The 55,489-nt window shown below is 66.9% G+C and carries 56 protein-coding genes and 1 tRNA gene; 36 read left to right on the top strand and 21 right to left on the bottom strand.

Annotation, left to right across the window (positions count from 1 at the left end; all coding sequences use genetic code 11):
* Nucleotides 1–52 precede the first annotated feature (52 nt).
* On the bottom strand, nt 53–763 hold the full coding sequence (locus VG561_RS07615; protein WP_053495831.1) for a glutathione S-transferase: 711 nt from the start codon (nt 761–763) through the stop codon (nt 53–55).
* 169 nt (nt 764–932) lie between these two features.
* Between VG561_RS07615 and VG561_RS07610 the strand changes: the two genes are divergently transcribed.
* The 3 genes from VG561_RS07610 to VG561_RS07600 all read left to right on the top strand — a co-directional run bounded on the left by VG561_RS07610 (nt 933) and on the right by VG561_RS07600 (nt 5,160).
* Nucleotides 933–1,754: a DUF3014 domain-containing protein gene (locus tag VG561_RS07610; RefSeq protein WP_126411286.1), complete on the top strand. Its 822-nt coding sequence runs from the start codon at nt 933–935 to the stop codon at nt 1,752–1,754.
* Nucleotides 1,755–1,935: 181 nt separating this feature from the next.
* Nucleotides 1,936–4,521: an ATP-dependent chaperone ClpB gene (gene clpB, locus VG561_RS07605; RefSeq protein WP_111205396.1), complete on the top strand. Its 2,586-nt coding sequence runs from the start codon at nt 1,936–1,938 to the stop codon at nt 4,519–4,521.
* 93 nt (nt 4,522–4,614) lie between these two features.
* Nucleotides 4,615–5,160, top strand: coding sequence for a hypothetical protein (locus tag VG561_RS07600; RefSeq protein WP_423179509.1), 546 nt, complete (start codon nt 4,615–4,617; stop codon nt 5,158–5,160).
* 39 nt (nt 5,161–5,199) lie between these two features.
* On the opposite strand, the gene VG561_RS07595 is transcribed toward VG561_RS07600, so the two are convergent.
* The 3 genes from VG561_RS07595 to VG561_RS07585 form a co-directional block, all read right to left on the bottom strand.
* Nucleotides 5,200–6,000 (bottom strand): MipA/OmpV family protein, encoded by an 801-nt coding sequence (locus VG561_RS07595; protein ID WP_046432175.1) that lies wholly within the window; start codon nt 5,998–6,000, stop codon nt 5,200–5,202.
* A gap of 140 nt (nt 6,001–6,140) precedes the next feature.
* Nucleotides 6,141–7,430, bottom strand: a complete 1,290-nt coding sequence (locus VG561_RS07590) for an ATP-binding protein (RefSeq protein WP_423179508.1) — start codon at nt 7,428–7,430, stop codon at nt 6,141–6,143.
* Nucleotides 7,427–8,164: a winged helix-turn-helix domain-containing protein gene (locus tag VG561_RS07585; RefSeq protein WP_423179507.1), complete on the bottom strand. Its 738-nt coding sequence runs from the start codon at nt 8,162–8,164 to the stop codon at nt 7,427–7,429. Before VG561_RS07585 ends, VG561_RS07590 begins: the two co-directional genes overlap by 4 nt.
* A 179-nt stretch (nt 8,165–8,343) precedes the next feature.
* Here VG561_RS07585 and VG561_RS07580 point away from each other — a divergent pair, with 179 nt between their 5' ends.
* Nucleotides 8,344–9,630, top strand: a complete 1,287-nt coding sequence (locus tag VG561_RS07580; RefSeq protein ID WP_053496499.1) for an O-acetylhomoserine aminocarboxypropyltransferase/cysteine synthase family protein — start codon at nt 8,344–8,346, stop codon at nt 9,628–9,630.
* Nucleotides 9,631–10,053: 423 nt separating this feature from the next.
* Here the strand turns inward: VG561_RS07580 and ybaL are convergent, their stop codons facing one another.
* The 4 genes from ybaL to VG561_RS07560 form a co-directional block, all read right to left on the bottom strand.
* Complete coding sequence (ybaL, locus tag VG561_RS07575) at nt 10,054–11,751, bottom strand: YbaL family putative K(+) efflux transporter (protein ID WP_041863753.1); 1,698 nt, start codon at nt 11,749–11,751, stop codon at nt 10,054–10,056.
* A gap of 194 nt (nt 11,752–11,945) precedes the next feature.
* Nucleotides 11,946–12,755, bottom strand: a complete 810-nt coding sequence (locus tag VG561_RS07570) for an XVIPCD domain-containing protein (RefSeq protein ID WP_423179506.1) — start codon at nt 12,753–12,755, stop codon at nt 11,946–11,948.
* 82 nt (nt 12,756–12,837) lie between these two features.
* A complete protein-coding gene (locus VG561_RS07565; RefSeq protein ID WP_005418535.1) occupies nt 12,838–13,146 on the bottom strand; it encodes a hypothetical protein in 309 nt (102 codons plus the stop codon).
* 279 nt (nt 13,147–13,425) lie between these two features.
* On the bottom strand, nt 13,426–15,813 hold the full coding sequence (locus tag VG561_RS07560; RefSeq protein ID WP_014648176.1) for a TonB-dependent receptor plug domain-containing protein: 2,388 nt from the start codon (nt 15,811–15,813) through the stop codon (nt 13,426–13,428).
* A 334-nt stretch (nt 15,814–16,147) separates the two neighbouring features.
* On the opposite strand from VG561_RS07560, the gene VG561_RS07555 reads away from it, so the two are divergent.
* Complete coding sequence (locus VG561_RS07555) at nt 16,148–18,013, top strand: ABC-F family ATP-binding cassette domain-containing protein (RefSeq protein WP_014648175.1); 1,866 nt, start codon at nt 16,148–16,150, stop codon at nt 18,011–18,013.
* Nucleotides 18,014–18,089: 76 nt separating this feature from the next.
* On the opposite strand, the gene ampR is transcribed toward VG561_RS07555, so the two are convergent.
* Nucleotides 18,090–18,956: a LysR family transcriptional regulator AmpR gene (gene ampR / locus VG561_RS07550; RefSeq protein WP_014648174.1), complete on the bottom strand. Its 867-nt coding sequence runs from the start codon at nt 18,954–18,956 to the stop codon at nt 18,090–18,092.
* A 175-nt stretch (nt 18,957–19,131) separates the two neighbouring features.
* Between ampR and blaL2 the strand changes: the two genes are divergently transcribed.
* The 3 genes from blaL2 to VG561_RS07535 all read left to right on the top strand — a co-directional run bounded on the left by blaL2 (nt 19,132) and on the right by VG561_RS07535 (nt 22,041).
* Nucleotides 19,132–20,046 carry a L2 family extended-spectrum class A beta-lactamase gene (blaL2, locus tag VG561_RS07545; protein WP_134967265.1) on the top strand — a complete coding sequence of 305 codons (915 nt, stop codon included), beginning with the start codon at nt 19,132–19,134 and terminating at the stop codon, nt 20,044–20,046.
* An 85-nt stretch (nt 20,047–20,131) separates the two neighbouring features.
* Nucleotides 20,132–21,346, top strand: a complete 1,215-nt coding sequence (locus VG561_RS07540; protein ID WP_423179505.1) for a cation:proton antiporter — start codon at nt 20,132–20,134, stop codon at nt 21,344–21,346.
* A 53-nt stretch (nt 21,347–21,399) separates the two neighbouring features.
* On the top strand, nt 21,400–22,041 hold the full coding sequence (locus VG561_RS07535) for a hypothetical protein (RefSeq protein WP_014648171.1): 642 nt from the start codon (nt 21,400–21,402) through the stop codon (nt 22,039–22,041).
* A 99-nt stretch (nt 22,042–22,140) separates the two neighbouring features.
* Here VG561_RS07535 and VG561_RS07530 read toward each other — a convergent pair whose 3' ends face one another.
* Nucleotides 22,141–22,875, bottom strand: a complete 735-nt coding sequence (locus tag VG561_RS07530; protein WP_032958942.1) for a DUF3011 domain-containing protein — start codon at nt 22,873–22,875, stop codon at nt 22,141–22,143.
* Nucleotides 22,876–23,033: 158 nt separating this feature from the next.
* Here VG561_RS07530 and aspS point away from each other — a divergent pair, with 158 nt between their 5' ends.
* The 18 genes from aspS to queC all read left to right on the top strand — a co-directional run bounded on the left by aspS (nt 23,034) and on the right by queC (nt 39,037).
* Nucleotides 23,034–24,785: an aspartate--tRNA ligase gene (aspS, locus tag VG561_RS07525; protein WP_423179504.1), complete on the top strand. Its 1,752-nt coding sequence runs from the start codon at nt 23,034–23,036 to the stop codon at nt 24,783–24,785.
* A gap of 16 nt (nt 24,786–24,801) precedes the next feature.
* A complete protein-coding gene (locus tag VG561_RS07520) occupies nt 24,802–25,125 on the top strand; it encodes a hypothetical protein (protein ID WP_014648168.1) in 324 nt (107 codons plus the stop codon).
* 31 nt (nt 25,126–25,156) lie between these two features.
* Entirely contained in the window at nt 25,157–25,678 is a 522-nt protein-coding gene (locus VG561_RS07515) for a GNAT family N-acetyltransferase (RefSeq protein WP_014648167.1), read from the top strand.
* 75 nt (nt 25,679–25,753) lie between these two features.
* A complete protein-coding gene (locus tag VG561_RS07510) occupies nt 25,754–26,386 on the top strand; it encodes an esterase/lipase family protein (protein WP_032958946.1) in 633 nt (210 codons plus the stop codon).
* Between the two features lie 176 nt (nt 26,387–26,562).
* Entirely contained in the window at nt 26,563–27,294 is a 732-nt protein-coding gene (locus VG561_RS07505; RefSeq protein WP_014648165.1) for a YebC/PmpR family DNA-binding transcriptional regulator, read from the top strand.
* 105 nt (nt 27,295–27,399) lie between these two features.
* Nucleotides 27,400–27,921, top strand: coding sequence for a crossover junction endodeoxyribonuclease RuvC (gene ruvC / locus VG561_RS07500; protein WP_014648164.1), 522 nt, complete (start codon nt 27,400–27,402; stop codon nt 27,919–27,921).
* Nucleotides 27,922–27,934: 13 nt separating this feature from the next.
* Nucleotides 27,935–28,528, top strand: coding sequence for a Holliday junction branch migration protein RuvA (gene ruvA, locus VG561_RS07495; RefSeq protein WP_014648163.1), 594 nt, complete (start codon nt 27,935–27,937; stop codon nt 28,526–28,528).
* A 49-nt stretch (nt 28,529–28,577) separates the two neighbouring features.
* Nucleotides 28,578–30,497 carry a potassium transporter Kup gene (locus tag VG561_RS07490; RefSeq protein WP_142235261.1) on the top strand — a complete coding sequence of 640 codons (1,920 nt, stop codon included), beginning with the start codon at nt 28,578–28,580 and terminating at the stop codon, nt 30,495–30,497.
* A gap of 136 nt (nt 30,498–30,633) precedes the next feature.
* Nucleotides 30,634–31,674, top strand: a complete 1,041-nt coding sequence (gene ruvB / locus VG561_RS07485; protein WP_014648161.1) for a Holliday junction branch migration DNA helicase RuvB — start codon at nt 30,634–30,636, stop codon at nt 31,672–31,674.
* Entirely contained in the window at nt 31,664–32,095 is a 432-nt protein-coding gene (ybgC, locus tag VG561_RS07480) for a tol-pal system-associated acyl-CoA thioesterase (RefSeq protein WP_423179503.1), read from the top strand. Before ruvB ends, ybgC begins: the two co-directional genes overlap by 11 nt.
* A 10-nt stretch (nt 32,096–32,105) precedes the next feature.
* Complete coding sequence (gene tolQ, locus VG561_RS07475) at nt 32,106–32,885, top strand: protein TolQ (protein WP_005410752.1); 780 nt, start codon at nt 32,106–32,108, stop codon at nt 32,883–32,885.
* Nucleotides 32,886–32,909: 24 nt separating this feature from the next.
* The gene (gene tolR / locus VG561_RS07470; RefSeq protein WP_423179502.1) at nt 32,910–33,338 is read left to right on the top strand and encodes a protein TolR; all 429 of its coding nucleotides are present in this window, start codon (nt 32,910–32,912) and stop codon (nt 33,336–33,338) included.
* Complete coding sequence (gene tolA / locus VG561_RS07465) at nt 33,328–34,383, top strand: cell envelope integrity protein TolA (RefSeq protein ID WP_014648159.1); 1,056 nt, start codon at nt 33,328–33,330, stop codon at nt 34,381–34,383. The genes tolR and tolA overlap by 11 nt, the downstream gene beginning before the upstream one ends.
* Nucleotides 34,384–34,668: 285 nt before the next feature.
* Complete coding sequence (tolB, locus tag VG561_RS07460) at nt 34,669–35,988, top strand: Tol-Pal system beta propeller repeat protein TolB (RefSeq protein WP_014038220.1); 1,320 nt, start codon at nt 34,669–34,671, stop codon at nt 35,986–35,988.
* A 64-nt stretch (nt 35,989–36,052) separates the two neighbouring features.
* The gene (gene pal / locus VG561_RS07455; protein ID WP_014648158.1) at nt 36,053–36,571 is read left to right on the top strand and encodes a peptidoglycan-associated lipoprotein Pal; all 519 of its coding nucleotides are present in this window, start codon (nt 36,053–36,055) and stop codon (nt 36,569–36,571) included.
* 3 nt (nt 36,572–36,574) lie between these two features.
* A complete protein-coding gene (gene ybgF / locus VG561_RS07450; RefSeq protein ID WP_049406165.1) occupies nt 36,575–37,393 on the top strand; it encodes a tol-pal system protein YbgF in 819 nt (272 codons plus the stop codon).
* A 198-nt stretch (nt 37,394–37,591) separates the two neighbouring features.
* Nucleotides 37,592–38,293, top strand: a complete 702-nt coding sequence (queE, locus tag VG561_RS07445) for a 7-carboxy-7-deazaguanine synthase QueE (protein WP_032958953.1) — start codon at nt 37,592–37,594, stop codon at nt 38,291–38,293.
* Nucleotides 38,294–38,371: 78 nt separating this feature from the next.
* A complete protein-coding gene (queC, locus tag VG561_RS07440; RefSeq protein ID WP_032958954.1) occupies nt 38,372–39,037 on the top strand; it encodes a 7-cyano-7-deazaguanine synthase QueC in 666 nt (221 codons plus the stop codon).
* Between the two features lie 142 nt (nt 39,038–39,179).
* On the opposite strand, the gene VG561_RS07435 is transcribed toward queC, so the two are convergent.
* Complete coding sequence (locus VG561_RS07435) at nt 39,180–40,136, bottom strand: DUF2268 domain-containing protein (protein WP_262224795.1); 957 nt, start codon at nt 40,134–40,136, stop codon at nt 39,180–39,182.
* A gap of 177 nt (nt 40,137–40,313) precedes the next feature.
* Here VG561_RS07435 and VG561_RS07430 point away from each other — a divergent pair.
* Nucleotides 40,314–40,389 (top strand) — tRNA-Lys (locus VG561_RS07430).
* A gap of 296 nt (nt 40,390–40,685) precedes the next feature.
* Here VG561_RS07430 and VG561_RS07425 read toward each other — a convergent pair.
* Complete coding sequence (locus tag VG561_RS07425; protein ID WP_233614865.1) at nt 40,686–41,042, bottom strand: winged helix-turn-helix transcriptional regulator; 357 nt, start codon at nt 41,040–41,042, stop codon at nt 40,686–40,688.
* A 142-nt stretch (nt 41,043–41,184) separates the two neighbouring features.
* Here VG561_RS07425 and VG561_RS07420 point away from each other — a divergent pair, with 142 nt between their 5' ends.
* Entirely contained in the window at nt 41,185–42,129 is a 945-nt protein-coding gene (locus VG561_RS07420) for an aromatic alcohol reductase (RefSeq protein WP_142235263.1), read from the top strand.
* A 605-nt stretch (nt 42,130–42,734) separates the two neighbouring features.
* Here the strand turns inward: VG561_RS07420 and VG561_RS07415 are convergent.
* Together VG561_RS07415 and VG561_RS07410 are read right to left on the bottom strand one after the other, a co-directional pair.
* Entirely contained in the window at nt 42,735–42,968 is a 234-nt protein-coding gene (locus tag VG561_RS07415; protein WP_032958956.1) for a hypothetical protein, read from the bottom strand.
* Between the two features lie 88 nt (nt 42,969–43,056).
* Complete coding sequence (locus VG561_RS07410) at nt 43,057–43,563, bottom strand: hypothetical protein (protein WP_041863715.1); 507 nt, start codon at nt 43,561–43,563, stop codon at nt 43,057–43,059.
* Nucleotides 43,564–43,648: 85 nt separating this feature from the next.
* Between VG561_RS07410 and VG561_RS07405 the strand changes: the two genes are divergently transcribed.
* From VG561_RS07405 to VG561_RS07375, 7 genes are all read left to right on the top strand, one after another.
* On the top strand, nt 43,649–43,909 hold the full coding sequence (locus tag VG561_RS07405; RefSeq protein WP_423179501.1) for a transcriptional regulator: 261 nt from the start codon (nt 43,649–43,651) through the stop codon (nt 43,907–43,909).
* Nucleotides 43,899–44,327: a hypothetical protein gene (locus VG561_RS07400; protein WP_014038211.1), complete on the top strand. Its 429-nt coding sequence runs from the start codon at nt 43,899–43,901 to the stop codon at nt 44,325–44,327. The genes VG561_RS07405 and VG561_RS07400 overlap by 11 nt, the downstream gene beginning before the upstream one ends.
* Nucleotides 44,328–44,452: 125 nt before the next feature.
* Nucleotides 44,453–44,650: a hypothetical protein gene (locus VG561_RS07395; protein WP_014038210.1), complete on the top strand. Its 198-nt coding sequence runs from the start codon at nt 44,453–44,455 to the stop codon at nt 44,648–44,650.
* Nucleotides 44,647–45,183 carry a glycoside hydrolase family protein gene (locus VG561_RS07390; protein ID WP_134809198.1) on the top strand — a complete coding sequence of 179 codons (537 nt, stop codon included), beginning with the start codon at nt 44,647–44,649 and terminating at the stop codon, nt 45,181–45,183. Before VG561_RS07395 ends, VG561_RS07390 begins: the two co-directional genes overlap by 4 nt.
* Before the next feature lie 3 nt (nt 45,184–45,186).
* A complete protein-coding gene (locus VG561_RS07385; RefSeq protein ID WP_262092991.1) occupies nt 45,187–45,651 on the top strand; it encodes a lysis protein in 465 nt (154 codons plus the stop codon).
* 49 nt (nt 45,652–45,700) lie between these two features.
* Nucleotides 45,701–46,564 (top strand): alpha/beta hydrolase, encoded by an 864-nt coding sequence (locus VG561_RS07380; RefSeq protein ID WP_100450488.1) that lies wholly within the window; start codon nt 45,701–45,703, stop codon nt 46,562–46,564.
* 84 nt (nt 46,565–46,648) lie between these two features.
* Nucleotides 46,649–47,587, top strand: a complete 939-nt coding sequence (locus VG561_RS07375) for an alpha/beta hydrolase (protein ID WP_046432083.1) — start codon at nt 46,649–46,651, stop codon at nt 47,585–47,587.
* 8 nt (nt 47,588–47,595) lie between these two features.
* Here VG561_RS07375 and VG561_RS07370 read toward each other — a convergent pair whose 3' ends face one another.
* The gene (locus tag VG561_RS07370) at nt 47,596–48,018 is read right to left on the bottom strand and encodes a response regulator (RefSeq protein ID WP_111206110.1); all 423 of its coding nucleotides are present in this window, start codon (nt 48,016–48,018) and stop codon (nt 47,596–47,598) included.
* A 92-nt stretch (nt 48,019–48,110) separates the two neighbouring features.
* Entirely contained in the window at nt 48,111–48,878 is a 768-nt protein-coding gene (locus VG561_RS07365) for a type II CAAX prenyl endopeptidase Rce1 family protein (RefSeq protein ID WP_111206109.1), read from the bottom strand.
* A gap of 149 nt (nt 48,879–49,027) precedes the next feature.
* Here VG561_RS07365 and VG561_RS07360 point away from each other — a divergent pair, with 149 nt between their 5' ends.
* Nucleotides 49,028–49,333: a zf-TFIIB domain-containing protein gene (locus VG561_RS07360; RefSeq protein WP_111206108.1), complete on the top strand. Its 306-nt coding sequence runs from the start codon at nt 49,028–49,030 to the stop codon at nt 49,331–49,333.
* Between the two features lie 78 nt (nt 49,334–49,411).
* Here the strand turns inward: VG561_RS07360 and VG561_RS07355 are convergent, their stop codons facing one another.
* From VG561_RS07355 to recQ, 5 genes are all read right to left on the bottom strand, one after another.
* Nucleotides 49,412–49,924, bottom strand: a complete 513-nt coding sequence (locus VG561_RS07355) for a GNAT family N-acetyltransferase (protein ID WP_111206107.1) — start codon at nt 49,922–49,924, stop codon at nt 49,412–49,414.
* A gap of 81 nt (nt 49,925–50,005) precedes the next feature.
* On the bottom strand, nt 50,006–51,016 hold the full coding sequence (locus VG561_RS07350) for a copper resistance protein B (protein WP_423179500.1): 1,011 nt from the start codon (nt 51,014–51,016) through the stop codon (nt 50,006–50,008).
* Entirely contained in the window at nt 51,013–52,824 is a 1,812-nt protein-coding gene (locus VG561_RS07345) for a copper resistance system multicopper oxidase (protein ID WP_262092994.1), read from the bottom strand. Before VG561_RS07345 ends, VG561_RS07350 begins: the two co-directional genes overlap by 4 nt.
* A gap of 75 nt (nt 52,825–52,899) precedes the next feature.
* Complete coding sequence (locus VG561_RS07340) at nt 52,900–53,283, bottom strand: CopL family metal-binding regulatory protein (RefSeq protein ID WP_049406146.1); 384 nt, start codon at nt 53,281–53,283, stop codon at nt 52,900–52,902.
* A gap of 204 nt (nt 53,284–53,487) precedes the next feature.
* Complete coding sequence (gene recQ, locus VG561_RS07335) at nt 53,488–55,293, bottom strand: DNA helicase RecQ (protein ID WP_032958973.1); 1,806 nt, start codon at nt 55,291–55,293, stop codon at nt 53,488–53,490.
* Nucleotides 55,294–55,489: the final 196 nt, after the last annotated feature.

Raw genomic sequence — 55,489 nt, 5'->3', positions numbered from 1 at the left:
GTGTTGCAGGTGGCGAATGATCACAGCGCGCTCTGCCGGTCAGCGGCCGGCACTACCGTTCGGCGTCCAGTTCCGGGTAATGGCGGAAGATGCCGTTGGTGTTGAACGGCAACCGCCGCTCAGACGCCAGATAGGCGGCGATGTTGGGTCGTTTCGCCACTCGTTCCTGCAGCGCGCGCAGCCGGGGCAGGGTGGGGCCGAGCGCCTGCATGCGGCGCGGAAACATGTAGTCCAACCCGCTCAGCAGCTGGAACAGTGACAGATCCACATAGGAGTGCTCGCGCAGTGCATGGCGGCCACCGTTGGCGGCCATCACCTGCTCGAAATAGCCGAGGAACTTGGGCAGGCGCTCGCTGCGCAGTGACGCGGCTCGTGCCCTGGCCTCGGTCTTCTGCTGTTCGTAGTACTTCGATGCGGCGATCGGATGGTGGGTGTCGTGCACCTCGGCTACCAGGTCGGCGATGGTCAACTGCAGTTGCAGCGCCTGCATCCGCCGCGATGCGGCCTGCGGCACCAGGTCCAGCGTCGGGCCGAGGAAATCCAGGATCGCCGCGACCTGCGCGATGACCTGGCGGCCGGCCTTCAGGAACGGCGGCGCAAAGGGCTGTGCCCCTTCGTTGCGACCCTCCAGAAACGGCTGCATCACCGCATCGCCGTGCACCCGCGCCATGTCGATGTAGTCGGCGCCGGCATCTTCCAGCGCCAGGCGCACGAACTCGCCACGGCCCTGGATGCCGGTCCAGTAGTACAGCGCGTACTGCATGGCAGAGTCTCCACGGGACAGGACTCCTAGCCTCGCGCGGGTGGCGCAAAGCAGACGTGAGCGTGGACGACGCGTGCCTGAACCCGAACGGCAGCGGAACAGGCGGGGAACCGGCTGCAATCGATGGGGTCACACCTTCTCCATTGCGTGTGAAACGAGGTGCTGCATCATGCAGAGTGGAAAGGCGGTCTGGCCCTGGGTGTTGGGTGTGGTGGTGATCGGTGGCGCGGGCGGCTGGTTGTTCCGCGATCAGCTGAAGAGCCTGGCCGACGGTGTCCCGGTGCCGGTGCAATCAAACCCTGCCAGTACCAGTGCACCGGCACAATCGCAGGCGGCCGCAGAGCCCGCGCCAGCACCACCATCGATCAGGCATCCGCTGGATACCGAGGCCGCCGCCGACCCGGCGCTGCCGAAACTGGCTGACAGCGACGCCGCGGCCTGGGGCGCACTGAGCCAGCTGTTCCAAGGCGAGGGGCCGCTGACCCTGCTGCTGCGTGATCACCTGATCCAGCGCCTGGTCACCCAGGTCGACAACCTGGACAAGCCCAGCGTGCCGCCGACCGCGCTGGCCGCGCGGCCGCTGCCGGGCAACCTGCAGGTCGATACGGGCGAAGGCGGCGAACGCATCGCCGCCAGCAATGCGGCACGCTATGCGCCTTACGTACAGGCGTTCACTGCGCTGGACCCGACGGCAACGGCTACCGCTTACAAGCGCTTCTATCCGCTGATCCAGCAGGCCTATGCCGACCTTGGCCGGCCCGAGGGTTATTTCAACGACCGCCTGGTCATGGTGATCGACCACCTGCTGGACACCCCGGAACTGGCCCAGTCGCCGCTGGTGCAGCGCGATGAACGCGGCCGCTATCGCTTCGTCGATCCCACCCTGCAGTCACGCTCGATCGGGCAGAAGGCCCTGCTACGCATGGATCCTGCACAGGCGCGGGCGATCAAGCAGCAGCTGCGGGCGATCCGCAGCGCGATCACCCGCTGAGCCCGTCCACCGTACGGAACTGATCGGGATCAACGCGCCGACCACACGCGCTCCGGCATGCTGGCCGCAGGCTGACTGGCCCCGGGGTGCAGTCGCAGCCACCCTTGAAACCGGGTGGGGCAACCGCATCTTTCCAGCATTGCCGGCCCAGGCCGGCCCTGATGACCGATGAGGATTCGCAATGCGGATGGACAAGCTCACCTCGCGTTTCCAGCAGGCGCTGGCAGACGCACAGTCGTTGGCCGTGGGCCGCGACAACAGCATCATCGAACCGGTTCACCTGTTCAGCGCGCTGCTGGACCAGCAGGGTGGCAGCACGCGCCCGCTGCTGGCCCAGGCCGGGGTGAACGTGCCGGTGCTGCGCGAGCGCCTGACCGAGGCGCTGGACGCACTGCCCAAGGTATCCGGCCAAGCCGGCAACGTCTCGATGGGCAACGATCTGGGGCGCCTGCTGAACCAGACCGACAAGCTGGCGCAGCAGCACGGGGACGCCTTCATTGCCAGCGAGTGGTTCGTGCTGGCGGCGCTGGACGATGGCGGCACGCTGGGCATGGCGCTGCGCGCCGCCGGTGTCGACAAGACGCGCCTGCAGGCGGCGATCGACAAGCTGCGTGGCGGCGAGAACGTGCAGTCGGAGAATGCCGAGGAGCAGCGGCAGGCGCTGGAGAAGTACACCATCGACCTGACCGCGCGGGCCGAGAGCGGCAAGCTCGACCCGGTGATCGGCCGTGACGAGGAAATCCGCCGCACCATCCAGGTGCTGCAGCGCCGGACCAAGAACAACCCGGTGCTGATCGGCGAACCCGGCGTGGGCAAGACTGCGATCGTGGAAGGGCTGGCCCAGCGCATCATCAACGACGAAGTACCCGAGGGCCTGCGCGGCAAGCGCGTGCTGTCGCTGGACATGGGCGCGCTGATCGCCGGGGCCAAGTTCCGCGGCGAATTCGAGGAGCGCCTGAAGGGTGTACTCAACGATCTGGCCAAGAACGAAGGCCAGATCATCCTGTTCATCGATGAACTGCACACCATGGTCGGCGCGGGCAAGGCCGACGGCGCGATGGATGCCGGCAACATGCTGAAGCCGGCGCTGGCACGCGGCGAGCTGCATTGCATCGGTGCGACCACGCTGGACGAATACCGCAAGTACATCGAGAAGGACGCTGCGCTGGAGCGCCGCTTCCAGAAAGTCTTCGTCGGTGAGCCGTCGGTGGAGGACACCATCGCGATCCTGCGCGGGCTGAAGGAAAAGTACGCCGTGCACCACGGGGTGGAGATCACCGACCCGGCCATCGTGGCCGCCGCCACGCTGTCCAACCGCTACATCACCGATCGCCAGCTGCCGGACAAGGCCATCGACCTGATGGACGAGGCTGCCTCGCGCCTGCGCATGGAGATCGACTCCAAGCCGGAGGAGCTGGATCGCCTGGAACGCCGGGTGATCCAGCTGAAGATCCAGCGCGAGATGCTGAAGAAGGAAAAGGACGAAGCCTCGCGGCAGCGGCTGGCCGACCTGGAGAACGACATCGACGGGCTGGAGCGCGAGTTCTCCGACCTCAATGAAATCTGGAAGTCGGAGAAGGCTGCGCTGCAGGGCGCCACCAAGATCAAGGAGCAGGTCGAGCAGGCCAAGCTGGAACTGGAAGCCGCGCAGCGCCGCCAGGATTTCGCCAAGATGAGCGAGATCCAGTACGGCCTGTTGCCGCAGCTGGAAAAGCAGCTGGCCGCGGCCCAGGAAGCCGAGCACAAGGACTTCAAGCTGGTGCAGGACCGGGTCACCGACGAGGAGATCGCCGAGGTCGTGTCGCGCTGGACCGGCATTCCGGTCAACAAGATGCTCGAAGGCGAGCGCGACAAGCTGCTGCGCATGGAAGAAGTGCTGCACAACCGTGTGGTCGGCCAGGAGGAAGCGATCAAGGTCGTCTCCGATGCCGTGCGCCGTTCGCGTGCAGGCCTGTCCGATCCGAACCGTCCGGCCGGCTCGTTCCTGTTCCTCGGCCCGACCGGCGTCGGCAAGACCGAGCTGTGCAAGTCGCTGGCCGAATTCCTGTTCGACAGCGCCGACGCGATGATCCGCATCGACATGAGCGAATTCATGGAGAAGCACAGCGTCGCCCGCCTGATCGGCGCCCCCCCGGGTTACGTGGGCTACGAGGAAGGCGGCTACCTGACCGAGGCGGTGCGCCGTCGCCCGTACTCGCTGATCCTGCTGGACGAAGTGGAGAAGGCGCATCCGGATGTGTTCAACATCCTGCTGCAGGTGCTGGACGATGGCCGCCTGACCGATGGCCAGGGCCGCACCGTGGACTTCCGCAATACCGTCATCGTGATGACCTCGAACCTGGGCTCGCACCAGATCCAGGACATGAGCGCCGACGACAGCCCGGAGGCCTACACGCAGATGAAGGCAGCGGTGATGGGCGTGGTGCAGGCGCACTTCCGTCCGGAGTTCATCAACCGCCTGGACGACATCGTGGTGTTCCACCCGCTGGACAAGCAGCAGATCAAGCAGATCGCGCGCATCCAGATGCGCGGGCTTGAGAAGCGGCTGGCCGAGCGCGGGTTGAAGCTGGCGGTCTCCGATGCGGCGTTCGACCTGCTCGGCAACGTCGGCTTCGATCCGGTGTACGGCGCGCGCCCGTTGAAGCGTGCGATCCAGTCGCAGCTGGAAAACCCGCTGGCGCAGCAGATCCTGTCCGGCGCCTTCGTCAACGGCGATACCATCGAAGTCGGCAACGACGGTGGTCGCCTGGTGTTCGCCAAGGCTTGAACCGGTGGCGCCCCGGCCATGGCTGGGGCGCCATCCGAGCCTTGGCAGCGCACGATGGTCCTGTTTCACTTTCGCAAGGATGAGGAGAACCGCATGGACGTTGCCCGCAGGGCTTCACTCTGCATGACGCTGGCGTTGGCTGCTGTTTGTGGACACGCCGCGGCCGCCGAACAGGTCCGGCTGCCGCCGATGAGGGGCTACCAGCAGGCCCACCAGAGCACCGACGCGCAAGGCAACCGCATCACCGAGTACGTGCCACAGGGCCAGACCGTGCACGACTGGACCGACATGGTCACCGTCAACGATGCGCCGAATAGTGGCCATGTGAGTCCGCGTGAGTTCCTCGGCATCATCGAGGCGGGGTGGCGCATCGCCTGTCCGGCGGCGCAGAGCCACTGGATCCGCGAAGGTGAAGAAGGGGGACGGCCCTTCGCCCTGCTGATGCTCAGCTGCCCGCGGAATCCGGGGACAGGCAAGCCGGAGTTCACCTGCATCAAGGGCGTGCAGGGCAGGCAGGGCTTCCACACCGTGCAGAAGTCGTTCCGCTCCGAGCCGGAGAAGGAGGACGTCGTGCAGTGGATCGGCTGGCTGCGCGAGGTCGGGTTGTGCGGCAACGGCGACGCACCGGCCTGCCGCTGACCGCAGAGGGAAAGGGCGCCCAGCGGCGCCCTTCATGCATCAGAAGCGGTGAGTGTAACCGCTCATCAGCCCGAACTGGTTTGCCTTCTGCACGATCGGGCTGTTGGCCGCATCGCCGAGCAGGCGCGTGCCTTCGGCCGAGATGTACCAGTTGCCGTTGCGGCCCACGCGGTGGCTCCACTTCAGGCCGACACCGGCACTGACCAGGCCGGCCTTAGGCCTGTGCTCGGCGAAGCCCGTGCGTTTGGCCTGTTCCGGGCTGACGCCGTACCAGGTCTGCATGTAGCCGCGGTTGCCGTAGTCGGTGGAAACACTGCCGCTGACCACGCCACCGGCCAGGTCGAACAGCGGCATGCTCAGGTTCAGATGGATCTGCTGGGTGGCCAGGCCGTTCTCGGCCTTGTCCTCGTCCTTGCGGGTGAACTGCCAGGAGCCGCTCAGCACGGCTTCGCCCAGCGTATAACCAGCCGAGACGCCGACCAGGGGACGGGTATCGATATCACCCATGCCGCGCAGGAAGTCCGAACCGCCCAGCAGCGAGTCCTTGTCCTTGCGGATGCCGCTGGCGCCGACATAGGCACGCACGCGCGTGTGCTCGCCGAGGGAGGTGCCCCAGCCGATGCCACTGGTGCCCAGAAACCATCCCCCCGGCGAGGTGACATCAAAGGACAGCGACGGCGTCGCACGATACTCCTCGCTGCCGCTGTAGCGCGGTGCCACGCCGCCGCCGGCGGCGAGCTCGAAGGTCCAGTGGTCATCCTTGGCGTGGGCGATCGGGGCGGCGAACAGCGGCAACACGGCCAGGCAGAGCAGGGCGGGGGAACGGCGAAGCTGGGACATGGAAACTCTCGGCAATGGGAGGAAAGCAGCGCGCGCATCCGGCGAGTGCTGCAGGGTTGCCAGCGTGGCGATATGCCGGCGACCGATCCGTCCGCAGTTGTGCGGGAGTTGTAATCAACTGTAATCGCGCCCTTGTGCGTTCAGCTGGCAGCCAGCGGCCAGTGCATTTCCAGGCGCGCGCCGCCCAGCGTGGCGCGACTGATGCGCAGCTCGCCGCCGTGGCGGGCTGCAATGCGGCCGACAATGGCCAGGCCCAGGCCGAAGCCGCCGGTATCGCGGCTGCGGCTGTCGTCCAGGCGGGTGAACGGGCGCATCACCTTCTCCCGATCGGCTTCGGCGATGCCCGGGCCGTCATCGTCCACGCGCAGGCAGGCGCGGCCGCTGATACCGACCAGCGAGACCTCCACCTGCGAACGCGCGTGGCGCAGCGCATTGCCGACCAGGTTGCTCAGCGCCAGCTGCAACAGGCGTGGCTCGGCATCCACTCGCGGCAACGCGCTGGGCTGCACGCGCAGGACAATGCCGGCACGTTCGGCATCGCGGCGGGCATCGGCCAGGCAGGCCTGCAGCCAGTCGTTGGCTTCGATGCGCTGCATCGGCTCGCCCTCGCTGGGATGCTCCAGCCGTTCGTAGGCCAGCAGTTCGCTGACCAGCCGGTTGAGCTCGGCCAGGTCGCCGTGCAGGCCCTGCGCCAGCCGTTCGCGGCGTTCGCGGTCATCGCTGTCCTGCATCAGGTCCAGGCCGAAGGCCACCCGCGCGATGGGCGTGCGCAGTTCGTGCGAAATGGCATGGGTCAGGTCGCGCTGGCGCTGCACCAGTTCGGCCACGCGTGCCGCCATGCGGTTGGAGTGTTCGACGATGACCCGGATCTGCGAGCGAGGCGAAACCTGCGCACGTGCCTGCAGGTCGCCGGAACCGATGCGGTCGGCGTGCCGGCGCAGTGCTTCCAGGTCGCGCCAGAGCAGGCGCACCCAGGCATACAGGCTGGCGCCCACCAGCAGCAGGATGCTGAGGTAGGCGGCGATGGTCATGTACGTCGTCATCTGCACCGCGCCGGGCAGGCGCAGGTGCAGCCAGCGGCCGCCGATGCCGTCGATGGGCAGCAGCACCTGCTGGTACTGATCGCGCACGACGAAGCCATCGGCCTTCACGGCCGCCTGTTCCTGCGCGTCGAGCGCGGGAGGTTTGTCGAGCAGGGTCAGGGCGATGCCGTAGTGTGGCTGCCACTGTTGCAGGCGCTCACGCTGCTGGACGGCGTCCAGGCCGGCCAGGCCACTGCGCAGGGCGTACACCTGCCCGCGCACCTGCTGCACGAACACGCGATCCTGCACGGGCGTGTAGATGCCATCCAGGATGTGGTTGAGAAAGAACACCGACACCAGGAAGCAGGCGCCGGTGATGAACCACAGCCACAGGAACAGCCGCTTCATTCCGACCAGGCCGCAGGATTGAACTGGTAGCCGCGCCCCCACACGGTCTTGATCCGCCGCGGTTCGCGCGCATCGTCGCCGAGCTTGCGGCGCAGCTTGCCGATGCAGACGTCGACGCTGCGGTCCAGACCGTCGAAGCCGATGCCGCGCACCGCCTGCAGGATCTGGTCGCGCGACAGGATCTGCCCCGGCTGGCTGGCCAGCAGCCACAGGATCTCGAATTCCGTGGTGCCCAGCTCGACCGGCTGGCCGTGCAGGTGCACCTCGCGCTGCATGCGATCGATCAGCAGCTCACCATGCATCAGCCGGCTGGGCGTGCCGGTATTGCTGCTGCCGTGGCGGCGGCGCAGCAGGGCGCGCAGGCGGGCCAGCAGCAGGCGTGGCTCGATCGGCTTGTGCACATAGTCATCGGCACCCGATTCCAGGCCCAGCACCTGCTCGATGTCGTCCTCAAAGGCGGTCAACATCAGGATCGGCACATCGGAGAAGCTGCGGATCTGCCGGCACACATCGATGCCCCCCAGGCCGGGCAGCATCAGGTCCAGCACCACCAGTTCCGGTGCATGCTGGCGGCAGGCGGCGCTGGCGAGGTCGCCGCGTGCCACGTGCTGCACGGCGAAGCCATGTTCGTGGAGATAGTCGCTGACCAGTTCGGCCAGGCGACGGTCGTCCTCCACCAGCAGGACCGACGTGGGCGAACTGCTGGCAGGGGGAGTCCAGGGGGATGGCTGCATGCGTGGGGCCTCCGTTCCCAGGCAGGAGCGCCCGGCGGCGCAGCCTAGCAACGCCCCATGACGACTGCCTGAATCGCGGCCAACCTGATAACCGCGGGTACGGACGTCATCGCCAGCGGCTTTCAGCAGGCGGCCCTGGCTGGCCTATGGTGGCGGTTTCCCGGATGGAGCCTGGTGCAATGAGCGACCCGCAGTGGCAACTGGAAACCCTGGCCGTGCACGGCGGTTACCGTCCCGACCCGACCACCCGCGCGGTGGCGGTGCCGATCTACCAGACCGTGGCGTATGCCTTCGATGACACCCAGCACGGCGCCGACCTGTTCGACCTGAAGGTTCCGGGCAACATCTACACGCGCATCATGAACCCCACCACCGACGTGCTGGAGCAGCGCCTGGCCGCGCTGGAAGGCGGCATCGGCGCGCTGGCGCTGGCCTCGGGGCAGGCCGCGATCACCTATGCCATCCAGACCATCGCCGAGGCCGGCGACAACATCGTCGCCTCCAGTGCGCTCTACGGTGGCAGCCTCAACCTGCTGGCGCACACGCTGCCGCAGTACGGCATCCAGGCGCGCTTCGCCGACCCGGCCGACCCGGCCGCGTTCGCCGCGCTGATCGACGAACGCACCAAGGCGGTGTTCGTCGAATCCATCGGCAACCCGCGCGGCAATGTCACCGACATCGCCGCCATCGCCGAGGTCGCGCATGCCGCCGGGGTGCCGCTGATCGTCGACAATACCGTGGCCACACCGTTCCTTCTGCGCCCGTTCGAGCACGGCGCCGACATCGTGGTGCATTCGCTGACCAAATACCTCGGGGGACACGGCAACAGCCTGGGCGGCGCGATCATCGATTCCGGCCGCTTCGACTGGACCGCACAGCCCCAACGCTTCGCACGGCTCAACCAGCCCGACCCCAGTTACCACGGCGTGGTCTATACCGAAGCCCTGGGGCCAGCGGCCTACATCGGCCGCGCGCGGGTGGTGCCGCTGCGCAATACGGGCGCTGCGTTGTCGCCGTTCAACGCGTTCCTGATCCTGCAGGGCATCGAGACCCTGGCCCTGCGCATGGAACGCATCAATGCCAATGCGCTGGCCGTTGCGCAGTTCCTGAAGGCGCATGCCAGGGTAGCCTGGGTGCGCTACGCCGGACTGGCCGACGACCCCGAGCATGCCGCCGCGCAGCGCTATCTGGGTGGACACGGCTCGGGCGTACTGACCTTCGGTCTGCCCGGTGGGCGCGAGGCCGGCGCCCGCTTCCTCGATGCGCTGAAGCTGTTCACCCGCCTGGTCAACCTGGGGGATGCGAAGTCACTGGCCACCCATCCGGCTTCGACCACGCATCGCCAGCTGGATGCAGCGGAGCTGGCCAAGGCCGGTGTCAGCGAGGACACCGTGCGGCTGTCGATCGGCATCGAGCACATTGGCGACCTGCGCGCGGACCTGGAACAGGCCCTGGCCGGCGCCTGATAGCTGCGCGCTTGGTCGTCATCGCCACAGGCGATCACCGCCGGCACCGCGATGGGTTACGGTGGAACTGCCTCTCCAAGGCGTGGCAACGTGGCGATCCAGATCCCCGGTCGATGCGGGTCGACCGGGGATTTTTTGTTTCCGGGGTCAGATCCGTTTTCCTGTGGAAAACGGATCTGACCCCGCGCGCCGCCGTGTCGACCAAGGTCGACATCCACCAACAGCAGCGGGGAACTGTCGAAGGCGGGGTGGGTCCGGTTGCGGGAGTGTCCGCGGCATGGATGCCGCGGCCAAGCCCCCATGGAAGGGTTTACAGCGTCTCCCGCAATCGGACCCACCCCGCCATCCCACGCTATGCCCGCTTTTGCCGTTGCCGTTGTTTCGGCAGGTGCAGGGCTGCAAGCCCTGCCGCACGCACACCCCTCACACCACCGGAATGCTGTGCTGCCCCAGGTTCCGGTACGGCGGCGTGGACATGATCATCTCCGCCAGCGAATACGCCAGCTCGCGCTCGGCCATCACCGTGCCATCGGCGCCGTGCTCCAGCAGATGCTTCACCTCGGCATCGCTGTGCGCGCGCGCCAGCAGGGTCAGGTCCGGATTGATCGCCCGCAGCTTGGCCAGCGCCTCACCGGCTTCCAGCGGCTGCGGAATCGCCAGCACCGCGATCTTGGCGCGCTCCGGATGGGCCTCGGCCAGCACCCGGTCGGCGGCGGCACTGCCGCGGATCGCCGCCAGGCCCTTGGCATGTGCCTGCTCGACGTGTTCCTTGTTGTCATCGATCACCAGCACCGGCACGCCACGGTCGCGCAGCACCTGCGCCAGTTCGCTGCCGACGCGGCCGTAACCGATCACGATGGCGTGGTCATGCAGGTCGCGCGACGGGCCGATCGCTTCGGGCGGCTCGGGTACCTGCGGAGACTGCTCCTGCTTGGCCTGCCAACGGTCCAGCAGGCCGAACACCAGCGGGTTGAGCATGATCGACACCAGCGCGCCGGCCAGCACCAGCGACTGGCCTTCCTTCGGCAGGATCTGCAGCGCCACGCCGAGGCCGGCGATGATGAAGGCGAACTCGCCGATCTGCGCCAGGCTGGCCGAGATGGTCAGCGCGGTGCTGGTCGGGTGGCCGAACGCACGCACGATGAAGAATGCCGCCGCCGACTTGCCGAACATGATGATGGCGACGGTGGCCAGCACCTGCCACGGATGCTGGACGAGGATGTTGGGGTCGAACAGCATGCCGACCGACACAAAGAACAGCACCGCGAACGCATCGCGCAGCGGCAACGAATCATGCGCGGCCTTGTGGCTCAGCTCCGATTCGTTGAGCAGCATGCCGGCGAAGAACGCGCCCAGCGCGAACGAGACGCCGAACAGCATCGCCGAGCCGAACGCCACGCCCAGCGCGATCGCCAGCACCGACAGGGTGAACAGCTCACGCGAACCGGTACCGGCGATGCGCTCGAGGATCCACGGGATGACCCGCCGACCGACCACCAGCATCACCGCCACGAACAGGCCCAGCTGCACGAAGGTCCAGCCGATGTCGGCCAGCACGCTGCCGAGCGAGTGCGATTCCTTGGCCGCGTCAGGACCGAACACACCGGCCATCACCGGCATCATCACCAGCGCCAGCACACAGGCCAGGTCTTCCACGATCAGCCAGCCGACCGCGATCTTGCCGCGCATCGTTTCCAGCAGGCGCCGTTCCTCCATCGCCCGCAGCAGCACCACGGTACTGGCGGTGGCCAGCGAGAAACCGAAGATGACGCCATGGATGGCCGGCCAGCCCATCAGCGAGGCCACGCCCCAGCCGAGCAGGGTGGCCACCGCGATCTGGCCGATGGCGCCGGGGATGGCGATCGCCTTGACCGCCATCAGGTCCTTCAGCGAGAAGTGCAGGCCGACACCGAACATCAGCAGCATCACGCCCAGTTCGGCCAGCTGGTTGGCCAGCGCTTGGTCGGCGACGAAGCCGGGAGTGAACGGGCCTACGCAGATGCCAGCAACCAGGTAACCGACCAGGGGAGACAAGCGGAGCTTGTTGGCCAGCGCGCCGAAGATGAAGGCGAGCCCCAGGCCAACGGCAACGATGTTGATCAGGTCGGTGTCATGGTGCATCGGCACTCGCAGGAAATCGGGGGGATGTCCCGATTTTCACCGATGCGGTCACATACGGCAAACCTGGCCAGCGTATCGGATCGTTGCGTGGGCGGCTTGTACGGGCGAGATATCAAGCCTTGTTGAGAGATGGCAGGCCCTGACGGGCCGAATGGTGCCTACCTATGGGGGGCTCCAGGCGTAGCCGTCGATGATCACACCATCTGCCGGCGCTGGGTCTCTTCCAGGGCAGGCTCGGCCTGCTGCGGCGAGGCGGCCAGCTGCTTGTCCAACTGATGAATCTGCCGCAGCGACTCCGCAACGGGTGGCTGAAGGGCCGTTTCAATGTTGATGTGGGCACGCAGATGGCCCGGGTCATCCAAGGCTCCTTGAATGACGAAGATGTTCTCCGGCCTTGGGGGCTGACCAGCCGGCAAGCCCAATACCACATGGTCGATCCGTTCCAGACCTTGTGCCCGGGCAAGTTGGGTGAGGCTGGCCGCCATGCGTTGGCTGGCTTCATCAGATGCGCGACCCAACGATGCGTCCAGCGCGTGGACGCCGGCGAGTGCCTGCTGGTGAAGCGATGCCGAGGCATCGCTCAGCGATGGGATGCTGGTTTCCGGCCGTTCGGTTGCCGGTTGCGGCTGCGAAGGACTGGTGGGCCGCACGCGCTCTGCCTTGCGAATGGACTCGATCAGCTCCCGCGGTGTATCGGTGAACAGCAGTTCGCCTGCATCCAGGGACTGCCCGGTAACCTTGTTCACGGTACTGGTCGCCCACGATGCGCAGGTATTGCCATATGACCAGGTGACATTTTCGCCCAAGGCCTGGTCAAGTCGCTTGACCTGCTCGGGAGTCAATTCGTAATAGCGTGAGGCCGAAGGTGTGGCCCGGGCTTCCATGCCTTCGCGGATGTCCGAACCTGGGCCATTGTCCTCAACGAGTGGATGGTTGTCTGGCCACAGGCCATGGAACGTCGTATGGCCGTTTCGCGTCACCGAGATCCAGGCGTGGCCGTCCACGAACTGATTGAACGACCCCTGTGTATTGGGGGTCTACGTGACTATGGATGCCGAGGACGACCTTGTCGCTCATGGGATGCCCTTACGGAAAAATCTGTGTTTCGCCATCGGCGTACAGCATCACCACGCGCGGCGCCATCAAGGGAATTTCCTGACGGGCCGGGCCAGCAGGTCCGGGCTTCACGTCGCGCCGCAGCATGGTTGTGCATTGGCCGGATATGGGGCAGCGATCAACAACGACTTTCATGGTGTCCCCTTCCACGACATAGCTCATCCCTGCCGCGTAATACATGCTTTCCATCGGTTCATTGAACTGGACCTGGAGCTTCGACGCGGAGAGCTGGGTGACGACGACCGGCTCAAGGCTCGATTTGGAATAGCTGGGTTTCACGTGATCTCCTGAACACCCTGACAGGGGGGCCGCCAGCGCAACCCACGCGAGCGCAGCGTACACATGGCGGCGAGTGATGCAGGCTCTCGTCACGGAGCGGCTCCTTCGTTGGTCCGCTGATTATGCACGGGACGACCTATGAGGCGCGTGCAACAGCGCACAGCCTGGAAACCGGGTGCAGGAGCTGGCAACGGTATACGGTCAGGGCCGCGCCTGCCCCGAGGCCGCGGGCGGGTGTGTGGAGCAGCGCCGGGCAGGGCCCGGCGCACCCATTACCCCTTACCAGGTGTACTTGATCCGCCCGTACACATACGCGCCGTTGAAGCCGAACGGCGAGTAGTTGCTGTACGGCAGCATGCCGAAGGTGGAGTTCTGCAGGTCTTCGGTGCGGTCCGGGTACTTGTCCAGCAGGTTGTCGGCACCCACGGTCAGGGTCCAGTTGCTGCTGGGCTTGTAGCTGGCCGAGGCATCCACCACCCAGGCGTCGCCGTAGGTCTGGTCACGCAGCGCGGTGGCCGAGTTGCGCACGGTGAATTTGCCGTAGCGGGTGGCGGCCAGGCCCAGCTCCCAGTGGTCCGAACGCCAGGTGCCGCTCAGGATCGCCTTGTCGCGCGGGTAGCTGTCCTCGATGCGACCGATCTCATCACGGCCGATCAGCGACTGGGTCAGGCCCAGCGTGCCGAACACCGGCGGGGTGCCGCCAACGCGGCGCACTTCGGTGTCGTTGTAGCTGTATGCCGCGGTCAGCTCCAGGCTGCTGGCGCTGAACGGTACCGTGTAGCTGGAGACGAAGTCGACACCGCGGGTGCGCGTATCCAGGCCGTTGGTGAAGTAGGAGAACGCGGTCACCTGCGGCAGGCCCAGGGTGCCCAGCAGCGCGCTGGTCGCGGCATTGGTGGTGATGCTCGACGACAGTGCGATGCGGTCATCGATGTCGATCTGGTAGGCATCGACGGTGATGTACAGGCGGTCGACCGGCTGCAGCACCAGGCCCAGGCTGTAGGAGGTGGAGGTCTCGGCCTTCAGCGGCGAGGCGCCCAGCGCCTGCGCGGCCTGGCTGGTGGTCGGGAAGGTGCCGCGCTCGACGAATACGCCATTGAGGAACTGGCTGGTCACCGCCTGGTAGCCCTGCTGCGCCAGCGAGGGCGCGCGGAAACCACTGGAGGCGGTGGCCCGCAGCGCCACCTTGTCGGTGAACGCGTAGCGCGCCGACAGCTTGCCCGAGAAGCGGTCGCCGAAGTCCGAATAGTCTTCGTAGCGGCCGGTGATGCCGGCCGAGAACTTGTCGGTCAGGTCCGCTTCCAGGCCGGCATAGACCGCGTAGTTGTGGCGGTCGGCATGCACTTCATTGGTCGGGGTGAAGCCCGCGAAGCCCTGCGCGCCGCTGCCGGTGTACGAGTTCAGTTCGCCCGGGTTCTGGTCCCACTTCTCCTTGCGGTACTCACCGCCGAAGGACAGCGTGACCGGGTAGGCCAGGCCCCAGTCCAGCGACTTGGTCAGATCGGCATTGAAGATGTCCTGCTGGTACTTCAGCGTGCCGTCGTAGAACGAGCGCGGGCTGGTCGCACCCAGGCTGTAGTTGATGCTGTTGCGGGTGTGGAAGTCCAGGGTGTTCTCGCCGTGGTTCAGGCTCAGGTCCCAGGTCCAGCCGTTGTCGGTGTTGCCCTTGACCCCGGCCACCAGCGAGCGGTCCTTGGAATACTGGTTGATCTCCGGCACGTAGCCGTCCGGGTAGGTCTGCGCCAGCAGCGCGCTCTGCCCGCTGTGGTTGCGCGAACGGTAGAACGCGAACGAGGTGATGTCGCGGTTGCTGAGCAGCGCGCTGGCGTAGCCGGTCACGTGGTCGCTGAAGTCGAAGCTGGCGTTGGCCGAGGCCGCGGTGGCATCCACGCGCGGGTCGCCGACGATGAAGGTCTTCTGGCCGATGCTGGGGAAGTTGCCGGTGTTCGGCGTGGTGCCGCGGTACGGGCCGGCGCGGTTGCTCTCGTCCTGCTGGCTGATCTGGCCGGCCACGTGCACGCGGCCGCGGCCGTTGCCGAACTCGACGCCGGTGTCGCCGGACAGCTGGTACTTGTTGCCGTCGCCGGCCGAGTACTGGCCGTAGTCCACTGCCAGGCTGCCGCCACTGCCGCTGCCCTTGAGCACGATGTTGATGACGCCGGCGATGGCGTCCGAGCCGTACTGCGCCGAGGCACCGTCGCGCAGCACTTCCACGCGCTCGATCGCGGCGATCGGGATCGCGTTGATGTCCACCGCCGACGAGCCACGGCCGATGCTGCCGTTGACGTTGATCAGCGCCGAGGTGTGGCGGCGCTTGCCGTTGACCAGCACCAGCACCTGGTCCGGCGACAGGCCGCGCAGCTGCGCCGGGCGCACGCCGCTGGTGCCGTCGGTCAGCGCCGGGCGCGGGAAGTTCAGCGAGGGCAGGGCGCGCGACAGTGCGGTGGCCAGTTCACTGGTACCGGTGGACTGCAGCACTTCGGGGGTGATGATGTCGATCGGCGACTGCGATTCGGCGACCGTGCGGTCGGCCACGCGGGTGCCGGTGACGATCACCGTGTCCAGGGTGTTGGCGGCGGTGCCGGCCTGCTGTGCAGCGGCGACGAACGGAGAGCCACCGAGTGCGACAGCGACGGCGGCGGCGATCAGGCGGGTCTTGCGGGTCATCGGGATGGGCTCCGGTTGGCGGGGGCGGCACCGGAATCGACATCACGAGCGTGAGGCGGACGGCGGTTGTTGCGGTGCGCAATACAGCAATTAACGGGATATTCAGTGCCTGTCAAATGCCAGGCGTCAGAAAAAACGTTGCAGCAGCAACCATTTAGCCCGGATCAGCGCTGGCAGGAAGGGACCCCGGGACGCGCGCGGCGGGGACGTGGGAGAGAGGAACGTCGGCCACTGCGCATCCCGGGACGCGTCAAGTATTCGTTAACGCTAGAATTGCGTCGCAGGAACAGTGCTCACCAGCACATTCCATCCGGTTATATGGACCCCTCCCCCGATGATCTCCCTTCGTAATTTCGCCTTGCGCCGCGGCGAGCGGCTGCTGTTGTCCAATGTCGACCTGACCCTGCACGCCGGTTACCGGGTAGGTGTGGTCGGCCGCAACGGTGCTGGCAAGTCCAGCCTGTTCGCGGCGGTGAAGGGCGAGCTGGAGGCCGACAAGGGTGACGTCGACCTGCCCGGCAAGGTGCGCATCGCCAGCGTGGCCCAGGAAACCCCGTCGCTGCCGGATCCGGCGCTGAGCTTCGTGCTGGGCGGCGATACCGAGGTGGCCGCGGTGCTGGCCGAAGAGGCCGAGGCGACCGCGCGCGAAGACTGGGAGGCGGTGGCCAACGCGCACACCAAGATGGCCGAGATGGGGGCCTACGACGCCGAAGCGCGTGCCGGCAAGCTGCTGCACGGCCTCGGCTTCCCTGCCGAGACGCACCACCGTGCGGTGTCCTCGTTCTCCGGCGGCTGGCGCGTGCGCCTGAATCTGGCCCGCGCGCTGATGATGCCCAGCGACCTGCTGCTGCTCGACGAACCGACCAACCACCTGGATCTGGACGCGGTGTACTGGCTGGAACAGTGGCTGCTGAAGTACCCGGGCACCCTGCTGCTGATCTCGCATGACCGCGAGTTCCTCGACAACGTGGCCACCCACACCCTGCACCTGCATGGCGGCGGCGCCAAGCTCTACCCGGGCGGCTACACCGATTTCGAGCGCCAGCGCGCCGAACAGCTGCGCCAGCAGCAGATCGCGCATGAAAAGGAACAGGCCGAGCGCGCCCACCTGCAGAGCTTCATCGACCGCTTCAAGGCGCAGGCCAGCAAGGCCGCGCAGGCGCAGAGCCGCATGAAGCGCCTGGCCAAGCTGGCCGGCACCGAAGCGGTGCGCGCCGAGCGTGAGTTCCGCATCGAGTTCGCGCCGCCGGCGAAGCTGCCGTTCTCGCTGATCCGCCTGAACCACGTCGAGGCCGGCTACGGCAAGGACGCGGTGATCCTGCATAACGTCGGTTTTGGCCTGGAAGCGGGCCAGCGCATCGGCCTGCTCGGCCCGAATGGTGCCGGTAAGACCACCCTGGTGAAGACCCTGGTGGGCGAACTTGCACCGATCGTCGGCGAGCGCATGGCGCACCCGGACCTGAAGATCGGCTACTTCGCCCAGCACACCGTGGAATCGCTGCACGAAGGCCAATCGCCGATGGAGCACTTCCGCGAGATCGCCCCGGACGCACCGAACCAGTCCTTCCGCGATTTTCTCGGCAAGTGGAACTTCCCGGGCGATCGTGCATTCGAGCCGGTTGATGGCTTCTCCGGTGGCGAGCGCGCGCGCCTGGCGCTGGCGCTGATCGCCTGGCAGCAGCCGAACGTGCTGCTGCTGGACGAACCGACCAACCACCTTGACCTGGAAATGCGTGAAGCGCTGGCCGAAGCGCTGGCCACCTTCGAAGGCGCGATCGTGATGGTCTCGCATGACCGCCACCTGATCGGCCTGGTCTGCGATACCTACTGGCGCGTGGCCGATGGCGTGGTCGAGCCGTTCGATGGCGACCTGGATGCCTACGCCGCGTGGCTGCGCACCCGCCCGCAGGCGCAGGGCACCAAGGCACGCATGGAGCAGGTGGAAGAACCGGTGGTGGTCAAGACCGCGCCGGTGGCGCAGGTGGTGCAGAAGAAGCCGGTGAACCCACACAAGCTGGCCGCCGCCGAGGCCAAGGTGGCCGAACTGGAGGGCGCGCTGGCCGAGCTCGACCGCCAGCTGGCCGACCCGGCCAACTATGCCGATGCCACCCGCATGGCGGTGATCGGCCGCGACCGCGAAACCACCGCCGCGCAGCTGGAGAAGGCCGAAGCGGCGTGGATGGAGCTGCTGGAGTCCTGATCACGCAAAAAAGGGGACGGAGGGGATTAAGTCGTTTGTGCCACAAACGACTTAATCCCCTCCGTCCCCTTTTTTGTTACGTGCCCTGCGCCTGCAGCCATTCGCGGAACCGCTTGGCCGGTTCGCGCTCGGCGCGCGAGCGCAGCCGCGTCAACCAGTAGCGGCCCAGCTCCAAGGTGGTGCCGAAGGGCTGCAGCAGGCGGCCTTCGGCCAGTTCCTGCTCGAACATGCACAAGGGCAGCAAGGCCACGCCGGCGCCCCCGGCGGCGGCCATCGCCACCGTCAGTGAGGAATCGAACACCGGCCCGCGGGCTTCCACGCCGCTCACCCCGGCCGCCTGCAACCAGCGCGGCCATTCGTCGCTGCGGTAGGAACGCAACAACGGCAGTGTGGCGAGGTCGCGCGGTTGCTTCAGCCGCCGCGCCAATGCGGGGGCGCACAGCGGTGCGAAGGGCGCATCGAGGATTGCCGTGCAGGCCTGGCCCTGCCAGTCGCCATCGCCGAAGCGGATCGCCAGGTCCAGCCCTTCGCCGGCCAGGTCGATGCGGTTGTTGTGGGTCTGCAGGCGCAGCTCGATGTCCGGGTGCGCGGCTTCGAACGCCGCCAGCCGTGGCAGCAGCCAGCCGGTGGCGAAGGTACCGACCACGCCCAGCGTCAGTACTTCCCGGGCCGGCCCGCCGGTGTAGCGCGCAATGCTGGCGGAGATGCGTTCAAACGATTCGTTGAGCACCGGATACAGCGCCGCGCCCTCGTCGGTCAGCGCCACGCCGCGCGGCAGGCGATGGAACAGGCGGATGCCGAGCCGGTCTTCCAGGCCCCGGATCTGGTGGCTCAGTGCGGCCTGGCTGACGCACAGCTCCAGCGCGGCTCGGGTGAAGTTCTGGTGGCGGGCGGCCGCCTCGAACGCACGCAGCGCGTTCAGTGGCAGGGTGGGGTGCAGCATCGGAGAGCCGTGAGCCAGGGTGATGGCTGATCCTACCCGTTCAATGAGGAATTTCGTAAATCTCAAACATTTGATCGCGTCAGGCATGAGTTCAACTTATGGCTTGCCCTGATTTTTCGCGCTGGTCGGTCGCAGGGGAGGCGCCAATAATCGAGCGGTCACCAGGAGAACCCCTATGCTCGCCCGTCGCCGATTCCTGCAGTTCAGTGGTGCTGCCGTTGCGTCCTCGCTGCTTGCCCCGGCGCTGGCGCAACCGGTTTCCGCCTCGTCTGGCATACCCGCCGCGAACGCCGCCATTGCCGGCGCCGCCGATTTCGCCGCGCTGGAGAAAGCCAGCGGTGGCCGCCTGGGTGTCACCGTGCTGAACACCGGCAACGGCCGTCGCATCGGCGGGCATCGGCAGGATGAGCGCTTCCCGATGTGCAGCACGTTCAAGTCGATGCTGGTCGCCCATGTGCTGAGCCTTGCCGATGCAGGCCGCGTTTCGCTCGACACCCGTGTGCCCATCGCCGGGAAGGATCTGCTGTCCTACGCTCCGGTGGCGCGCCGCCACGTGGGCAAGGATCTGACCGTGCGCGACCTGTGCCGGGGCACGCTGACCACCAGCGACAACACGGCGGCCAACCTGCTGCTGGAGGTGGTGGGCGGGCCGTCGGCGCTGACGGCATTCCTGCGCGGGCAGGGCGACAGCATTACCCGCAATGACCGCAACGAGCCGGACGTGAATCTGTTCGCGAAGGGAGACCCGCGCGATACCACCAGCCCGGCCGCGATGGCCACCAGCCTGGCCCGCTTCGCGGTGGGCAATGGCCTGCAGCCTGCATCGCGCCGGCAGTTCGCCGATTGGCTCATCGACAACCAGACCGGCGATGCCTGCCTGCGCGCCGGGCTGGGCAAGCGCTGGCGGGTGGGGGACAAGACCGGCAGCAACGGTGATGACACGCGCAACGACATCGCCGTGCTGTGGCCGCATGCGGGCGGCACCGCGTGGGTGGTCACCGCCTATCTGCAGGGCGCATCGGTCGATGACGACCAGCGCGCAGCAGTGCTTGCACGGGTGGGGGCGCTGGCCGATGCGATGATCGGATGAGGTAACCGGGGTCATCGGGAAATGGCTTGCCGGATCGGTCGGGCACGCGCATCCTGCGCGCGTTCGAACCCCACGGAAGACCCCGATGAGCCATGAGTTGATCTACCTGCTGCTGATCTTCGCGCTGCTGGTGATCCCGCGCGCACTGCAGCGATTCAGCCTGCCGGCGCCGTTGACCTGCCTGCTGTTCGGCATCATCGGCATGCTCTGGCTGGGCGACCAGGCACACGACGCGGTGATCGGCCTGCTGGCCACGCTGGGCATTTCCTCGCTGTTCCTGTTCGCGGGCCTGGAAGTGGATCTGCAGGCGCTGCGGCGTGGCATGTGGCCGCTGCTGGCGCACCTGGTGATCCGTACCGGCACGCTGTTCGGCGTGGGCTGGCTGGCCTGGCGCTATGCGGGGCTGCCATGGCAGGCCGCTGGGCTGCTGGCGCTGGCGCTGCTGACGCCCTCCACCGGCTTCATCATGGATTCGCTGTCGCGGCTGGGCCTGAGCGAGGACGAGCGGTTCTGGGTCACCAGCAAGGCCATCGCCGGCGAACTGCTGGCGCTGGCGGCGTTGTTCATCGTGCTGCAGGCCGGCGACCCGGGCCACATGGCGCTGTCCAGCCTGGCCCTGCTGGCGATGATGATCGGCCTGCCGCTGCTGTTCATCGCGCTGGGCCGCTGGGTGGCGCCGCACGCGCCGGGCTCGGAGTTCTCGCTGCTGGTGATGGTCGGCATGGTGGCGGCGTACATCACCTATCTGCTGGGCGTGTATTACCTGGTGGGCGCGTTCATCGCCGGCCTGGTCGCGCGCCTGCTGCACCAGCGCATGCCGCTGCTGGCCTCGCACGAGAACCTGCACGCGCTGCGCCTGTTCGCCTCGTTCTTCGTGCCATTCTATTTCTTCAATGCCGGCACCAAGGTGCCCAGCGAAGCCCTCAGTTTCGAGGCGCTGGGGCTGGGCATCGTGATCACCCTGGTGGTGCTGCCGCTGCGCATCGGCGTGGTCTGGCTGCAGCGCCGGGTGATGTTCGGCGAGAGCTTCCGCAGCAGCCTGCGCGTCTCGCTGGCGCTGGCCCCGACCCTGATCTTCACCCTGGTGCTGGCGGCGATCATGCGCGAGCGTTTCCAGATTCCGGCGGTGCTGTTCGGCGCGCTGCTGCTGTACGCCGCACTGACCACACTGTTGCCGTCGCTGGTGTTCCGCACACCCTTCGACGTCGATCCGGTGGAGCAGGAGCCGGCGGGCAAGGGCGAGTCCGCGCCGGAAGCGGCCACCGAGACGCGGCCGGAACCTCACATCGCCGAACGCTGACCGGTTGCCGCGCGCGGTTTGCGCCCGTCGGCCATGGCCGTTAGGGTTGGGGCATGAAACTGCCTGCCGTTGTCACCGCTTCCGCCCTCCTGCTCAGCCTCGCTGCCTGCTCGCAGCGTTCCGATACGGTCGCGCATGATCTGGCGACCGCACCGGCCGATGCCTTCATGGCTGCCATCGCCGCGCATTGCGGCCAGGCCTATGAGGGCCGGGTGGTGGAGGACACGCCGGCACCGACCGGCAAGGACCCGTTCGCCGGCCAGCGCCTGGTCATGCATGTGCGCGGCTGTGCCGACCCCGCCCATGAACTGCGGATTCCCTTCCATGTGGGGGATGACCATTCGCGCACCTGGGTGCTGACCCGCACCGAAAACGGCCTGCGCCTGAAACACGATCATCGCCACGAAGACGGTAGCCCCGACGCGATCACCCTCTATGGCGGCGACAGCACGCCACCGGGCACCGCCGAGCGCCAGCGGTTCCCAGCCGACTCCGATTCGGTGGCGATGTTCCGTCGTGCCGACATGCTGGCCTCCACGCACAACACCTGGGCGATGGAGATCGACCCCGACCAGACTTTCGTCTACGAACTGACGCGCCCGGAAGGCCGCCGTTTCCGCGTGAAGTTCGACCTGAGCAAGCCGGTCGAGCTGCCGCCCGCACCGTGGGGCGACGAGAAGGCGCCGGCACCCTGATCTTCGGGTCGGATCCCTCCTGCGGAGGGTCCGACCCGGTCACTGCATGAACCCACGGGTCAGAGCCCTGGCCGTCGGCCAGGGATCCGACCCCGGGGCTCAGCGCGCGCTGAAGCGTGCACGGCAGCCGTTGCTCACCCACACCTGGCCGCGTGCATAGCCCCAGCTGCGGCCTTCCTGGCAGGCACTGCCGGACAGCTGCTGCTGCAGCACCGGCCGGCCCTGGCGCTCATCCCAGTCGCAGTTCTGCGTGCGGTTGTTGTTGCTGCTGCAGGTGATCGAATAATTGCTGTTGCCGCCGCCCCAGCCACCGCCGCCGCCCCAGCCGCGGGCCTCGGCGAACTCGGCGCGGCAGCCGTTGCTGACCCAGACCGCGCCGTTGCGCACGCCCCAGGTGCGGCCTTCATCGCAGGGGCTGCCGGACAGCTGGCGGACCAGGCGGGCGTTGCGCCAGCCGACCGGGCAGCTGCGCTCACGGTTGCTCTGGCTCTCGCAGCGGATGGTTTCGCCGGGACGGCCGTTGTTGCCGCCCCAGCCACCGCCATTGCCACCGCCCCAGCCGCCGCGGGCTTCAACGAACTCGGCGCGGCAGCCATTGCTGACCCAGATGCTGCCGTTGCGGCTGCCCCAGGTGCGGCCCTCGTCGCAGGCGCTGCCGGACAGCTGGCGGACCAGCTGCGCATTGCGCCAGCCGGTGCTGCAGACACGTTCACGGTTGTTCTGGCTTTCGCAGCGGATCACCCCGTCCTGCGCAGCGGCCGGAGCAGAGGGCAGGGCGAGCACGGCCAGAGTGCTCAGGGTCACGGCCAGGCTGGCCAGGGACAACGATTTCATGGCGGCATCCCATACGGTGGCAGGTGCCCGACTATAGGGACCGGGGCGATCAAGCCGGCGTGACTGCCCGGATTTGCCCCGGCCGGGGCCTCGGCCGCAGAATACGAGGCTTTCCGGCCCCCATCCGGTGCCGGCGTTCTCCAGCGGAGCTTCCCCCCATGCGTACCCACTTCTGCGGCCTGGTCGACGAGACCCTGATTGGCCAGACTGTCACCCTCGCCGGCTGGACCGACGTGGCCCGTAACCAGGGCGGCGTCTGCTTCATCGATCTCCGCGATCATGAAGGCATCGTGCAGGTGACCGTGGAGGTCGACAACGCCGACGTGTTCGCCGTGGCGGCGTCGCTGGGCTATGAGGACGTGCTGCAGGTGGAGGGCGTCGTGCGCGCCCGCCACGCGGTGAACGACAAGATGCGCACCGGCAAGGTGGAAGTGATCGCCACCGCCATCACCGTGCTGAACAAGGCCGCCCCGCTGCCGTTCCACGCCCACGAGAACCCGGGCGAGGAAACCCGCCTGAAGTACCGCTACCTGGACCTGCGCCGCCCCGAAATGCAGCGCATGCAGCGCACCCGCATCAAGCTGGTGCAGGCGCTGCGCCGCCACCTGGACGAAAAGGGCTTCCAGGACATCGAGACCCCGATCCTGACCAAGGCCACTCCGGAAGGCGCGCGCGACTTCCTGGTGCCGGCGCGCATGCATCCGGGCGAGTTCTACGCCCTGCCGCAGAGCCCGCAGCTGTTCAAGCAGATCCTGATGGTGGCCGGGTTCGACCGCTACTACCAGATCGCGCGCTGCTTCCGCGACGAGGCCCTGCGTGCCGACCGCCAGCTGGAATTCACCCAGCTGGACATGGAGTTCGCCTTCGTCCGCGAACGCGATGTGCAGGACTTCGTCGAGGACATGATCCGCGCCATCTTCAAGGAAGTGGTCGATGTCGAGCTGGATGCCAGCTTCCCGCGCATGACCTGGGCCGAGGCGATGCGTCGCTATGGTTCGGACAAGCCGGATCTGCGCATCGCGCTGGAACTGGTCGACGTGGCTGAACTGGTCAAGGACAGCGAGTTCCCCGTGTTCACCGGCCCGGCCAACGATGCCGAAGGCCGCGTCGCCGCGCTGCGCATCCCGGGCGGCGCGTCGCTGAGCCGCAAGCAGATCGACGAGTACGCCGCGCATGCCGCCAAGTACGGCGCCAAGGGCCTGGCCTACATCAAGATCGCCGACAACGGCGAAGTCAGCTCGCCGATCCAGAAGTTCTTCAGCGAAGAGCGCTTCGCGACGCTGGTGGCCCATGTCGGTGCCGGCAACGGCGATATCGTGTTCTTCGGTGCCGGTGGCTACAACAAGGTCTCCGACTTCATGGGCGCGCTGCGCCTGAAGGCCGGCAAGGACTTTGGCCTGGTCGCCGACGGCTGGGCACCGCTGTGGGTCACCGACTTCCCGATGTTCGAGTGGGACGAGGAAGAACAGCGCTACGTCGCCCTGCATCACCCCTTCACCGCACCGGCCGTGGACGACATCGCCGACCTGCGCGCCAATGCCCGTACCGCCGTCTCGCGCGGTTACGACATGGTGCTCAACGGCAATGAAATCGGCGGCGGTTCGATCCGTATCCACCGTCCGGACATGCAGAGCGCGGTGTTCGAGCTGCTGGGCATCGGCGCCGAAGAGGCCCGCGCCAAGTTCGGCTTCCTGCTCGACGCGCTGAACTACGGCGCGCCGCCGCACGGTGGCATCGCCTTCGGCATCGACCGCATCGCCGCGCTGATGGCCGGAACCGAGTCGATCCGCGACGTCATCCCGTTCCCGAAGACCACCGGTGCACAGGATCTGATGACCGACGCGCCGTCGCCGATCGTCGACGCGCAGCTGGCCGAAGTGCACATCCAGGTTCGCCCCAAGACCAACTGATCAGGAGATCCAGGCAATGACCGAGTTTGCGTTTTCGCTGGAGTGGGAAAAGCTGGGCAATGAAGGCTCCGAGGCCACCCTGGTCACCGAGCGTGCACGCGTGTTCGGGGGGTGGCTGGTCCGCGTCGGCACCAATCCGGCCGCGATGGCCCTGACCTTCGTCGCCGACGGCGAAGGCCGTTGGGACGGTGAAGACTTCGGCGTCGAGGACTACGAGGACGACGAAGAGGAAGAAGAGTACGACGAGGACGAGGAAGGCGAGGAAGAAGAGGACGAGGACGAAGAGGAATACGAGGAAGAGGACGAGGAAGAAGAAGCGGAATCGCCTGGAAAGGCTTGACCCGCGCTTCGCCCTGACGTCAACTTCCTGCATGTATTCGATCCGCCGCGCCACTGTGGACGACGCGCCGACCCTGTCGGCGCTGGCCGCACGCACGTTCACTGAAACCTTCGGCCATCTGTACCCGCCGCAGGACCTGCAGGCCTTCCTCGAGGAGGCCTACACGGTCGAGCGCCAGCGCGTGATCCTGTCCCACCCCGATTACGCGGTGTGGCTGCTGGAACTGGATGGGGAGGCGGTCGGCCATGCCGCCGCCGGCCCCTGTGGCCTGCCGCATCCGGATGTGAAACCTGGTGACGGCGAACTCAAGCGCCTGTACCTGGTCAAGACGCAGCAGAGCTGCGGCTGGGGCAGCCGCCTGCTGGAAACCGCGCTGGCCTGGCTGGAACACGAAGGCCCGCGCACGTTGTGGCTGGGCGTGTGGTCGGAGAACTTCGGCGCGCAGCGCTTCTACGCCCGCTACGGCTTCGAGAAGGCCGGCGAGTACCTGTTCCCTGTCGGCGACACCCAGGACCTCGAATTCATCCTGCGCCGCGCGCCGCGCGCGGCCTGACGTTCACCGCCGCTTGCCGCGCGCGCGTGTTCAATCACCTCACGTTCCTGCCCCGCTGACCGCCAGGCTGTTTGCATGACTCCCCCCGTATTGCTGCTGCATGGCATCTGGAATGCCCGTGCCTGGGTCGGGCCACTGGCCTGGCGCCTGCGCGCGCGTGGTTTCCAGGTACACGCGTTCGGCTATCCCTCGGTGTTCGGTGGCCCCGATGTGGCAGTGCCGCAGTTGCTGGAACGTCTGGCCGACGCCGGGCCGTTGTCGCTGGTCGGTCACAGCCTGGGCGGACTGCTGGCACTGGAGGCGCTGCGCCGCGATCCGCAGCTGCCAGTGCAGCGCGTGGTCTGCCTGGGCTCGCCGCTGCGCGGCAGTGGTACCGCGCGCTCGTTGTCCGATCATGGCTGGGGCCTGGCGCTGGGGCGCAGCAGCGAGCTGCTGCTGGACGGCCTGCCGGACTGGCAGGGCAAGGCCGAGGTTGGCCTGATCGCCGGTTCGGTACCGCACGGGCTGGGCAGCCTGCTGGGCGCGATCGACGATGCGTCCGACGGCACCGTGGCACTGGCCGAGACCCGCCTGCCGGGCCTGGCCGACCATTGCGTGGTGCGTACCAGCCACAGCGGCCTGGTGGTGTCGCCCGACGCCGCGCGGCAGACCGCGCATTTCCTGCGCCACGGCCACTTCGACCACAGCCGCGACGCGGCGGCGGCATAGGGGCAGGGGAGGCGGGGCCGCCTTGTAGCGCCGAGCCCATGCTCGGCTGCATTCCGTCGGGCCCATTGAGCCGAGCATTGGCCCGGCGCTACAACAATACGGGCCTAGACACGGTTGCAGCGCCCGATCAGGTAGAATCCGCGCCTTGATCCTGAAGCAGCCAGACGGTAGCACCCATGGGTAGAGGCCCCTCCATCGAAGCCCGCAAGAACGCGTCCGACGCGAAGCGCGGCAAGATTTTCACCAAGATCATCCGCGAGATCGGCGTTGCCGCGCGCGGCGGTGGAGGCGACCCCAACAACAACCCGCGCCTGCGCGTGGCGGTGGACAAGGGCCTGGCCGTGAACATGTCCAAGGACGTGATCGAGCGCGCCATCAAGAAGGCCACCGGTGAACTGGAAGGCGTCGATTACGAGGAAATCCGCTACGAAGGCTATGCCCCGGGTGGCGTGGCCGTGATCGTCGACTGCCTGACCGACAACCGCGTGCGCACCGTGGCCGACGTCCGCCATGCGTTCAGCAAGTGCGGCGGCAACATGGGTACCGAAGGCTCGGTGGCCTTCATGTTCAAGCGCCTGGGCGTGCTCAGCTTCGCCCCGGGTGCCGACGAGGAAGCCATCACCGAAGCAGCCATCGAAGCCGGCGCCGACGACATCGTGGTCTACCCCGATGACGGCTCGATCGACGTGGTCACCAGCCCTGACGCGTTCAACGCAGTCAAGGACGCAATGGTCGCCGCCGGGCATGTCGCCGACCACGCCGAGATCACCTTCCGCGCCGACAACGACATCAAGGTCGAAGGCGAGGTCGCCCTGCAGGTCAAGAAGCTGCTGGACATGCTCGAAGACCTGGACGACGTGCAGGACGTGTATTCCAACGCCGAACTCGGCGCCGACGCCTACGCCTGAGCCGTCCTCGACGGCCTGGGCGCGGGCCGTTGAACGGTCACCGCGGACAGTCATGAGCCCATACGCCTGCCAGCGCCCCCCGTTCCGCCCCGCCAGGAGCGCGGCATGACCCGCATCCTCGGCATCGACCCCGGTTCGCAGCGGACCGGGGTCGGCATCATCGATGTCGACGCCGCCGGCCGCGTCAGTTACGTGCACCACCAGCCGCTGGTGCTGCTGGGCGCCGACGACTTCCCGCAGCGCATGAAACTGCTGGTGCTGGGCCTGGCCGATCTGTGCCGCGAGTACCAGCCCAATGAAGTGGCCATCGAAAAGGTGTTCATGGCGCGCAATCCCGATTCGGCGCTGAAGCTGGGCCAGGCCCGCGGCGCGGCGATCTCGGCCGTGGTGCTGCGCGACCTGCCGGTGCACGAATACGCCGCCAGCGAGATCAAGCTCGCGGTGGTCGGGCGCGGTGGCGCCGAAAAGCAACAGGTTCAACACATGGTCGGGCTCATGCTCAACCTGAAAACCAAGCTGCAGGCCGACGCGGCCGACGCGTTGGCGGTGGCGATCACCCATGCCCACGTAAGGGCGACGGCCAACCGCCTGGGGCTCAGTGCCCGCCAGGCGTGGGGCCGCAAATGAGGAGCTGCACGCAATGATCGGTCGACTGCGCGGCATCGTCGCCTACAAGGCGCCGCCGTGGCTGGTGGTGGACGTGAACGGAGTGGGCTACGAACTGGAGGCGCCGATGAGCACCTTCTACGACCTGCCCGAGCTCGGCCGCGAGGTCACCCTGTACACCCATTACTCGCAGAAGGAAGACAGCGTCTCGCTGTACGGCTTCCTGCGCGAGGGCGAGCGGCGCCTGTTCCGCGACGTGCAGAAGGTCAGCGGCATCGGCGCGAAGATCGCGCTGGCCGTGCTGTCCGGTGTCAGCGTCGAAGAATTCGCGCGCATGGTCCAGGCCGGCGACATCACCGCGCTGACCCGCATCCCGGGTATCGGCAAGAAGACCGCCGAACGCATGGTGCTGGAACTGCGTGACCGCGCGGCCCAGTTCGGTGCCGGCGGCGCGCTGCCCACCGGCAGTGGTCCGGCCCCGGCCGATCCGCTGTCCGATGCCACCGTGGCCCTGCAGCAGCTGGGCTACAAGCCGGCCGAAGCGGCCCGCATGGCCCGCGATGCCTTCAATGAAGGCGACGAAGTGGCCACCGTGATCCGCAAGGCGCTGCAGTCCGCGCTGCGCTGAACCGCGTCCCTTTCCCCCAACCTACCGCCTGAGCTTCGCCAGGAGTCCCATGTCCAGCAGTCAAACCCCGCACGCAGCCGCCCCCGGCGGCCATGGCCACGCCCCCTCCGCTGGAGGACTGGCGCTGGTCATCGGTGCGATCGGCGTGGTGTTCGGCGATATCGGTACCAGCCCGCTGTACACCCTGAAGGAGGCGTTCTCGCCACACTACGGGCTCAACAGCGACCACGACACCGTGCTGGGCGTGCTGTCGCTGGCGTTCTGGGCGCTGAACCTGGTGGTGACCCTGAAGTACGTCACCATCATCATGCGCGCCGACAACGATGGCGAAGGCGGCATCATGGCGCTGATGGCGCTGACCCAACGCACGCTGCGCAACGGCTCGCGCTCGGCTTATGTGGTGGGCATCCTCGGCATCTTCGGCGCCTCGCTGTTCTTCGGCGACGGCGTGATCACCCCGGCCATGTCCGTGCTCAGTGCGGTCGAAGGCCTGGAGGTGGCCGCGCCCGGACTTCATGTCTTCATCGTGCCGGTCACCCTGGTGGTGCTGCTGGCGGTGTTCGCCGCGCAACGCTTCGGTACCGAGAAGATCGGCAAGGCGTTCGGCCCGATCATGGCAATCTGGTTCGTGTCGCTGGCGGCAATCGGCATCTACAACATCGTCGATGCGCCCGAGGTGCTGAAGGCCTTCAACCCCTGGTGGGGCATCCGCTTCTTCATGGAGCACGGCTGGCACGGCATCTTCATTCTCGGTGCAGTGGTGCTGGCGGTGACCGGCGGCGAAGCGCTGTATGCGGACATGGGCCACTTCGGGCTGCGCCCGATCCGCCACGCCTGGTACTTCTTCGTGCTGCCGTGCCTGGTGCTGAACTACCTGGGGCAGGGCGCACTGGTGCTCAACCACCCCGAGGCCCTGAAGAACCCGTTCTTCGAGGCAGTGCCGTCGTGGGCGCTGTACCCGATGATCATCCTGGCCACCATGGCGGCGGTGATCGCCTCGCAGTCGGTCATCACCGGCGCATTCTCGGTCTCGCGCCAGGCCATGCAGCTGGGCTACATCCCGCGCATGCGCATCAAGCACACCTCGCACGACACCATCGGCCAGATCTACATCCCGGGCATCAACTGGGGCATTGCGGTGATGGTGTTCGGGCTGGTGCTGGCGTTCCGCAGTTCGTCCAACCTGGCCGTGGCGTACGGCATTTCGGTGTCGGCCACGATGCTGATCGACACCCTGCTGCTGGCCGTGGTGGCGCGGACGTTGTGGCCGAGGTCGCGTGGCTGGCTGCTGCCGCTGTGCGTGGTGTTCTTCATCATCGACCTCGGCTTCGTCATCGCCAACGGCGCCAAGCTGCTGCAGGGCGCCTGGTTCCCGGTGGTGCTGGGCATCTTCCTGTTCACCATGATGCGCACCTGGCGCCGTGGCCGCGAGCTGCTGCGCGACGAGATCCGCAAGGACGGCATCCGCCTGGATACCTTCCTGCCGGGCCTGATGCTGGCCCCGCCGGTGCGCGTGCCGGGCACCGCGGTGTTCCTCACCGCCGACCCGACCGTGGCGCCGCATGCGCTGATGCACAACCTCAAGCACAACAAGGTGCTGCACGAGCGCAACGTGTTCCTGCACGTGGAAACCCTGCCGATCCCGTATGCGATGGAAGGGCAGCGGCTGAAGATCGAATCGGTGGGTGACGAGTTCTACCGCGTCTACGTGCGCTTCGGCTTCATGGAGACCCCGGACGTGCCGCTGGCGCTGATGCGCTCGTGCGACCACGGTGGCATCTATTTCGATCCGATGGACACCACCTTCTTCGCCAGCCGCGAGACCATCGTCGCCACCGCCAACCGCGGCATGCCGATCTGGCGTGACAAGCTGTTCGCGCTGATGCATCGCAACGCCGCCCCGGCCACCGGCTTCTTCCGGATTCCGGGCAACCGCCTGGTCGAACTCGGGGCCCAGGTCGAGATCTGACGCGCGCGGGGTCGGATCCCTTTTCCGCAGGAAAAGGGCTCTGACCCCATGTTCCCGGTGTTCCGGTTCGGGGTCAGAGCCGTTTTCCTCTGGAAAACGGATCCGACCCCATACGCTTTTGCCGCATAATCAGCACATGACCGACGACCGCATCATCGGCGCCGGCGCCACCCGCGAGGATGACGCCGCCGACGCCAGCATCCGCCCCAGGCGCTTGGCCGACTACCTCGGCCAGGCCCCGGTGCGCGAGCAGCTGGAGATCTACATCGAAGCGGCCAAGGCGCGTGGCGATGCGCTGGACCACGTGCTGATCTTCGGCCCGCCCGGCCTGGGCAAGACCACGCTCAGCCACGTCATCGCCAACGAACTGGGCGTGGCCCTGCGCGTGACCTCCGGCCCGGTGATCGAGAAGGCCGGCGACCTCGCTGCGCTGCTGACCAACCTGCAGCCGCATGACGTGCTGTTCGTGGATGAGATCCACCGCCTGTCGCCGGTGGTCGAGGAAGTGCTGTACCCGGCGATGGAAGACTTCCAGATCGACATCATGATCGGCGAGGGCCCGGCGGCCCGCTCGATCAAGATCGACCTGCCGCCGTTCACCCTGATCGGCGCCACCACCCGCGCCGGCCTGCTGACCGCGCCGCTGCGCGACCGCTTCGGCATCGTCCAGCGCCTGGAGTTCTACAGCGTCGAGGAGCTGACCCGGATCGTGCGCCGCTCGGCCACCATCCTCGGCATCGACTGCACCGCCGACGGCGCCGGCGAGATCGCGCGGCGCGCGCGTGGCACCCCGCGCATCGCCAACCGGCTGCTGCGCCGCGTGCGCGACTACGCGCAGGTGAAGGCCGGCGGCCACATCGACGAGGCAGTGGCACAGGCCGCGATGAAGATGCTCAAGGTCGATCCGGAGGGCTTCGACGAGCTCGACCGGCGCCTGCTCAAGACCCTGGTCGACTACTTCGACGGCGGCCCGGTCGGCATCGAATCGCTGGCCGCGGCGCTGTCCGAAGAGCGCGGCACGCTGGAAGACGTGGTCGAGCCGTACCTGATCCAGCAGGGCTTCCTGGTGCGTACCGCGCGCGGCCGCATGGCCACCCACAAGGCTTACCGGCACATGGGCCTGAAGCCGAAGAACCCGCCACAGGACCTGTTCGCGGAGGTTCCCGATGTCGGTTGAGCCCCGATTCAGTTGGCCGACACGCATTTACTGGGAAGATACCGACGCAGGTGGCGTGGTCTACCACGCCCGCTACGTGGCCTTCATGGAACGGGCCCGGACCGAATGGATGCGTGCGCTCGGCTACGGCCAGGGGCGCATGCGCGCCGAGCACGGGATGGTCTTCGCGGTGCGCTCGATGCAGATGGATTTCATCAGGCCGGCACGGCTGGATGACACCCTGCAGGTGACTGCCCGCCTGGTCCAGCTGAAGAAGGCCAGCATGGTCTTCGACCAGCAGATCCTGCGCGACGGCGAGCTGCTGCTGTCCGCGCAGGTCCGCATCGCCGCACTGGAAGCGGCCAGTTTCCGCCCGCGTGGCATGGACGATGCCGTCCTTGCCGTGCTGCAACCCCACCTCCACCCCGAATCCGAACATTGAGGAACAACGGATGATCGCAACGCTCCTGGCCCTGCAGGCCACGGTCACCGAGGCACTGCCGGCCGACGTCAGCAACGCCGCGACACAGACCCTTGCCCAGGCCACCACCGGCGGCGGCATCAACTACCTCGAACTGATGGCCAAGGCCAGCCTGCCGGTGAAGATCATCGTGCTGCTGCTGCTGGTCGGCTCGTTCGTCAGCTGGGTGATCATTTTCCGCAAGGCCCGCGTGTTCAAGCAGGCCACCCGCGAAGCCGACGAGTTCGAGAACCGCTTCTGGTCCGGCGCCGACCTGGGCAAGCTGTACAGCGCAGCCACCGACCGCAGCCGCAGCGTGACCGGCCTGGAAGCCATCTTCGAAGCCGGTTTCCGCGAGTACACCCGCCTGCGCGACAAGCGCCGGCTGGATGGCCGTGCGCAGCTTGAAGGCGCGCAGCGCGCCATGCGCACCACCTACACCCGTGAAGTGGACCAGCTCGAGCGCAACCTGGAGCTGCTGGCCAACATCGGCTCGACTGCCCCGTACGTGGGCCTGGTCGGTACCGTGTTCGGCATCATGGTGACCATGCACGACATGATCAGCAGCGGTGCCCAGGCCGGTATCGCCGCCGTCGCGCCGGGCATCTCCGAGGCACTGTTCGCCACCGCCATCGGCCTGTTCGTGGCGATCCCGGCGGTGTGGGCCTACAACCGCTTCACCACCCGCGTGGAGCGCATGTCGGTGCGGTTCGAGACCTTCGCCGAAGAGTTCAGCTCCATCCTGCAGCGCCAGAGCGCTGGCGACGAGTAAGCGCCTGACCCGGGAGTCCAAGCCATGTCCGCTGCCATCGGTCGCCGCAAGCGCCGCAAGCTGAAATCGGAAATCAACGTCGTTCCCTACATCGACGTCATGCTGGTGCTGCTGATCATCTTCATGGTCACCGCACCGCTGCTCACCCTGAGCTTCGACGTCGACCTGCCGCAGTCCAACGCCAAGGCGCTGGAGAGCAAGCAGGACCCGGTGATCGTCTCGGTGCGCCAGGACGGCCAGCTCAGCCTGAAGCTGCCCGACGCCAAGGAGCCGGCCGCCGTGTCGGCCGAGGAACTGGAAGGCCGCCTGGCCGGCATCGCCGCCCAGGACAAGGGCGTGCGCGTGATCGTCGCCGCCGACCGCGCCGTGGCCTATGAGAAGGTCATTACCGCGATGGACGTGATCAAGCGCGCCAAGGTAGACAAGGTAGGCCTGGCCACCGATGCACGCTGACGCCCTGCCACCCCCGCATCAGCGCGAACCCGGCTGGGGTCTGCCCCTGGCGCTGGCGTTGCTGGTGCACCTGCTGGTCGCGCTGGTCTTCATCGTGGCCTGGCTGTGGTCGCCCCAGCGCAACACCGATGCCGCCGCTGGCGACCCCTCGGTCGAGGCCAGCCTGGCGCTGTCCGCCTCCGAGGCGTCCGCCGCACGCCAGGCGCTGCGCCAGTCAGAGAAGCTGGAGGACCTGCCGCCGCCGGTCGCCGAGCCGATCCCGGTGCCGGAAGACACCATTCCGCCGCCGCAGCCGATTCCCGAGCCGCGCCCGCAGGACGCGCCCACGCCCCAGCAGCAACAGGCGCAGGAGCGTGTTGCGCAGCCGGACACCAAGGACCAGGAAGCGGTGAGCGCACTGGCCATCTCGCAGGAGAAGGCCAAGCAGGAACAGGAAGCCAAGCGCCGCCAGGAGCAGATCGACCTGACCGAACGCAAGCGCCAGGAAGAAGCGGAGCAGAAGCTGCGCCTGGCCAAGCAGCAGGAAGCGGACGAGAAGAAGAAGCAGGCCGAGCAGGAGCGCGTCGCGGCTGACAAGGCCGAGGCCGAGAAGCAGAAGAAGATCGCCGAGATCCGTGCCCGCCGCGAGCAGGCCGAGAAGGAAGCCAAGCTGGCCGAGCGGAAGCTGCGCGAGGTCGCCGCCGCGCGCAATGCCGCAGGCAGTGCCGCTGCCGGCTCCAGCGGCGCTTCCCAGCCGGCGGCCGGTGGTGGTGGCAACAGCGACGATCTTTCAGCCAAGTACGCCGCAGCGATCCAGGCCAAGGTGCTGTCGCAGTGGGTGCGCCCGGATACGGTGCCGCTGGGCCAGCGTTGCCAGATCACCATCACCCAGATTCCGGGCGGCACGGTGATGCAGGCCAAGGTCAGCCCGAACTGCCCCTATGACGAGGCCGGCAAGCGTTCGATCGAGGCCGCGGTGCTCAATGCGCAGCCACTGCCGTACCGCGGCTTCGAGTCGGTGTTCGCGCGTACGCTCAACTTCACCTTTACCGCCCAGGATCGCTGAGGCGGGCAGGGCAGGGGTGGCCTCGGGCCACTCCTGCCCACGGATGTCGCGCTTGCCTCTGGCGTGCTCGGTTTCGGCCGGGCAGGCTGCAGGCTGCTGTCGAACACCGCCCCGAGGGGCGGCGTGACCGGGGCAGGCAGGTGCGATGTTAGCCACGACGTTAACGGTGCGTGAGAGGACGGGCTGGAACTGACCCGGAATTCACGTACCCTTGGTTCATGATTGCGAAGCGGTTCACTCCCGCTTTGTTATCCCTCGTTCCGGTTTCCCCCTATTGAGCGCTCCATGAAAAAGATGCCTCGCTGGCTTGCCGTGTTTGCGGCCCTGTTGCTGCCCTTTGCTGCCGTCGCGCAGCAGAAGGGGCTGGATATCGACATCATCGGCGGCAATGCCTCCGCCCTGCCGATCACCATCGTGCCGATGCCCTACCAGGGTTCGTCGGCCGCTCCGCAGACCGACGTCGCCGGCGTGGTCCGCGCCGACCTGGAGCGTTCGGGCCAGTTCCGCACGCTGCCGGAAGCGCAGATCGTCGAGAAGCCCGTGCGTGGCGGTGACATCCAGTTCGCCACCTGGCGCGCGCTGAAGCAGAACTACATCGTGGTCGGCCGCGTGCTCGATGCCGGTGCCGGTGCCTACCGCGTCGAGTACGAACTGTTCGACGTGCCCAAGGGCGAGCGCCTGCTGGGCCTGGCGATGACCGCCCGTGGCAACGCCATGCGCGACGTCGCCCACCAGATGGCCGACGCCATCTACGAGAAGATCACCGGCGTGCGCGGCGCCTTCTGGACCCGCATCGCCTACGTGACCGCCAGCGGCAAGGGCGATGCCATGCGCTATGCGCTGATGGTGGCCGACTCCGACGGCTACAACCCGCAGACCATCGTGCGTTCGGCCGAGCCGCTGCTGTCGCCGTCGTGGAGCCCGGATGGCAGCAAGCTGGCCTACGTCAGCTTCGAGCGTGGCAATTCGGCGATCTACATCCAGAACATCGGCACCGGTGCGCGCGAACTGGTCACCAGCTTCCGCGGCATCAACAGCGCCCCGGCGTTCTCACCCGATGGCCGCAAGCTGGCCCTGACCCTGTCGCGTTCGGGCAACCCGGAAATCTACGTGATGGACCTGGGCAGCAAGCAGCTGACCCAGCTGACCAACCACTTCGCCATCGACACCGAGCCGACCTGGGCGCCGGATGGCAGCGCGGTGTACTTCACCTCCGACCGCGGCGGCCGCCCGCAGGTCTACAAGGTCGGCGCCGGTGGCGGCAGTGCCGAGCGCGTGACCTTCCAGGGCAACTACAATGCCAAGCCCTCGGTGTCCTACGACGGCAAGAAGATCGCCGTTGCGCAGGGCTCGGGCAACAGCTACAAGATCGCGATGATGGACAGCTCGCTGGGTTCGCCCCGCTGGAGCACGCTGTCCCCGGGTTCGCTGGATGAATCTCCGAGCTTTGCGCCCAACGCAAGCATGGTGTTGTACGCCGCCCGCGAGGGTGGCCGTGGTGTGCTGTACGCCGTTTCCGCCGATGCGCGCGTGCGCCAGCGGTTGGTTCTGGCTGACGGAGATGTGCGCGAACCGGCATGGTCCCCATACCGTACCCAGCGCTAAAAGAGTGTTAATATTTTCGCTGTCTTGAACCCCTCATCGGCCTAGGAGCCACAAAGGTATCGCCATGAACAAGTCCACCCGCGTTCTGCTTGTTTCCCTGCTGTCTGTGGCCGTCCTGGCCGGTTGCTCGAAGAAGGTGAAGGAAGAGCCGGCAACCCCGGTTGACACCGGCACCTCCACCACCACCCCGACCGGTCCGTCGACCTCCGGCCTGTACGGCCCGGGCGACCTGGACACCGACGCTTGCCTGCGCCAGCGCGTTGTCTACTTCGACCTGGACAAGGAAGACGTGAAGCCGGAATTCCAGGCCATCATGGCTTGCCACGCCAAGTACCTGCGTGACCGTCCGTCCTCGCGCATCACCCTGCAGGGCCACACCGACGAACGCGGTTCGCGCGCGTACAACCAGGCTCTGGGTGAGCGTCGTGGCAACGGCGTCAACTCGGCCCTGCAGGCCAACGGTGGCTCGGCTTCGCAGCTGACCGTCGTGTCCTACGGTGAAGAGCGTCCGGTCTGCACCGAGTCGAACGAGTCCTGCTGGTCGCAGAACCGTCGCGTCGAAATCGTCTACACCGCGCAGTAATCCATGCGCATTGGCATCAAACTGATGCTGGTCGTTGCGGCAGCCCTCGTGGCTGCCGCACCGGCGCATGCACAGCGACAGAGCCTGGCCGACCGTGTCGGCGCGCTCGAGCAGCAGATGTACAACAACAGCGCCAACCAGGACCTGTTGAACCAGATCAATCAGCTGCGGCAGCAGGTCACCAGCCTGCAGGCCTCGATCGAGCAGTTGCAGCACGACAACGCCCAGCTCAAGCAGTCCGCCCAGGACCAGTACCTGGATCTGGACAGCCGCCTGAACCGGTTGGAAGGGGGCAATGCCGCCCCGGCCCTGCCGCCCGTTCCGGCGAGCGCGCCGAAGGCCGCACCGGCCCCGGCAAAACCCGCAGCGGCGGCCACTTCCGAGCGGCCGCCTTCCGTCCACGGTGATGCCGGCAGTCTTGCCGCCACCGGCGACGAGCGCACCTCCTACAACGTCGCCTTCGATTCGCTGAAGGCCGGCAAGTACGATGATTCGGCGCAGTTGTTCCTGAGCTTCCTGCAGCTGTACCCGAACGGCGTCTACGCGCCGAACGCGCTGTACTGGCTGGGCGAGAGCTACTACGCCACCCGCAACTTCCCGATGGCCGAGACCCAGTTCCGCGAACTGCTCTCGCGCTATCCGACCCACGACAAGGCCGCCGGCGGCCTGCTCAAGGTCGGCCTCTCGCAGTATGGCGAGGGCAAGGTCGACCAGGCCCAGCAGACGCTGGAGGCCGTCGTGGCGCAGTACCCCGGCTCGGACGCCGCGCGCACCGCGCAGGACCGTCTGCAGTCCATCCGCCTCGGCAAGCAGATCCGCTGACCCGGCGTACAATAGGTGCCCTGTAGAGCCGAGCCCACGCTCGGCTGCTTTCGTTTCCGGTTCGGCAAACCCGCCCGGATCCGGCAGCGCCGGGCCCTGTCTGCCCGGTTGTTTTCGTAGAGCCGAGCCATGCTCGGCTGCGTTCGTTACCGGCCACGGTAGCCCACCCGCCACGTGTCCCACCAAGAAGTACCCGCCATGACCGCCGTTACTCCGTCCAGCGCCGCCGCCACGCCCAGTGAGATCGTGCAGTCGCCCCTGCCACGCCTGAAGATCACCGAGATCTTCACCTCGCTGCAGGGCGAAGCCGATACCGCCGGCTGGCCAACCGTGTTCGTGCGCCTGACCGGCTGCCCGCTGCGTTGCCAGTACTGCGACACCGCCTATGCCTTCCACGGCGGCACCTGGTGGGATATCGACGACATCGTGGCCGAGGTGCTGGCCCAGGGCGTGCGCCACGTCTGCGTGACCGGTGGCGAGCCGTTGGCGCAGAAGCGCTGCCTGGTGCTGTTGGAAAAGCTGTGCGATGCCGGCATGGACGTCTCGCTGGAAACTTCCGGTGCGCTGGACGTCAGCGCGGTGGACCCGCGGGTGTCGCGCGTCGTCGACATCAAGACGCCGGGTTCGGCCGAAGCCGCCCGCAACCGCCTGGAAAACCTGCCGCTGCTGACCGCCCGCGACCAGATCAAGTTCGTCATCTGCAACCGCGAGGATTACGACTGGGCCAAGGCGATGGTCGCCGGGCACGGCCTGGTGCAGCGCTGCACCGTGTTCTTCTCGCCCAGCAAGGGCGAGATCACCGCGCGGCAGCTGGCCGACTGGATTGTCGAAGACCGGCTGCCGGTGCGCTTCCAGATGCAGTTGCATAAAATCCTGTGGAACGACGAGCCGGGCCGATGAGCCGGCGCAGCGTTCCCTGATGTAACTCCGGCGCGGGACAGCGTGCTGGCTTTCCCCTCCCAACCGGATGTTTTTCCCATGAAGAAGGCAGTCGTGCTTCTCTCCGGCGGCATGGATTCAGCCGCCGTCATCGCCATGGCCCAGGAACAGGGCTTCGCCGTGCATGCCCTGAGCGTGCGCTATGGCCAGCGCCATACCTCCGAACTGGACGCTGCCGCCCGCGTGGCCAAGGCCCAGGGCGTGGTCGCGCACAAGACCGTGGATGTGGACCTGCGCAGCATCGGCGGCTCGGCACTGACCGACGACATCGACGTGCCGGAGGCCGGCGGTGCCGGCATTCCGGTCACCTATGTGCCGGCGCGCAACACCATCATGCTGTCGCTGGCCCTGGGCTGGGCCGAAGTGCTTGGCGCCAACGACATCTTCTGCGGCGTCAACGCCGTGGATTACTCCGGCTACCCGGACTGCCGCCCCGAGTTCGTGGCGGCGTTCCAGGCGCTGGCCAACCTGGCCACCAAGTCGGGCGTGGAAGGTGCGGGCATCAAGGTGCACGCACCGCTGCAGTTCCTCAGCAAGGGCCAGATCGTCAGCGAAGGCGTGCGCCTGGGCGTGGACTTCGGCCTGACCGTGTCCTGCTACAACGCCGACGCTCACGGCGCCGCCTGCGGTCATTGCGATGCCTGCCGCCTGCGCGCGCAGGGCTTTGCCGAGGCCGGCGTGCCCGACCCCACGCTGTACGCCTGACCGCGTATGGTAGAGCCGGCCGCTGGCCGGCTTCACTGCAGGTGCGAACCGCCCCTTCTTGGTGGGTGCAAGCCGCCCCCTCTCGGTGGGTGCGCCCGCCCCCCTCTCGGTGGGTGCGAACCGTTGGTTCGCACTCCTTGACCTACCGGGCCTGCAACCATCCCGATGCCTCGATGAAGCCGCGCACCGCGTCCGGATCGGCGTAGTCCAGTTCGATCATCCGCGCGATGGCGGGCCCCTCGTCGGTCTGTTGGCGCATGTACTCCTGCGCGATGCGGTATCCGGCGTAGTAGCCCAGATCACTCACCCCGAACGGATTGCGCGCGCTGTTGTACAGCCAGTTGTCCAGGCTGTCACCGTGCATCTCGGCAAGGAAGCGCGTGCGGATTTGTGCCTCGTGCGCGGGCCCATAGGCGTACAGCGGCAGTGCCGGACGGCGACCGCTGATGCGCTCTGCCACGTATTCGGCCACGCCTTCGCGTACTGCGTACTGGGCCAGGCTGCCGGTGGTCTCGCGCTGCTGGGTATGCACGTACTCGTGCAGGTTGTTCTGCGCGTTGTTCGCACCGGGGCGGCTGTCGTAGAAGATCCGCAGGCGGCCGCGCATCGGCTCGGGCAGCTCGCTTACGTCCACGCGCTCATCGCCCAGCGCCATCTCCGCCCCGATCAACACCTTGTCGCCCAACGTGGTGCCGCCGGTACGCAGCACGCCCATCGCGTAGGTGATGGTGGCCGGACGCAGTGCAGGGTAGAGCGCGCGGAACGCGTCCAGGTCCCGGTCCAGCGTGGCGCTGGCCTGCTGCGCGTTCGCAGTCAACGGCCGTACCGAAGTCCAGAAGCGTGGCCATGACTGCATGGCCTCGGCGTATTCGCGGGCCGTGTAGTTGCGGACCTGCATCAGTGCATGCAGTCCGGGGCTGCCGGGATCGATGTAGCGTTGCTGGACCAGCACCACGCGGCGTTCGGCATCAGGCTCGGCGCGCACCGCGTCATAGGTGGCCCAGAAGCGGGCGATGTCGTCAGTGACGACCTGGGACGGCGAGGCCACTGCTGTGCAGGGCAACAGCAGGATGGCGATCAGATAGCTGGAAAAGCGCATCCGTGGCTCCGGGTGGTGAACATGGATGGGATGCGTGGAAGGCCCGGAAGGTTTAAGCGGGCTGACCCGACCGGGTAGTGCCGGCCGCTGGCCGGGACACGCAACACCCCTGTACTTCGCGCGACCCGGCAAAGTAGGGTAGAATGCGGACCCCGCCGAAAGGCCGGGCGATGCATCGGGCCGTTAGCTCAGTCGGTAGAGCAGAAGACTTTTAATCTTTTGGTCGAAGGTTCGAATCCTTCACGGCCCACCAATTGCACCAATGACTTAGGCGCCCTTGCGGCCCCTTTTTCATATTTCCGGAAAAATTAAGTGGTTCCACGCTCGAGCACGTGCGGCTTATGAGGCGGTTGAACCACCGGCGCATCTCTTCGGTGACGTGACCACATGCGGTCTTGTGGGCCTTCGGTGACGCCCCGATGTTGTAGCCCACACAAGGCCAAACGCTTGGCGTCGGATGTGACCGACGCGAATACCTCGGTGATGACGTGCTGGAGCATCCCCCCAGTGGGTGAAGCTACCTGCCTGCGCCGCTGCTGGCCTACATCTTCATTTCCCGTCTGAAGAATCAAAATTCTGCCGACATTGGCGGAATTCCTCCGCATGAGCCACTACCCATGTCCACATGGGAATCATCAGTACAAGAAGGTCCTTGCCCAGCGCTGTGATGCTGTACTCCACATGTGGCGGTACTTCGCGGAAATCCTGCCGGCTGATCAACCCGTCACGTTCCAATTGCCGGAGGGTGCGCGTAAGCATGCGCTGGGTGATCCCCTTCATCCGTCGAGCGACCTCGGCGTGACGCAGCGTTCCATACACGCCAAGCGCATGGATGATACCCAGGGACCAGCGGCTACCAGCGTGCGCTAGAACCTCCCGGCGCAGTCCATCTTCGTCCTCGCTCATCCCGTCGCATATGGCTTGAGAGTGCCTTAGGAGTTCTTCCGGACTCATGAATGGTGCGGTCGGTATCATCGATGTGCCTTCTTACGTATGGGCCATTAGGTGAGCAGAATCGCCGCCATCGTACACACACAAGGCGATTTCCATGTCATCTCATATCAGCACTACCCCCTCTCGGTCGATCCTGGTGCTCGGCGCAGGCGAGCTTGGAATGCCTGTCATCCGGAACCTTGCACGTTTGGCCGTAAGTCATCCAGGCACACGGATCAGTGTGATGCTACGGGCGACGTCGATCGACTCAGAACTGCCGGAGAAGCAGCGGGTGGTCGATGAAATCCGCGCCTTGGGGGTGAATATCGTTGCTGGCGATCTGGTAACTGAATCAGTAGAAGCGTTGGCGGCCACCTTCGCGCAGTTCGACACAGTGATTGGATGCACCGGCTATGCCGCAGGCCGCGATACGCCAATGAAGGTCGCGCGTGCGGCGGTGAAATCTGGTATTCCCCGCTACTTCCCTTGGCAGTTCGGTGTCGATTTCGATGCCATTGGGCGCGGTGGCCCCCAGGATCTGTTCGACGCCCAGCTGGACGTGCGCGAGTATCTTCGTTCGCAGACTGCGATGGATTGGGTGATCATCTCCACTGGGATGTTCACCAGCTACCTCTTCGAGCCCGACTTCGGCGTGGTCGACCTGATTGGGCATAAAGTGAACGCCCTGGGCTCGGCGAGCAACGCTGTCACCTTGACCACGCCGGATGATATCGGCGCAATGACAGCGCGCATCGTGTTCCACACACCTGCGATCCGCAACGAGATCGTGTATCTGGCAGGTGACACCATCCACTACGGCGACCTTCCGGATATTCTGCAGAAGGCGTTCGGCGAACCTTTCGAGCTGACGATCTGGGGTGTACCCCAGCTCATGCAGGAACTGGCTAACGACCCGGGCAACATGATAAAGAAGTATCGCGCGGCCTTTGCCCAAGGGAGGGGCGTTGCGTGGGATGTGGAGCGAACCTTCAATGCGAAGGTCGGGGCCGAGCTGCAGGGCGTGCAGGCGTGGCTGGATTCCAACGTGCAGGGCTCCTGATTTGCCGCTGGATTGTGAGGAGGCGCCTACTGGGCGCCTTCTCATTGCCGTTCCCGACCGCACGCTCACGATGGTTGTACGTCGCGGCACACCAGTTCGCCAACGGCTCGGCAACCGACGTCAAACGGTGGAGTCTTGGTCGTGGATCCCGTGCATACCGCTTGAGACGCCGGAAAAATGGTCGAGTGAGCTTAGGACCTGCAATGGTTCCACGCTCGATGGGCGGAAAAATAGAGCGGCGCAACCGGTTGTTTTCAAAGGAAGCGCCAGCCTTCTTTTAATCTTTTGGTCGAAGGTTCGAATCCTTCACGGCCCACCATTGCATTGACGATCAAGGCGCCCAAGGGGCGCCTTTTTTGTTGCTTCCTTCAAAGCACTTCCGCAATGGGGGAAGCGCCGCTGCAACGATGCGGTGTTGCAGGTGCTATCGACTCCCCGGCGCCCGCTGGCAGCGGGTGCGGGGAAGCGGCGCTCCGCGCACCCGCTTCCGTCGCTGCTGCCCCCGCGTCGCTCACCTTAAAAATTACCTTTAAGGTAAAAATATTGGTAATTTCAGGTAATTGATCTCATCAGAACCGGCCGTTTCCGGCCGGCCAGGGACGCTGTCAGCCGTAATGCGCGCGCAACAGCCCGGCATCGTGGAAGGAAATGCCCTCGCGGATGCACTCCTCCGCGCGCTCCATGTCCTTGTGCAACTGGATCAGTGCGTCGTCGGCGAGCTGCTCGATGTTGACCACACCGCAACATGCCTGGTCGATCACATGCTGCATGGGTTCGCCCCAGCGTCGGCGTACGTTGCGGATCATGCGGCAATGCCACTCGCGCATGATCGCGTCCATGCGCCTCTCCCCGCGGACCCCATGTGCGTCTCCCGCCACCACCCGCAATGCCGGCGCCGGGGTGCGCTCGCCGCGCAGTTCCTGGGTCCTAGCGGCCAACCGCTGTGCGAGCTCCTCGAGTCGCGTGTGAGTCATCCTTTGCCTCCCTGATCCGTCTTGCCAGAAGCTTCGTCAGGTCGAGCACATTGTCCGGTGCAGAGGGCTGACCGAACTCGTCCACGACCATGAATGCGGTCTCCAGCAGCACGGGATCGTAGATCCATTCCGGTGGATCGCCGACCAGCTCCAGGTAGTGCGAAAGCACCTTGACCGCAGCGCTCATTTTCTCGAAATCCAGTCCCGTAGATTGAGACTGAAGCGACACGTCTCCGTCCTGATCGACGCGATCCAGCGTTCCATGTGGAAGCTGCATCACTGATTCAAGATCGCGCGCAAGCCGATGGCCGATGCTCTTCGGGTTGCTCTCGGAAATCCACTGGCTGACCTGGGGCTGGGCCCAGCGGGTGCCACCGTACAGGCGGGCCCACTCGGCCGGGCCGCCGGCGGCGGCCACGCGGAGGCGCATGTTGAGGGTGCGAGCGGTACTGGCGTCCATCTGTAGATGGTGCGCTGCATTACCAATCCAGCAAATGACCAAAACGGTATTGACTATCCATTACCGTGGCAGTAATGTGTGGCCCATGAACCTCATCGACTACGCCATCTCCCAAGGGGGCTACGGCACCCCCAGCTGTCCCGTCATGCGCCGCCTGGCCCACCAGACCGGCTGCGCGCTGCGGACCCTCTACATGATCGCCCGCGGCCACAAGCTGCCCGGCGCGCGCCTGTGCCGGCGCATCGAGCTGGCCACTGCGGGCGCCGTGCGCCGCGAATCCCTGCGCCCGGATGTGTTCGATCCGGCCCCGTCGGCCGTCAAAGGAGAAGCCACCCATGCAGCTTGATACGTTCGGTGAGTATGTCCGCAGCCGCCTGGAGCACTGGGGCGGCGAATATGCGCTGCATCGCGACTGCGAATACCTCGGCTTCCAGTCGCGCAACCTGCTGGCGGTGCTGATCGAGCATCGTGGTGACATGCCGGGGCGGGCCCAGGGCTACAAGCCTCTGGAAACCGATCAGCTGGCGCAGCAGATCGAAGACATCATCACGGCGGTCGCGCGTGACAACGTGGCGATGGCCTGTGCGCTGCGCGGCTACTACTGCGGGCGTGGCCGACGCAAGGTCGAACGATTCGAAACGGCGAATCTGCTGCTGGCCAACAGCGGGCAGCGGCCGGTATCCAACCGGCATTACCTCAACCTGGTCGAACTTGGCTTCCAGCGCGTACGTGGCTGGATGGAGGGCATCGCCCAGGCCGCATGAGCGGCGGAACCGATCTTCCGCCCGCCTCCCGACCGGAACAACCCTCGTGCCGAGCCGGCAGCGGGGCGGGCACCTCTTCGGGCCACGTCGATGCGACGCGGCCTGCATTCCCTCCAGGACCCATCATGAAAGAAGAAATCATCAGCACGGCCGGCGCGGCGGCCATCAAGTCGGCGCCGCCGGTTACCGTCGCCGGTGCGCTTGCAGCCGGCATCACCCTGGACCGCCTGGTCGTGGTCCTCACCATCATCTACCTGGCGGCGCAGATTGCCTATCTGGGCTGGCGCTGGCTGCGCGAATGGCGCCGCAGGGAGCGCGAATGAGCCGGCCCGGCAGTACATTGCCGGTACGCAGCCTGGTCGCCGCGCTTGCGCTGAGTGCTGCGGGCCTGATCGCCATCGTTGACCGCGAGGGATACACCGACGCCGCAGTGGTGCCCACGCGCAATGACCGGCCCACCTATGGCTTCGGCTCGACCGTTCGCGAGGATGGCACGCCGGTGAGGCTGGGCGACCGCACCACGCCAGTACGCGCGCTGCATGCCGTGCAGGCTCATCTGGCCAGGGAGGAAGGGGAGTTCCGCGCGTCGCTGCCCGGTGTGGCGCTCAGCCAGGGCGAGTACGACGTCTATGTCGATTTCCTCTACCAGTACGGCATCGGCAACTGGCGCGCGTCGTCGATGCGCCGGCATCTGCTGCAGGGTGAGTATCACCAGGCCTGCGATGCCTTGCTGCTGTGGAGGCGGGCAGGGGGCTACGACTGTTCAACCCGCATCGACGGCCGCCCCAACACCGTGTGCTGGGGAGTGTGGGAGCGCCAGCAGCAGCGCCATGCGCGTTGCCTGGCGGAGCAGTGACCCATGCCGCGCATGCTGGTGGTGATGGCGTCGCTGCTGCTGTGGTCGTTGCTGATGTTCATGACTGGCTGGCGTTGGCGCGGTGATCGCAGCGACCTCGCGATGGCGCGTGCCGATGCGGAGCAACACGCCGGCGCGGTGCAGTCCGAACGGCGGTTGCGCCGGGATCAGGAAGAACGGAGCGAGGCGATGGCCTCACTGGGGGAACAACATGAACAGGATCGTGAGCGCGCGGCCGAGGTGGATGCCGATGTGGTGGCTGCCCTGCGCGCTGGCACTCTCCGCCTGCGCGACGACCTCGCCGCCTGCCATACCGGCCGTCTGTCCGAAGCCGCCGCCCGCACCGGCGAACGTGATGCGGGCGCCCAGTTACGAGCAGAGGTTGCGGCAGCGCTTGTTCGAATCGGACGCGATGCCGACGACCAGCTCCGTGCCTGCCAGGCCGTGATCGAACTGGATCGCCGTTGAGGGCGCCGGCGCAGTTATGCTGGCCGTCCTCTCGAAAATGGAAGTTCGCATGCGCGTCGTCGCTCTCTCCGCCCTGATCCTGCTGGCCGCCGCAGGGCCGGGCCTCGCAGCTGTTCCCACCGTGCCGGCAGCACCGCCGGCATCGACCGCTGCGGCCGCACCACTGGTGATCGGCGAGACCTTCACCGTGCAGTCGAAGGCACTGGGCGAGACCCGCCGCATCAATGTCTATCGTCCGCAGCCCTGGGGCCTGGATCCGAAGGCGCCGCTGCCGGTGCTGTACATGGCCGATGGCGGCATCGGCGAGGATTTCCTGCATGTGGCAGGGCTGGTGCAGGTGCTGACCGGCAATGGCAGCATGCGTCCGTTCCTGCTGGTCGGCATCGAGAATACCGAGCGCCGCCGCGACATGACCGGCCCCAGCAGCGACCCGCAGGACCAGAAGATCGCGCCACGCATCGGTGGCTCGGCGGCCTACCGCAGCTTCCTGCGCGATGAACTGATGCCGCAGGTACGCCAGCGCTACCCGACCACAGACGAGCGTGCGCTGATCGGTGAGTCGCTGGCTGGCCTGTTCGTGGTCGAGACGCTGCTGCAGGAGCCGACGCTGTTCAACAGCTATATCGCGCTGGACCCCAGCCTGTGGTGGAACCGTGGTGCGATGCTGGCCGGAGCATCCCGGCAGCTGCCGGCGGTGACGCGTGCACAGCCGCACGTGTTCCTGGCCAGCAGCGGGCAACCGGAACTGGCCGCCTCCACGGCACGACTGGCCGCGCTGCTGCAGCAGGCCTCGCCGTCGCCGCTGGTGAAGTACCTGCCGCTGCCGGAGGAAACCCACGCGACCGTCTACCACCCGGCCGCATTGCAGGCGCTGCGCACACTGTTCCCGGCGCCGCCGCCGGCCTCGCCCTGACCGCGCGTGGCGCGGCGCCGCGCGACGTGTGAGGATGCGGTAGCGACGCCACCCGGGTGCGTCGCCCGCAACGGGAGAGTGTGGATGCAGCGTGTGCGTGGATGGAGTGTGGCGGCCTGCCTGGCCATGGGGGGCTGTGCGATGTCGGTGGCGCCACCGGCAACTCCGGATGAAGCGAAGGAAAGCGCGGCCACCGCCGCGCAGGGCGTGGTGCTGCCGGATACCGAGGCGCTGCGCGTGCACGACCCGGTGGGACGCGATTACCCGATCTGGGTGGCGTTGCCGGCCGACTACGCCGCACATCCGGAAAAGCACTATCCGGTGCTGTACGTGACCGATGCGCTGTACAGCTTCCCGCTGGTGCGCAGCGTGCGCAACCTGGTCGGGCAGAAGGGCGTCAACATCGAGGATTTCATCCTGGTCGGGCTGCCGCCGCAGGAAGGCCTGACCTCCAGGCAGAGCCGCTCGCGGGATTACACGCCGAGCGATCCGGCGCGCACCGATCCGCGTGACTACAGCGACGACGTCAGCTACGGCGGCGCCGCGCATTACCGCGACTTCCTCGCCGAGCGCGTACTGCCGCTGATCGATGCGCGCTACCGCACCGATCCGGCGCGGCGAGCCTATGCCGGTCATTCCTATGGCGGCCTGTTCGGCGCCTACGTGCTGACCACGCGCCCGGACATGTTCCGCAGCTACATCCTGTCCAGCCCGTCGCTGTGGTTCGACAACCATCGGGTGCCGCGCATGCTGGCCGAAGCCAAGGCGCCTGCGCAGCCGACCACGGTGGTGCTGTCGATCGGCAGCTTCGAAACGGTCAAGCCGGAGCCGCGCTATTTCACCCGCAACGACATGCTGCGCCACAACGCCGAGTTCGCCGAGCAGCTGCGCAGCAGCGGGCGATCATTGAAGGTGGAGAACATGGTGATCGACGGCGAGGACCATTTCACCGTCTACCCGGACATGATCACCCGCGCGCTGCTGAAGGTGTTCCCGGGTACCGGGCCGTACAGCAGCGGTTGATGAGTGCCTCAGGCCGCCTGTGCGTCCGGCCCGGTCAATACGCCCGCATCGGCGTGCCGGAAGCACAGCCGGATGGCGTCGAGCAGCTCGCTCATGTTGTAGGGTTTGGGCAGGAAATGGATGCCGTCGCGCAGCTGCGGCAGCACCTGGTGCTGGTCCATGCCCGACGTCACCAGGATCGGCAGCTGGGGATACAGGCTGCGGACCCGGTTGGCGGCTTCAATGCCACTGATCGCACCCAGATTGACGTCGGTGAACAGCAGGTCGAAACGCTCACCGGCCGCCAGCAGGCCCAGCGCCGCTTCGGCAGAGCTCACGCCCACTACGTGGCAGGCCTGGCTTTCCAGCGCCAGTCGGCTCAGCTCGCGGGTTTCCTCGGCGTCCTCGATGAGCAGGACGCGGGGTTCAACGTGGCGCTTGGACAGCAACATGACGCGACAACTCCGGACAGCAACGGTGAAAAGGCGCGCAAGTATGCGCAAGCCGGTAGTGATCCCGACGTGCACGGCAAGCTAAGCGGGCGTTACAGGCCTCTCTGGCGCCTGAGCCGCACGTGCCAGGCCAGCACCACCACTGCGAGCAGGGCGGTGCCGATGCGCAGGCCGGTGGCCTGCCAACCCAATGCGATGGCGTCATCGAGGCTGAACACATTCCAGGCAAGGTTCATCGAAACATGCAGGACCAGGCCGCACCACAGGGTGTCGCCGTCGAGGTGGTCGAGCCAGGCGAAGATGAAGCCGCCCAGCGCGATCACCGCGCCAATGAACAGTGCGATGCCGCCGCCGTCGAACCCGCCGAAGCCGAGCCAGTGCACCATGCCGAACAGCAGTGCCTGCGGCAGCGCGAGCAACGGCCACGGACCGCGCACGATCTTCACCAGCAGCACGAAGCCGAGGCCACGGAACAGCACTTCCTCGGCCAGCGGGAACAGCGCGGCCAGCATCGTGGCATCCAGCGCAGTCAGTGCCGTGTTCGGAGTTCCGAGCAGCGCCAGTCCCAGCCAGCAGGGCAGGCTGGCCAGCAGCACCCACAACGGGCCGCCCCAGCCGTTTCCGCGCAGTCCCAAGCTGGCCATCAGGCCCATGTCACGGGGCCGCAGCAGCGCGGCCAGCAGCAGTGCCACCAGTACCGCCAGCGCGTTGTCCAACAGGCTACCGCCATAGGGGATGGGCAGTGCGGGAACCGGTGTGCCGATGGCCGCGGCGATATCCCGCAGGTTCAGGCCAAGGCCGACACCCAGCAGCACCAGCAACAGGCGCGCGGTGGTGGGCAGGCGGGACAACACGGTCATGTACGCATTCCCTGCGGAACAAGGGCGCAGTGTGCCGCGCGGTACGCATGTGGGCACGCGCCGGAAGTCCCTGTGCCATCGGTCACGCGTTGCCGCACAGTCATCGCGGTGCAGGTACAGTCGAAACCAGACCGACAGGAGCAATACCGATGCTGTGCCCCGTGTGCAAGACCCAGACGCTGCAGATGGCCGAACGCCACGGCATCGAGATCGATTACTGCCCAAGTTGCCGCGGCGTGTGGCTGGATCGTGGTGAGCTGGACAAGATCATCGAGCGCGCAGGCGCCGGTGCGGCCGTACCGCCGGCAGCGCCCGTGCTGGCTCAGCCGGCGTCGCCGCCACCGGTGATGCACCGTGATACCCGCCACCTCGGCCAGCGCTACGAGGACAACCGGGGCCAGGGCTACAAGAAAAAGAAGAAGGACAGCTTCCTGTCGGAACTGTTCGATTTCTAGTTTGTAGCGTCGAGCCATGCTCGACTGGATATTGCGGCCCCTGGCCAAGCATGGCTCGACGCTACATGGGCTGCATGATCACGGCCGCCGCAGGATGAACTCGCGGTCGTGGGTATCACCGACGATGAAGTCGTACTCGCCGACCTTGCTGCAGCCATAGCGCGCGTAGAAGCGCTGCGCGCCGAAGTTTTCTTCCCATACGCCCACCCACAGGGTGCGGCGCCGCGGCTGGTCCAGCCAGGCCATGAACGCGTCCATCAGGCGTGCACCATGGCCGCCGTTCTGGTGTGCGGCCAGGATGTAGAACCGCTTCAGTTCGATGTCGCCCTCGCGTGCATCGGCATGCGGCAGGGTGTTGGCACCGGCGGCCAGGTAGCCGACCACGGCGTCGCCGTCCATCAGCAGCCAGATGGCACTGCGTGGGTCGGACAGTTCAGTGCGCTGCGGTTCGCTGCTGTAGTGCGCCTGCAGGAAATCATGCAGCTCCTGCGCGGGGTACGAGTCGCCCCAGGTTTCGGTGTAGGTGGTGATGGCGATCGCCGACAGGGCGTCGACATCGGCAAGGGTGGCGCGGCGGATCTGCAACGACATGGCGGTGCCTGCACTGGAACGTGGCGCAGTGTAGCCGGCCCCGGCGGCTGCCGGGGCTGGCCATTGCGCACGAGCCGCTGCTCAGAACCACATGCGCACGCCGGCCACCCAGCGTGTGTCGCGCGCGTGGTCGCCGGCGTAGTCGGCGGTGTCGCCAAACGTGCGCTCGTGGCTGATGCCGATGTATGGCGCAAAGCGGCGGCTGAACTCATAGCGCAGGCGCAGCCCGGCTTCGACCTTGTTCAGTCCGCGACCAATGCCGTACTCCGGTTCATCCCTGGCAGCGACGGTGGCTTCCAGCAGCGGCTGCAGGATCAGGCGGTTGGTCAGCAGCACGTCGTACTCGACCTCGGCCTTGGCCAGCACCTGGCCGCCGGAACCCATATACAGCGTGGCCGAGCTCTCGAACTTGTACGGTGCCAGCCCCTGGATGCCGATGGCCGCCCACGTGCGCGAGTCGGCCGGGCGGAAGTCCTGGCGCACGCCGACCAGCACGTCCCACCACGGCGACACGCTGCGGCCATACAGTGCTTCCAGCGACGATGACTCGGTGCGGCCGCGGCGGCGTTCGCCATCGGTGCGCAGCCACAGGCGGTTGATGTTGCCACCGATCCAGCCGGTGGCCTCCCAGGCCTGGCCGTTGCTGCTCTTGCCGTCCCAATGTTCGAGGCGGTCGATCAGCAGCAGGCTGTTGATCTCCGGCGCATGCTCCATCGCGCCGTGCGCGATCGGTGGGAATGCAGCGGCACGATCGGCATCGGACGGCACCGGGATGGGGTCGCGCGGTTCGGTGGGCGCGGGCGTGGCATGGCCCATTGCCCCGTGGTCCATCTGCGAATGGTCCATCGCCGCCGGTTGCATCGCGCCATGGTCCATCTTCGAGTGATCCATGCCGGCATGATCTGTGGCGCCCGAATCCATCTTCGAATGATCCATCTTCGAATGATCGGCCTGTTCGACCGGCGCGTTGGCGGTCTTTGCGGGCGGATCCATCGCGGCCATGTCATGCCCGGCGTGCGACTGCGCGAACACCGGCAATGCGGCGGCCAGGCCCAGGGCCAGCAGGCTGGGGGAAAGCAGTGAGCGGCTCATTCTTCGATCCTCACTTCGCGCATCATGCCCGCTTCCATGTGGTACAGCAGATGGCAGTGGTAGGCCCAGCGGCCGAGCGCATCGGCGCGCACGCGGTAGCTGCGGCGGGTGCCGGGCGGCATGTCGATGGTGTGCTTGCGCACCTGGAATTCCTCCTGCGCGTTCTCCAGATCGCTCCACACGCCATGCAGGTGGATCGGGTGCTGCATCATGGTGTCGTTGACCAGCACGATGCGCATGCGCTCGCCGTAGTTCAGCCGCAGCGGTTCGGCGCTGGCGAACGGAATGCCATCGAACGACCAGGAGAATTTCTCCATGTGCCCGGTCAGGTGCAGTTCGATCTCACGGCTGGGCTCGCGGCCATCGGGGTCCTCAAACAGGCTGCGCATCGCGCCATAGGTCAGCACCTGGCGGCCGTTGTCGCGCAGGCCGATGCCGGGGTCGTCCAGCTTCGGTTCGGTGGCCGAGCTCTGCATGTCCACCAGCGGGTTGTTGCGCTCGCTGGCCGGGTGCTTCGGCGCCTTGCTGGCGGTATCGCCACCGGCAGGCGCGCCGTGGCCCATGCTGGCGCCGCAGCCGCCCTCCATGCCCTTCATCGCGGCCATGTCGTGGCCGCCGTGGCCACCACTGCCCATGTCGTGGCCCATGTCGCTCATCGTCAGCAACGGGCGTGGGTCGCGCTCGGGAATCGGCGCCTGCAGGCCATGGCGCACCGCCAGCGTGCCGGCGGCGAAGCCGGTGCGGCCCATGTCCTGGCAGAAGATGGTAAACGCGTCCTGGCCGGTGGGCTCGACCAGTACATCGTAGGTTTCGGCGGGAGCGATGCGGAACTCATCGATGCTGACCGGATGGATGTACTGGCCATCGGCGGCGACCACGGTCATCTTCAGGCCGGGAATGCGCACATCGAAGTAGGTCATCGAGGCGCCATTGATGAAACGCAGCAGCACCTTCTCGCCGCTGCGGAACAGCCCTGTCCAGTTGCCGGCCGGGGCGGTGCCGTTCATCAGGTAGGTGTAGGTGTGGGCGTTGATGTCGGAGATGTCGGTCGGCGTCATCCGCATCCGCCCCCACATGCCACGGTCGGACAGCGCGGCTGACCAGCCCCCGCGCTTCACGTCACGCAGGAAGTCGGGCAGGGTGCGCTTGTAGTAGTTGTCATGCTCGGCGAGCTTCTTCATGCGCCGGAACAGCGCACCCGGATCCATGTCGGTCCAGTCGGACAGCATGATCACGTGCTCGCGGTCGTGCCGGTACGGCGCCGGTTCGGCCGGATCGATGATCAGCGCGCCGTACAGGCCGGCCTGCTCCTGGAACATCGAGTGGCTGTGGTACCAGTAGGTACCCGACTGCTTCAGCTGGAAGTGGTAGTGGTAGGTCTCGCCGGGGCCGATGCCGTTGAAGCTCAGGCCGGGCACGCCGTCCATGTTGGCCGACAGCAGGATGCCGTGCCAGTGGATCGAGGTCGGGTGGCGTTCCAGCGTGTTGCGGACGAACAGGTCCACGGTCTGGCCTTCGCGCCAGCGCAGGATCGGCGCCGGCAGCGATCCATTGACGGTGATCGCCGGGCGGGTGCGGCCGGTGAAGTTGGCCAGTGATTCGCCGATGGCCAGTTCGATGCGGGTGTCGCTGAGCACGGCTGGGGCGCCGGCCAGGCGCGGGGTGGCCGTGGCGGCGGCGAGCGCGCGCTGTGGTACGCCGACGGCGGCGATGCCGGCAACCACGCCGCCGGCGGCCAGGCCCTGCACGAACAGGCGGCGCGACGGCATGGGCACGGCGCCCGGACCGGGGGGAATGCGGGTATTCATGGTGGTGACTCCAGACACGTAAAGACGCCGGCAGGTGGCCGGCTACGGTGCGCAGGGCGCACGGTGCATGTGGAATCAGCCGATGGGAGGGCGTGAGATCGGCGGCAGCGGCGGCGCCGGACGGCCGGTGGCCGGCATCGGCTGCGGGGCCAGCGACAGCGCCGGGCCGGCCATGAACGGCAACGGCTGCACCACCAGCAACGGGTGCTGGGCACAGCTGCGCACGCAGTCCTTGATCTGGCAGTGGGCGTCGTGGGCGGAGGCCTTGGCCTGCGGGGCCGGGTCGGCCTGCATGCCGGCGTGGTGGTGGCAGTCGGCGTCACCGCCAGCTGCGGCGGCCGCGACGGCGTGTGCCATCCGCCCCATTTCTTCATGACCGCTGGCCATGGCCGCGTTCAGCCCGTTGAGCAACAGGCTGAGCATGAGCACGACACGAAGCAGGGTCGAGGCCAGGGACATGGCGCTAATCTAGCCGCAAGCGGGCGCGGATGCACTTCCGGCTGAATGGCCGGTTCAAGGTTGGAGCTGCACCAAGGTGGAGCCGGGCCCGCGCTCGGCTGCTGTTCGCGCAGGGGCAGCCGAGCGTGGGCTCGGCTCGACCGGGGCGCCCGCGTGCCGTTGGGACCATGCCCGGCGGCCGCGCAGCGCGGCAACGCGATACCGTCAGCCCTCTTCGCGCACGATCTCGACCAGGCGCGGGCCGTAACGGCTCAGCTTGGTGCCGCCGATGCCGCCGACCCGTGCCAGTGCATCCAGGCTGGTCGGGCGCTGTTCGGCGATGTTGCGCAGGGTGCTGTCGTGGAAGATCACGAACGCCGGCACGTTCTGTTCGCGGGCCAGTTCGGCACGCAGGCCGCGCAGGGCGTTGAACAGCGCCAGATCCTGCGGCAGTACCGACAGCCCGGTACGCTGCGCACTGCGCTCGCGCCCGCTGGTGCTGCTGGCCGGGTCGCGGCGCATGCTGATCTGGCGGCGGCCGGTCAGTACGTCGCGGCTGGCGTCGGTCAGGCGCAGGCCGCCGTGGCCCTCGCTGTCCACTTCCAGCAGGCTGGCGGCGACCAGTTGGCGGAACACGCTGCGCCAGGTGCGCGCATCCAGATCGCGACCGATCGCATAGGTGCTGAGCTTGTCGTGGCCCTGCTGCTTCACCTTCTCGTTCTCGCTGCCACGCAGGATGTCGATCAGGTGGCCGACGCCGAAGCGCTGGCCGCTGCGGTAGACGCAGCTCAGCGCCTTCTGTGCCGGAATGGTCGCGTCCCACGAGGCCGGCGGTGTCAGGCAGTTGTCGCAGTTGCCGCAGGGCTGGGGGTAGGTCTCGCCGAAACCGGCCAGCAGCACCTGGCGGCGGCACTGCATGGATTCGCAGTAGCCCAGCAGATGGTCGAGCTTGGCCCGCTCCAGCTGCTTGCGCTCTTCGCCGGCCTCGGACTGCTCGATCATCTGCTTGAGCAGCACCACGTCGCCCAGGCCGTAGCACAGCCAGGCCTCGGCGGCCTCGCCATCGCGACCGGCGCGGCCGGTTTCCTGGTAGTAGCCTTCCATCGACTTGGGCAGGTCGGTATGCGCGACAAAGCGCACGTCCGGCTTGTCGATGCCCATGCCGAAGGCGATGGTGGCGCACATCACGATGCCGTCCTCGCGCAGGAAGCGGCGCTGGTTGTTCGCGCGCACGTCCGGCGGCAGGCCGGCGTGGTAGGGCAGGGCGTTGAAGCCCTGGCCGCAGAGGAATTCAGCGGTCTCCTCGACCTTGCGCCGCGACATGCAGTAGACGATGCCGGCCTCGCCACGGTGGCTGCGCAGGAAGTCGGTCAGCTGCTTGCGGGCGTTGTCCTTCTGCACCACGGTGTAGCGGATGTTGGGGCGGTCGAAGGAGCTGACGAAGTGGCGTGCTTCCTGCAGATCCAGGCGCTCGGCGATCTCGCGCTGGGTTGGCGGATCGGCGGTGGCGGTCAGCGCGATCCTCGGGATCTGCGGCCAGCGCTCGTGCAGCACGGTCAGCTGGCGGTATTCCGGGCGGAAGTCGTGGCCCCACTGCGACACGCAGTGTGCTTCGTCGATGGCGAACAGGGCGATCTGGCTGCGCGACAGCAGCGACAGGAAGCGACCGGTCAGCAGCCGCTCGGGAGCGACATAGAGCATGTCCAGCTCACCGGCGAGCAGTTCGCGCTCGACGCGGCCGGCAGTCTCGGCATCCAGGGTGGAATTCAGGTACTCGGCGCGCACGCCGAGCTGGCGCAGGGCTTCGACCTGGTCCTGCATCAGCGCGATCAGCGGCGAGATGACGATGCCGCAACCGTCACGCAGCAGGGCCGGGACCTGGTAGCACAGCGATTTGCCGCCGCCGGTGGGCATCAGCACCAGGGCATCGTGACCGGCAGCCACATGCTCCACGATGTCCTGCTGCGGACCACGGAAATCGTCGTAACCAAAGACGCGTTGGAGCAGGTCGTGCGCGGGACGGGAAGCCATCCGGTTAGTTTACCCCGGAGGGAGGGGTAGGGGTTCGGCAGGGCTGCGCCCTGCACCTCCTGCAAGCCAGTGCAACGTCAAAGGCAACAGCCGGCTCTGGGCTGTCTGCTTATTGGGCGGGGCGGTGTGGGCTTGCAGGACACGCCGTAAACCCGTCCTTGGGGGCTCGATGGCGCCATCCATGGCGCCATCGAGC

This window comes from Stenotrophomonas sp. CASM110 (genome assembly GCF_049384345.1).
Taxonomy (GTDB): Bacteria; Pseudomonadota; Gammaproteobacteria; order Xanthomonadales; family Xanthomonadaceae; genus Stenotrophomonas; species Stenotrophomonas muris.
This window is presented reverse-complemented; position numbering and strand designations above follow the sequence as displayed.

Coding starts and splice junctions, on each gene's coding strand:
- VG561_RS07510 (WP_032958946.1), top strand. CDS start 25,754: ATGACTCCCCCCGTATTGCTGCTGCATGGCATCTGGAATGCCCGTGCC.
- VG561_RS07555 (WP_014648175.1), top strand. CDS start 16,148: ATGATCTCCCTTCGTAATTTCGCCTTGCGCCGCGGCGAGCGGCTGCTG.
- VG561_RS07540 (WP_423179505.1), top strand. CDS start 20,132: ATGAGCCATGAGTTGATCTACCTGCTGCTGATCTTCGCGCTGCTGGTG.
- VG561_RS07505 (WP_014648165.1), top strand. CDS start 26,563: ATGGGTAGAGGCCCCTCCATCGAAGCCCGCAAGAACGCGTCCGACGCG.
- VG561_RS07395 (WP_014038210.1), top strand. CDS start 44,453: ATGAAAGAAGAAATCATCAGCACGGCCGGCGCGGCGGCCATCAAGTCG.
- VG561_RS07380 (WP_100450488.1), top strand. CDS start 45,701: ATGCGCGTCGTCGCTCTCTCCGCCCTGATCCTGCTGGCCGCCGCAGGG.
- tolQ (WP_005410752.1), top strand. CDS start 32,106: ATGATCGCAACGCTCCTGGCCCTGCAGGCCACGGTCACCGAGGCACTG.
- VG561_RS07600 (WP_423179509.1), top strand. CDS start 4,615: ATGGACGTTGCCCGCAGGGCTTCACTCTGCATGACGCTGGCGTTGGCT.
- VG561_RS07375 (WP_046432083.1), top strand. CDS start 46,649: ATGCAGCGTGTGCGTGGATGGAGTGTGGCGGCCTGCCTGGCCATGGGG.
- VG561_RS07585 (WP_423179507.1), bottom strand. CDS start 8,164: ATGCAGCCATCCCCCTGGACTCCCCCTGCCAGCAGTTCGCCCACGTCG.
- VG561_RS07350 (WP_423179500.1), bottom strand. CDS start 51,016: ATGAGCCGCTCACTGCTTTCCCCCAGCCTGCTGGCCCTGGGCCTGGCC.
- VG561_RS07365 (WP_111206109.1), bottom strand. CDS start 48,878: ATGACCGTGTTGTCCCGCCTGCCCACCACCGCGCGCCTGTTGCTGGTG.
- VG561_RS07355 (WP_111206107.1), bottom strand. CDS start 49,924: ATGTCGTTGCAGATCCGCCGCGCCACCCTTGCCGATGTCGACGCCCTG.
- VG561_RS07340 (WP_049406146.1), bottom strand. CDS start 53,283: ATGTCCCTGGCCTCGACCCTGCTTCGTGTCGTGCTCATGCTCAGCCTG.
- VG561_RS07490 (WP_142235261.1), top strand. CDS start 28,578: ATGTCCAGCAGTCAAACCCCGCACGCAGCCGCCCCCGGCGGCCATGGC.
- recQ (WP_032958973.1), bottom strand. CDS start 55,293: ATGGCTTCCCGTCCCGCGCACGACCTGCTCCAACGCGTCTTTGGTTAC.
- tolB (WP_014038220.1), top strand. CDS start 34,669: ATGAAAAAGATGCCTCGCTGGCTTGCCGTGTTTGCGGCCCTGTTGCTG.
- VG561_RS07360 (WP_111206108.1), top strand. CDS start 49,028: ATGCTGTGCCCCGTGTGCAAGACCCAGACGCTGCAGATGGCCGAACGC.
- VG561_RS07610 (WP_126411286.1), top strand. CDS start 933: ATGCAGAGTGGAAAGGCGGTCTGGCCCTGGGTGTTGGGTGTGGTGGTG.
- tolA (WP_014648159.1), top strand. CDS start 33,328: ATGCACGCTGACGCCCTGCCACCCCCGCATCAGCGCGAACCCGGCTGG.
- ruvC (WP_014648164.1), top strand. CDS start 27,400: ATGACCCGCATCCTCGGCATCGACCCCGGTTCGCAGCGGACCGGGGTC.
- ybgC (WP_423179503.1), top strand. CDS start 31,664: ATGTCGGTTGAGCCCCGATTCAGTTGGCCGACACGCATTTACTGGGAA.
- ruvA (WP_014648163.1), top strand. CDS start 27,935: ATGATCGGTCGACTGCGCGGCATCGTCGCCTACAAGGCGCCGCCGTGG.
- ruvB (WP_014648161.1), top strand. CDS start 30,634: ATGACCGACGACCGCATCATCGGCGCCGGCGCCACCCGCGAGGATGAC.
- ybgF (WP_049406165.1), top strand. CDS start 36,575: ATGCGCATTGGCATCAAACTGATGCTGGTCGTTGCGGCAGCCCTCGTG.
- VG561_RS07590 (WP_423179508.1), bottom strand. CDS start 7,430: ATGAAGCGGCTGTTCCTGTGGCTGTGGTTCATCACCGGCGCCTGCTTC.
- VG561_RS07595 (WP_046432175.1), bottom strand. CDS start 6,000: ATGTCCCAGCTTCGCCGTTCCCCCGCCCTGCTCTGCCTGGCCGTGTTG.
- tolR (WP_423179502.1), top strand. CDS start 32,910: ATGTCCGCTGCCATCGGTCGCCGCAAGCGCCGCAAGCTGAAATCGGAA.
- VG561_RS07415 (WP_032958956.1), bottom strand. CDS start 42,968: ATGGACGCGATCATGCGCGAGTGGCATTGCCGCATGATCCGCAACGTA.
- blaL2 (WP_134967265.1), top strand. CDS start 19,132: ATGCTCGCCCGTCGCCGATTCCTGCAGTTCAGTGGTGCTGCCGTTGCG.
- VG561_RS07560 (WP_014648176.1), bottom strand. CDS start 15,813: ATGACCCGCAAGACCCGCCTGATCGCCGCCGCCGTCGCTGTCGCACTC.
- queC (WP_032958954.1), top strand. CDS start 38,372: ATGAAGAAGGCAGTCGTGCTTCTCTCCGGCGGCATGGATTCAGCCGCC.
- VG561_RS07530 (WP_032958942.1), bottom strand. CDS start 22,875: ATGAAATCGTTGTCCCTGGCCAGCCTGGCCGTGACCCTGAGCACTCTG.
- VG561_RS07390 (WP_134809198.1), top strand. CDS start 44,647: ATGAGCCGGCCCGGCAGTACATTGCCGGTACGCAGCCTGGTCGCCGCG.
- VG561_RS07405 (WP_423179501.1), top strand. CDS start 43,649: ATGAACCTCATCGACTACGCCATCTCCCAAGGGGGCTACGGCACCCCC.
- VG561_RS07435 (WP_262224795.1), bottom strand. CDS start 40,136: ATGCGCTTTTCCAGCTATCTGATCGCCATCCTGCTGTTGCCCTGCACA.
- VG561_RS07615 (WP_053495831.1), bottom strand. CDS start 763: ATGCAGTACGCGCTGTACTACTGGACCGGCATCCAGGGCCGTGGCGAG.
- clpB (WP_111205396.1), top strand. CDS start 1,936: ATGCGGATGGACAAGCTCACCTCGCGTTTCCAGCAGGCGCTGGCAGAC.
- VG561_RS07420 (WP_142235263.1), top strand. CDS start 41,185: ATGTCATCTCATATCAGCACTACCCCCTCTCGGTCGATCCTGGTGCTC.
- VG561_RS07400 (WP_014038211.1), top strand. CDS start 43,899: ATGCAGCTTGATACGTTCGGTGAGTATGTCCGCAGCCGCCTGGAGCAC.
- VG561_RS07535 (WP_014648171.1), top strand. CDS start 21,400: ATGAAACTGCCTGCCGTTGTCACCGCTTCCGCCCTCCTGCTCAGCCTC.
- VG561_RS07345 (WP_262092994.1), bottom strand. CDS start 52,824: ATGAATACCCGCATTCCCCCCGGTCCGGGCGCCGTGCCCATGCCGTCG.
- VG561_RS07425 (WP_233614865.1), bottom strand. CDS start 41,042: ATGAGCGAGGACGAAGATGGACTGCGCCGGGAGGTTCTAGCGCACGCT.
- VG561_RS07520 (WP_014648168.1), top strand. CDS start 24,802: ATGACCGAGTTTGCGTTTTCGCTGGAGTGGGAAAAGCTGGGCAATGAA.
- ybaL (WP_041863753.1), bottom strand. CDS start 11,751: ATGCACCATGACACCGACCTGATCAACATCGTTGCCGTTGGCCTGGGG.
- aspS (WP_423179504.1), top strand. CDS start 23,034: ATGCGTACCCACTTCTGCGGCCTGGTCGACGAGACCCTGATTGGCCAG.
- VG561_RS07385 (WP_262092991.1), top strand. CDS start 45,187: ATGCCGCGCATGCTGGTGGTGATGGCGTCGCTGCTGCTGTGGTCGTTG.
- ampR (WP_014648174.1), bottom strand. CDS start 18,956: ATGCTGCACCCCACCCTGCCACTGAACGCGCTGCGTGCGTTCGAGGCG.
- VG561_RS07370 (WP_111206110.1), bottom strand. CDS start 48,018: ATGTTGCTGTCCAAGCGCCACGTTGAACCCCGCGTCCTGCTCATCGAG.
- VG561_RS07580 (WP_053496499.1), top strand. CDS start 8,344: ATGAGCGACCCGCAGTGGCAACTGGAAACCCTGGCCGTGCACGGCGGT.
- queE (WP_032958953.1), top strand. CDS start 37,592: ATGACCGCCGTTACTCCGTCCAGCGCCGCCGCCACGCCCAGTGAGATC.
- pal (WP_014648158.1), top strand. CDS start 36,053: ATGAACAAGTCCACCCGCGTTCTGCTTGTTTCCCTGCTGTCTGTGGCC.
- VG561_RS07515 (WP_014648167.1), top strand. CDS start 25,157: ATGTATTCGATCCGCCGCGCCACTGTGGACGACGCGCCGACCCTGTCG.
- VG561_RS07410 (WP_041863715.1), bottom strand. CDS start 43,563: ATGGACGCCAGTACCGCTCGCACCCTCAACATGCGCCTCCGCGTGGCC.